Origin of the sequence: Waltera intestinalis, assembly GCF_009695995.1 — a bacterium.
Lineage (GTDB): Bacteria > Bacillota > Clostridia > Lachnospirales > Lachnospiraceae > Acetatifactor > Acetatifactor intestinalis.
Map to the genome: position 1 here is coordinate 1 of NZ_VUMU01000011.1, position 57,671 is coordinate 57,671.

General features: G+C 48.6%; 51 protein-coding genes and 1 riboswitch (1 of these 52 running past the window's edge). Of the genes, 42 read left to right on the forward strand and 9 right to left on the reverse strand.

Annotated elements, in window-relative coordinates; genetic code table 11:
- Positions 1 to 128 precede the first annotated feature (128 nt).
- Positions 129 to 716 carry a polysaccharide pyruvyl transferase family protein gene (locus FYJ59_RS09350; RefSeq protein WP_154496600.1) on the forward strand — a complete coding sequence of 196 codons (588 nt, stop codon included), beginning with the start codon at positions 129 to 131 and terminating at the stop codon, positions 714 to 716.
- The gene (locus tag FYJ59_RS09355; protein WP_154496601.1) at positions 716 to 1,174 is read left to right on the forward strand and encodes a hypothetical protein; all 459 of its coding nucleotides are present in this window, start codon (positions 716 to 718) and stop codon (positions 1,172 to 1,174) included. Before FYJ59_RS09350 ends, FYJ59_RS09355 begins: the two co-directional genes overlap by 1 nt.
- 34 nt (positions 1,175 to 1,208) lie before the next feature.
- Here FYJ59_RS09355 and FYJ59_RS09360 read toward each other — a convergent pair whose 3' ends face one another.
- Positions 1,209 to 2,354, reverse strand: coding sequence for a CgeB family protein (locus FYJ59_RS09360; RefSeq protein ID WP_154496602.1), 1,146 nt, complete (start codon positions 2,352 to 2,354; stop codon positions 1,209 to 1,211).
- A 271-nt stretch (positions 2,355 to 2,625) separates the two neighbouring features.
- Here FYJ59_RS09360 and FYJ59_RS09365 point away from each other — a divergent pair, with 271 nt between their 5' ends.
- Positions 2,626 to 3,207 (forward strand): helix-turn-helix domain-containing protein, encoded by a 582-nt coding sequence (locus FYJ59_RS09365; RefSeq protein ID WP_154496603.1) that lies wholly within the window; start codon positions 2,626 to 2,628, stop codon positions 3,205 to 3,207.
- A gap of 173 nt (positions 3,208 to 3,380) precedes the next feature.
- Here FYJ59_RS09365 and FYJ59_RS09370 read toward each other — a convergent pair whose 3' ends face one another.
- The gene (locus tag FYJ59_RS09370; RefSeq protein WP_205839514.1) at positions 3,381 to 4,004 is read right to left on the reverse strand and encodes a hypothetical protein; all 624 of its coding nucleotides are present in this window, start codon (positions 4,002 to 4,004) and stop codon (positions 3,381 to 3,383) included.
- A gap of 196 nt (positions 4,005 to 4,200) precedes the next feature.
- Between FYJ59_RS09370 and glnA the strand changes: the two genes are divergently transcribed.
- From glnA to gatB, 13 genes are all read left to right on the forward strand, one after another.
- Positions 4,201 to 5,535, forward strand: coding sequence for a type I glutamate--ammonia ligase (gene glnA, locus FYJ59_RS09375; RefSeq protein ID WP_154496604.1), 1,335 nt, complete (start codon positions 4,201 to 4,203; stop codon positions 5,533 to 5,535).
- A gap of 57 nt (positions 5,536 to 5,592) precedes the next feature.
- On the forward strand, positions 5,593 to 6,141 hold the full coding sequence (locus tag FYJ59_RS09380) for an ANTAR domain-containing response regulator (RefSeq protein WP_154496605.1): 549 nt from the start codon (positions 5,593 to 5,595) through the stop codon (positions 6,139 to 6,141).
- 21 nt (positions 6,142 to 6,162) lie between these two features.
- Entirely contained in the window at positions 6,163 to 7,050 is an 888-nt protein-coding gene (gene dapF, locus FYJ59_RS09385) for a diaminopimelate epimerase (protein WP_154496606.1), read from the forward strand.
- A 69-nt stretch (positions 7,051 to 7,119) separates the two neighbouring features.
- Positions 7,120 to 8,340 (forward strand): LL-diaminopimelate aminotransferase, encoded by a 1,221-nt coding sequence (locus FYJ59_RS09390; RefSeq protein WP_022153573.1) that lies wholly within the window; start codon positions 7,120 to 7,122, stop codon positions 8,338 to 8,340.
- Between the two features lie 97 nt (positions 8,341 to 8,437).
- The gene (locus tag FYJ59_RS09395; RefSeq protein ID WP_154496607.1) at positions 8,438 to 9,553 is read left to right on the forward strand and encodes a DUF6056 family protein; all 1,116 of its coding nucleotides are present in this window, start codon (positions 8,438 to 8,440) and stop codon (positions 9,551 to 9,553) included.
- Positions 9,554 to 9,620: 67 nt separating this feature from the next.
- A complete protein-coding gene (locus FYJ59_RS09400; protein ID WP_154496608.1) occupies positions 9,621 to 10,613 on the forward strand; it encodes an ABC transporter ATP-binding protein in 993 nt (330 codons plus the stop codon).
- Positions 10,594 to 11,466 (forward strand): ABC transporter permease, encoded by an 873-nt coding sequence (locus tag FYJ59_RS09405; protein ID WP_205839515.1) that lies wholly within the window; start codon positions 10,594 to 10,596, stop codon positions 11,464 to 11,466. The genes FYJ59_RS09400 and FYJ59_RS09405 overlap by 20 nt, the downstream gene beginning before the upstream one ends.
- 2 nt (positions 11,467 to 11,468) lie before the next feature.
- A complete protein-coding gene (locus FYJ59_RS09410; RefSeq protein ID WP_154496609.1) occupies positions 11,469 to 12,281 on the forward strand; it encodes an ABC transporter permease in 813 nt (270 codons plus the stop codon).
- The gene (locus FYJ59_RS09415; RefSeq protein ID WP_154496610.1) at positions 12,278 to 13,327 is read left to right on the forward strand and encodes a polyamine ABC transporter substrate-binding protein; all 1,050 of its coding nucleotides are present in this window, start codon (positions 12,278 to 12,280) and stop codon (positions 13,325 to 13,327) included. The genes FYJ59_RS09410 and FYJ59_RS09415 overlap by 4 nt, the downstream gene beginning before the upstream one ends.
- 424 nt (positions 13,328 to 13,751) lie before the next feature.
- A complete protein-coding gene (gene aspS, locus FYJ59_RS09420) occupies positions 13,752 to 15,488 on the forward strand; it encodes an aspartate--tRNA ligase (protein ID WP_022153586.1) in 1,737 nt (578 codons plus the stop codon).
- A gap of 33 nt (positions 15,489 to 15,521) precedes the next feature.
- Positions 15,522 to 15,815 (forward strand): Asp-tRNA(Asn)/Glu-tRNA(Gln) amidotransferase subunit GatC, encoded by a 294-nt coding sequence (gene gatC, locus FYJ59_RS09425; protein ID WP_154496657.1) that lies wholly within the window; start codon positions 15,522 to 15,524, stop codon positions 15,813 to 15,815.
- A gap of 23 nt (positions 15,816 to 15,838) precedes the next feature.
- Positions 15,839 to 17,275, forward strand: a complete 1,437-nt coding sequence (gene gatA / locus FYJ59_RS09430; RefSeq protein WP_154496611.1) for an Asp-tRNA(Asn)/Glu-tRNA(Gln) amidotransferase subunit GatA — start codon at positions 15,839 to 15,841, stop codon at positions 17,273 to 17,275.
- Positions 17,276 to 17,334: 59 nt separating this feature from the next.
- Positions 17,335 to 18,780 carry an Asp-tRNA(Asn)/Glu-tRNA(Gln) amidotransferase subunit GatB gene (gene gatB, locus FYJ59_RS09435; protein ID WP_154496612.1) on the forward strand — a complete coding sequence of 482 codons (1,446 nt, stop codon included), beginning with the start codon at positions 17,335 to 17,337 and terminating at the stop codon, positions 18,778 to 18,780.
- Between the two features lie 344 nt (positions 18,781 to 19,124).
- On the opposite strand, the gene trxA is transcribed toward gatB, so the two are convergent.
- Both trxA and trmB read right to left on the reverse strand, forming a co-directional pair.
- Positions 19,125 to 19,445: a thioredoxin gene (trxA, locus tag FYJ59_RS09440; RefSeq protein ID WP_154496613.1), complete on the reverse strand. Its 321-nt coding sequence runs from the start codon at positions 19,443 to 19,445 to the stop codon at positions 19,125 to 19,127.
- A gap of 184 nt (positions 19,446 to 19,629) precedes the next feature.
- Entirely contained in the window at positions 19,630 to 20,274 is a 645-nt protein-coding gene (gene trmB, locus FYJ59_RS09445; RefSeq protein WP_154496614.1) for a tRNA (guanosine(46)-N7)-methyltransferase TrmB, read from the reverse strand.
- 218 nt (positions 20,275 to 20,492) lie between these two features.
- On the opposite strand from trmB, the gene yfcE reads away from it, so the two are divergent.
- Positions 20,493 to 21,044, forward strand: a complete 552-nt coding sequence (gene yfcE / locus FYJ59_RS09450) for a phosphodiesterase (protein WP_022153998.1) — start codon at positions 20,493 to 20,495, stop codon at positions 21,042 to 21,044.
- Positions 21,045 to 21,144: 100 nt separating this feature from the next.
- Complete coding sequence (locus tag FYJ59_RS09455) at positions 21,145 to 22,845, forward strand: D-alanyl-D-alanine carboxypeptidase (protein WP_154496615.1); 1,701 nt, start codon at positions 21,145 to 21,147, stop codon at positions 22,843 to 22,845.
- A 61-nt stretch (positions 22,846 to 22,906) separates the two neighbouring features.
- Here the strand turns inward: FYJ59_RS09455 and FYJ59_RS09460 are convergent, their stop codons facing one another.
- Positions 22,907 to 23,668: a hypothetical protein gene (locus FYJ59_RS09460; protein ID WP_154496616.1), complete on the reverse strand. Its 762-nt coding sequence runs from the start codon at positions 23,666 to 23,668 to the stop codon at positions 22,907 to 22,909.
- A gap of 279 nt (positions 23,669 to 23,947) precedes the next feature.
- Here FYJ59_RS09460 and FYJ59_RS09465 point away from each other — a divergent pair, with 279 nt between their 5' ends.
- The 9 genes from FYJ59_RS09465 (at position 23,948) to pdxR (ending at position 36,980) form a co-directional block, all read left to right on the forward strand.
- On the forward strand, positions 23,948 to 24,442 hold the full coding sequence (locus tag FYJ59_RS09465; protein ID WP_154496617.1) for a DUF6106 family protein: 495 nt from the start codon (positions 23,948 to 23,950) through the stop codon (positions 24,440 to 24,442).
- Between the two features lie 221 nt (positions 24,443 to 24,663).
- On the forward strand, positions 24,664 to 26,121 hold the full coding sequence (gene guaB / locus FYJ59_RS09470) for an IMP dehydrogenase (protein ID WP_022153023.1): 1,458 nt from the start codon (positions 24,664 to 24,666) through the stop codon (positions 26,119 to 26,121).
- 234 nt (positions 26,122 to 26,355) lie between these two features.
- A complete protein-coding gene (locus FYJ59_RS14285; protein ID WP_154496618.1) occupies positions 26,356 to 28,947 on the forward strand; it encodes a sensor domain-containing protein in 2,592 nt (863 codons plus the stop codon).
- Positions 28,948 to 29,087: 140 nt separating this feature from the next.
- A riboswitch (ZMP/ZTP riboswitch) is annotated at positions 29,088 to 29,182 on the forward strand.
- 46 nt (positions 29,183 to 29,228) lie between these two features.
- Positions 29,229 to 29,936, forward strand: a complete 708-nt coding sequence (locus FYJ59_RS09480; RefSeq protein WP_022153025.1) for an IMP cyclohydrolase — start codon at positions 29,229 to 29,231, stop codon at positions 29,934 to 29,936.
- 84 nt (positions 29,937 to 30,020) lie between these two features.
- Positions 30,021 to 31,199 carry a phosphoribosylaminoimidazolecarboxamide formyltransferase gene (locus tag FYJ59_RS09485; protein ID WP_154496619.1) on the forward strand — a complete coding sequence of 393 codons (1,179 nt, stop codon included), beginning with the start codon at positions 30,021 to 30,023 and terminating at the stop codon, positions 31,197 to 31,199.
- Between the two features lie 153 nt (positions 31,200 to 31,352).
- Entirely contained in the window at positions 31,353 to 32,900 is a 1,548-nt protein-coding gene (locus tag FYJ59_RS09490) for a DHH family phosphoesterase (RefSeq protein WP_154496620.1), read from the forward strand.
- Between the two features lie 93 nt (positions 32,901 to 32,993).
- Complete coding sequence (locus tag FYJ59_RS09495; RefSeq protein ID WP_154496621.1) at positions 32,994 to 34,688, forward strand: glutamine--tRNA ligase/YqeY domain fusion protein; 1,695 nt, start codon at positions 32,994 to 32,996, stop codon at positions 34,686 to 34,688.
- A gap of 24 nt (positions 34,689 to 34,712) precedes the next feature.
- Positions 34,713 to 35,558 carry a DUF2225 domain-containing protein gene (locus FYJ59_RS09500; RefSeq protein ID WP_154496622.1) on the forward strand — a complete coding sequence of 282 codons (846 nt, stop codon included), beginning with the start codon at positions 34,713 to 34,715 and terminating at the stop codon, positions 35,556 to 35,558.
- Between the two features lie 9 nt (positions 35,559 to 35,567).
- A complete protein-coding gene (gene pdxR / locus FYJ59_RS09505) occupies positions 35,568 to 36,980 on the forward strand; it encodes a MocR-like pyridoxine biosynthesis transcription factor PdxR (RefSeq protein WP_154496623.1) in 1,413 nt (470 codons plus the stop codon).
- A gap of 21 nt (positions 36,981 to 37,001) precedes the next feature.
- Here the strand turns inward: pdxR and FYJ59_RS09510 are convergent, their stop codons facing one another.
- Positions 37,002 to 37,388 (reverse strand): hypothetical protein, encoded by a 387-nt coding sequence (locus FYJ59_RS09510; protein ID WP_022153031.1) that lies wholly within the window; start codon positions 37,386 to 37,388, stop codon positions 37,002 to 37,004.
- Positions 37,389 to 37,501: 113 nt separating this feature from the next.
- On the opposite strand from FYJ59_RS09510, the gene FYJ59_RS09515 reads away from it, so the two are divergent.
- On the forward strand, positions 37,502 to 38,140 hold the full coding sequence (locus FYJ59_RS09515; protein ID WP_118546783.1) for a TetR/AcrR family transcriptional regulator: 639 nt from the start codon (positions 37,502 to 37,504) through the stop codon (positions 38,138 to 38,140).
- Positions 38,141 to 38,177: 37 nt separating this feature from the next.
- Here FYJ59_RS09515 and FYJ59_RS09520 read toward each other — a convergent pair whose 3' ends face one another.
- Positions 38,178 to 38,939 carry a DUF6062 family protein gene (locus tag FYJ59_RS09520; protein WP_154496624.1) on the reverse strand — a complete coding sequence of 254 codons (762 nt, stop codon included), beginning with the start codon at positions 38,937 to 38,939 and terminating at the stop codon, positions 38,178 to 38,180.
- Positions 38,940 to 39,125: 186 nt separating this feature from the next.
- Here FYJ59_RS09520 and FYJ59_RS09525 point away from each other — a divergent pair, with 186 nt between their 5' ends.
- From FYJ59_RS09525 to FYJ59_RS09535, 3 genes are all read left to right on the forward strand, one after another.
- Complete coding sequence (locus FYJ59_RS09525) at positions 39,126 to 40,481, forward strand: MBOAT family O-acyltransferase (protein WP_328597226.1); 1,356 nt, start codon at positions 39,126 to 39,128, stop codon at positions 40,479 to 40,481.
- A gap of 23 nt (positions 40,482 to 40,504) precedes the next feature.
- A complete protein-coding gene (locus FYJ59_RS09530; RefSeq protein ID WP_154496626.1) occupies positions 40,505 to 41,458 on the forward strand; it encodes a GDSL-type esterase/lipase family protein in 954 nt (317 codons plus the stop codon).
- A gap of 141 nt (positions 41,459 to 41,599) precedes the next feature.
- Complete coding sequence (locus tag FYJ59_RS09535; RefSeq protein ID WP_154496627.1) at positions 41,600 to 42,967, forward strand: uracil-xanthine permease family protein; 1,368 nt, start codon at positions 41,600 to 41,602, stop codon at positions 42,965 to 42,967.
- Positions 42,968 to 43,099: 132 nt separating this feature from the next.
- On the opposite strand, the gene aroA is transcribed toward FYJ59_RS09535, so the two are convergent.
- The gene (gene aroA / locus FYJ59_RS09540) at positions 43,100 to 44,440 is read right to left on the reverse strand and encodes a 3-phosphoshikimate 1-carboxyvinyltransferase (RefSeq protein ID WP_154496628.1); all 1,341 of its coding nucleotides are present in this window, start codon (positions 44,438 to 44,440) and stop codon (positions 43,100 to 43,102) included.
- A gap of 386 nt (positions 44,441 to 44,826) precedes the next feature.
- Between aroA and cysK the strand changes: the two genes are divergently transcribed.
- From cysK to FYJ59_RS09570, 6 genes are all read left to right on the forward strand, one after another.
- The gene (gene cysK, locus FYJ59_RS09545) at positions 44,827 to 45,765 is read left to right on the forward strand and encodes a cysteine synthase A (protein WP_117464987.1); all 939 of its coding nucleotides are present in this window, start codon (positions 44,827 to 44,829) and stop codon (positions 45,763 to 45,765) included.
- Positions 45,766 to 45,888: 123 nt separating this feature from the next.
- Positions 45,889 to 46,899: a methionine ABC transporter ATP-binding protein gene (locus FYJ59_RS09550; protein ID WP_118551468.1), complete on the forward strand. Its 1,011-nt coding sequence runs from the start codon at positions 45,889 to 45,891 to the stop codon at positions 46,897 to 46,899.
- Positions 46,889 to 47,551 carry a methionine ABC transporter permease gene (locus FYJ59_RS09555; protein ID WP_154496629.1) on the forward strand — a complete coding sequence of 221 codons (663 nt, stop codon included), beginning with the start codon at positions 46,889 to 46,891 and terminating at the stop codon, positions 47,549 to 47,551. The genes FYJ59_RS09550 and FYJ59_RS09555 overlap by 11 nt, the downstream gene beginning before the upstream one ends.
- 91 nt (positions 47,552 to 47,642) lie before the next feature.
- Positions 47,643 to 48,455 (forward strand): MetQ/NlpA family ABC transporter substrate-binding protein, encoded by an 813-nt coding sequence (locus tag FYJ59_RS09560; protein ID WP_154496630.1) that lies wholly within the window; start codon positions 47,643 to 47,645, stop codon positions 48,453 to 48,455.
- 270 nt (positions 48,456 to 48,725) lie between these two features.
- Positions 48,726 to 49,166 carry an RrF2 family transcriptional regulator gene (locus FYJ59_RS09565; protein WP_022154510.1) on the forward strand — a complete coding sequence of 147 codons (441 nt, stop codon included), beginning with the start codon at positions 48,726 to 48,728 and terminating at the stop codon, positions 49,164 to 49,166.
- Positions 49,167 to 49,518: 352 nt separating this feature from the next.
- Positions 49,519 to 50,424, forward strand: coding sequence for a DegV family protein (locus tag FYJ59_RS09570; RefSeq protein WP_154496631.1), 906 nt, complete (start codon positions 49,519 to 49,521; stop codon positions 50,422 to 50,424).
- Positions 50,425 to 50,432: 8 nt separating this feature from the next.
- Here the strand turns inward: FYJ59_RS09570 and FYJ59_RS09575 are convergent, their stop codons facing one another.
- The gene (locus FYJ59_RS09575) at positions 50,433 to 51,296 is read right to left on the reverse strand and encodes an HAD-IIA family hydrolase (protein ID WP_154496632.1); all 864 of its coding nucleotides are present in this window, start codon (positions 51,294 to 51,296) and stop codon (positions 50,433 to 50,435) included.
- A gap of 215 nt (positions 51,297 to 51,511) precedes the next feature.
- On the opposite strand from FYJ59_RS09575, the gene FYJ59_RS09580 reads away from it, so the two are divergent.
- The 5 genes in view from FYJ59_RS09580 to addA are tightly spaced (at most 29 nt apart) and all read left to right on the forward strand, a layout consistent with a single transcriptional unit that may run on beyond the window.
- On the forward strand, positions 51,512 to 51,955 hold the full coding sequence (locus FYJ59_RS09580) for an SseB family protein (RefSeq protein WP_154496658.1): 444 nt from the start codon (positions 51,512 to 51,514) through the stop codon (positions 51,953 to 51,955).
- 22 nt (positions 51,956 to 51,977) lie between these two features.
- Positions 51,978 to 52,658: a hypothetical protein gene (locus tag FYJ59_RS09585; RefSeq protein WP_154496633.1), complete on the forward strand. Its 681-nt coding sequence runs from the start codon at positions 51,978 to 51,980 to the stop codon at positions 52,656 to 52,658.
- Between the two features lie 15 nt (positions 52,659 to 52,673).
- A complete protein-coding gene (locus FYJ59_RS09590) occupies positions 52,674 to 53,426 on the forward strand; it encodes an exodeoxyribonuclease III (protein WP_154496634.1) in 753 nt (250 codons plus the stop codon).
- A gap of 24 nt (positions 53,427 to 53,450) precedes the next feature.
- Positions 53,451 to 56,885 (forward strand): helicase-exonuclease AddAB subunit AddB, encoded by a 3,435-nt coding sequence (addB, locus tag FYJ59_RS09595; RefSeq protein ID WP_154496635.1) that lies wholly within the window; start codon positions 53,451 to 53,453, stop codon positions 56,883 to 56,885.
- Between the two features lie 29 nt (positions 56,886 to 56,914).
- Positions 56,915 to 57,671, forward strand: the beginning of a protein-coding gene (gene addA, locus FYJ59_RS09600) for a helicase-exonuclease AddAB subunit AddA (RefSeq protein ID WP_154496636.1). Its footprint extends 3,029 nt past the window's final position; 757 of the gene's 3,786 nt are visible here — the first part of the coding sequence; its start codon is at positions 56,915 to 56,917; its stop codon lies off the right edge, out of view.

The window sequence follows — 57,671 nt, forward strand, 5'->3', positions numbered from 1 at the left end:
TGTTCATGAGAGTCCTCCTTAAGTAATCGCTCGAATTGCGCGAATCGCGCAATCGACACGAAAATATTTGGAGCAATTATCTCATGAATGTGGTAGTATTATAAGGTACGAGTGGTTGAAGATTTACGATGACTGCAGAGCAGGTCGTGGATCCGGTATTTTTACTGACAGACAGGGAATACGATGATCTGATCAGGCAGTGGAATCCGGGGATACTGGATGAGGAAGAGGAACCGTATATTGTGGCTTATCTGTTGAGCCCGACGGTGGAAAAACGCAAATTCTGTGAGAGACTGCAGGCACAGTTAAACGGAATGAAGATCGTTTATATCATCGATAATGCCATGGAAGTCAGAGACTGGGGACGTCATGTACTGAATTTTGAAAATGTGAGAGTGGATCTGGATGTGGAAGAATGGCTCTGCTATTTGCGAAAAGCAGACTACGTCGTGACGGATTCTTTTCATGGGACCTGTTTTTCTATCATATTCCACAAGACATTTTTGTCTATTGTGAACCGACAGACGGACAGATTTCAGTTCTTCGAGAACCTGCCGGGGATTGCGGAGCGTATTTTGCAGAAAACAGATGTGGCTATGACGGATACGATGTTTGAAGAGATCCATTATGATGCTGTGGATGAAAAGTTAGAGCAGGAAAGAGACAGATCGCAGAAATGGTTGGATAATGCACTGGCAAAAGAGGGGCGGAAATAATGCTAAAAATACTATTGATTACATCAAAAGCCACACAGGTTGCAGAAAAGCTGCGGGATGCCCTTGGGCAGAATTACGTAGTGCAATTCGCAACCTGTGATTCCGAAAGGGACTATCCCTATGAACTGTTGTCAAAGGAAACCTTCGACCTGATCATCACGTTTGATCTTGTCGGGTTTGAACAGACGACTTTGATGGGCGGCATTTCCTACAATCTGGTCAACAGCAAGTTCGTGAACTTCTTGTTGCATGAGAACCTGCAGAATGAGAAATACTTATCCAGGCAACTGAGTCTTTCCATGTTTTTCTACTGCGCAGACAGGAAATACGAGACATACTTAAGAGAACACTATCCGGATATTCCGTATCTGAAGACGTTGCAGGGATCAGAGGAGACAGTAGAGAATGCTATGAGATCTGCGGTGGAGAAAGTATTGACAGAATGCCATTTGGTTTAGAAACATTACGTTACATAAAAATGCTGGGACTATTTTAAATAGTCTCCAGCATTTTTTGAATACGATCAGTATAGGTAAACTCTTCTTTTATTTTCTCATACCCGTTCTGTGCAATTTGTGCCCGGATATTGTCGTGTTCCAGGTAATAAGCAGCCTTCTCCACGGCTTCTTCCATGCTGCTGTAGAGGATGAGATCCTGACCGTCTTCGAAATATTCCACGAGCTCCGGCTGGAAGTTGGACAGTAGCACGCCTTTCGATCCCATGATATCCAGGGCACGCAGGGGAATACCGGACTGGATGCTTTTCAGGGTGGGATTCAGGTTCAGCTTGCTGGACCGAAAGACGCAGGGCATTTCCTCCATATATTTTACCGGGCCGAGAGAGATCACATGGTCGCTTAAGGAGTGAGGTTTTGTAGTATAGAAATGGGTGTTGAACAATTCCCCCATCTGCTCCAACAGGAAACAACGCTCCAAATTCGTAATCTCTGAGGCGATGGCAAAGGATAACCCTCTGCGGTTCAGAGTCAGGGTGGTCTGCCCTATTTTCCGGAAAGACTGATTCACAGAATCCAGCAGGTCGTCGGTGATCAACTCGTCAATGAAGTAATATCCGTATACCCGCAGCTGAGCCTGGAGGATTCCCTCGATGTAACCCTTGATATAATCATCTGCGGAATACAGCAATACCTGCAGGGGAGATTCATACAGATGTCCGATAAAGGAGACATCGCAGCGGTGCTTTTGAATCTGTGCAGGGGAAAACTGCAGTTTGTCCAGGCGTTCCGTATTGACGGCCAGGGGCAGGTGATATACCCGGGAATATCCGAGACTTTGATAATGCTCGGCTTCGATGCGGTCGAACAGGAAGATCCGGTTCGTATCGTAGGCAAAATATTCTTCCAGTTTTTCCTCCAGCGGGCTGTCGTAGCACCATGCCAGGTAGGGAATCTGATGTGTATGGCACAGCGTTGCGACCAGTGGGAAGAAGTTAATGCTCATGACGGCATCGTAGGAATCGGACTGCAATTGCTTCTCAAAGCGGTCACAGAAAAAATCGTCATGGAATTTATCGGGGAAGTGATAATATATCGTTTTACAGGTATGACCAAGCTGCTTCAGATAATACAGCGTATCCTGATACGTGTAACTTCCCATATCGTAAAATAAAATGTTCATGGAAATCTCCGTGTTGAGGCGGGAAAACCCTTTGTATGTTGATAAAAATATTATGGGACATATATGAGAAAAAGGCAAGAAAAAAGAAACGAGCAACCTTTTCCAGTCGTAAGACGAGATGTTAATGGGAAAATATCTGTGCAGGATTTCCTATTCAGAAAGATTTTATTAAAATCATTTTGAACCAGAAATTCTCGGATATATTAATTGTAAATAATATTGTTGACAATAGTTCGGCTGACCGATATATTAATAAATAGGAGGGAAGCAGATGATAATTAATGATTTACTTGAAAAAGAAAAAATGTCGAGGTATCGTTTGAGCAAGGAAAGCGGAGTTGCAATGACAACAATTACTGATATCTGTAATGGAAAAGCAGACCTTGATAAATGCACGGCAGGAACTCTGCATAAAATCGCCAAGGTGCTTAATGTAACGGTAGACTCGATATTGGAAAATAATAGTGCAGATAATATAGATTATAGATGTTCGTTTGAAACATTTAAAAGTAATACATGCCATCATGTAAAGGATATGGGTGATATAGATTTTATTATCGAAACACTTGAGACGGATGAAGTAAGAAAGCTTTATGAACGCAGATGGTGCAGAGAAGCTATGTATCTACTGGCTATGATTGATTACTTGTCCAGGATGAACGATTTACCTCTTTGTACAAATTATAATGATATTCGTTCCCAGAAGCTTGAAAAATTATATTTTTCTGCAGGTGTTGAAGTGGCATATGCAGCGACGGGAGATGAACGTATAAAAGAAAAGGCACTTGCAAATGCGATCCCGGAATTTATACGATTTAATATTGTAGAAAGTGAGGTGCGAAATGTCTGCTGATAACAGAGAAAAAAGAGAAGTAATTTTCCCTTGCATCTCCCCCACAAATAGTATAAAATAAACCCAGTGTTGCAAACAAAATATTACAATAAAACGCACAATGGGGTGCATGCCGGGAGGCATGCACCCTTTTTTACGTTAGTACTGAATTTTATGCACGGCACATGAGTCCCTTATGCCGCAGGATTGATATCCGCTTTCGGTACATTCGGAGAGGCTGTCGGTGCATTCGTTGCATCCGGCGCGCCCGTGGCTTCCGGCGTAGCCTTAGGCTTTGCCTTCTCCAGGGATGCCTTCACCGCTTCCAAAAGCACCAGTGAAGTATATCTGGTCTCTGCGGAATAGGTGACCTGCTCCGGATCCTGCATCTCACAGAGCTGGTCGTTCAGGGATTCCATGGTAGGCTCCAGCAGTGGATACATGGTGATGAGTGTCTCATCCGGATCTGCGAGGCTTACGGATGTGATTGCCTGGTCATTTACGATGACTTCCACGTTTACGGTTTCATTCCCCAGCACCAGCTCTGTAGTATAGATTCCGGGGATATATGTATTCGAGGTGTTCACAGAGGAAGTATCGGCGACCGCTCCGGCAGAAGTATCCGCTACATTGTCTGGCATAGCGGTCTCGGTGGTGCTGTCGGGAGTGTCCGGTGTCCCATAGGAGGCATCCGTATCCTTGCCTGGCAACAACAGCATTAACAGTAATATGATGAACAACACCCCCAGCGCGGCGAAGATTCCGGTATAGAGCAGTTCTTTTCTGCGAAGTACGACGATCTTTGTATTTGCACTCATTCTTGGGTCTCCTTGGAATGATGGGATGATCTTTATAAATAGTATGCGCAGGACCTCCCACGTAGTACCGTAAATGAGGAGAACTTCGCATTGACAAGACAAAACAGGCATTGCTATAGTTAGTGTAAGTATTTTTCACGGATGCGTCCGCCCCGTGGAAAAGGAGCAGACAGGCGGCGCAGAAACGAGGGTAACGATGAACAATTATACCAAGGAAGATATCATCCGTCTTGTGGAAGAAGAGGATGTGGAATTCATCCGTCTGCAGTTCACGGATCTGTTTGGCAATCTGAAAAATATTGCAGTGACAGCCAGTCAGCTGGATCGTGTACTGAACAATAAATGCATGTTCGACGGCTCCGCCATCGACGGCTTCGCCCGGATCGAGGAATCCGATATGTATCTGTATCCGGATTTGTCTACGCTGGAGATCTTCCCCTGGAGACCCCAGCAGGGCAAGGTGGCACGTATGATCTGTGATGTCTATCGCCCCAACGGCCAGCCTTTTGAAGGCGATCCCCGTTATGTGCTGAAGCGTGCGGTGCAGCAGGCTGAGGATATGGGATATACGTTCGAGGTAGGTCCCGAATGTGAATTTTTCCTGTTCAATACCGATGAAAATACCATGCCTACGACCAACACCCACGAACAGGCCGGATATTTCGACATCGGACCGTTAGATTTCGGTGAGAATGCCCGTCGTGACATCGTTATGAATCTGGAGGATATGGGATTCGTCATCGAGGCATCCCATCATGAGATGGCTCCGGCACAGCATGAGATCGATTTCAAATACGATGAAGCGTTACATACTGCGGACAATATCATGACGTTCAAGATGGCGGTGCGTACCATTGCAAGACGCCACGGTCTGCACGCAACATTTATGCCGAAGCCGAAGTTCGGCGTCAACGGTTCCGGTATGCACATCAATATGTCTCTGCAGAAAGACGGTAAAAATATTTTTCAGGATGCGTCCGATCCCAACGGACTGAGTAAGGAAGCCTATTATTTCATCGGTGGTATCATGAAGCATATCAAAGGAATGGCAGCGATCACGAATCCTTTGGTGAATTCCTATAAGCGCCTGGTACCCGGCTTCGAGGCGCCGGTCTACATCGCATGGAGTACAACGAACCGCAGCCCCCTGATCCGTATTCCGGCTACCGCAGACGGAGAGGGTACCCGTATCGAACTGCGCAGTCCCGATTCCGCAGCAAACCCTTATCTGACACTGGCAGTCTGCCTGAGCGCGGGCTTGCAGGGCATCCGGGAGAAGATCCTGCCCCCCGAGAGCATCAATGCGAACATTTTTGCACTGACCGCCAAAGAGCGGAAAGAGCTGAACATCGACCAGCTGCCGGGCACTTTGCTGGAGGCAGTGGAAGAACTGGAGAAGGATACCTTTATCCAGGATGTCTTAGGCGAGCATATTGCCGGAAAATACATCGATGCCAAGCGCAAGGAATGGCATGAGTACCGCTCCCAGGTATCTGAATGGGAGATTCAGGAGTATCTGTATAAGTATTGATGAAATCCTTTCTTTTGTAATGAAAGAGTAAAAACACAGAAGAAAGGAGGTGGGCGAATGACGAACATTATTGTCGTGCTGCCGAAGCTGGAGGAAGCCAAAGGCGTCAAAAGTATCCTGGTACGCAGCGGCTTCCAGGTCACGGGTATCTGTACTACGGGCACCCAGGCAATCAGCCAGATGGACGGACTGAATGACGGAATCGTGATCTGCAGTTATAAGCTGGCGGATATGATATATACAGAACTTCATGATGATCTGCCGGAGGGCTTCGAGATGCTTTTGATGGCATCTCGGAATCTGATCAGCGAATGCTACGGCAACGGCATCGTATGTCTCTCCATGCCGTTAAAGGTTCAGGACCTGATCAATACGGTAAATCTGATGGTAGAAGGCGTGGAGCGCCGCAGAAGAAAACGGCGCATGCAGCCGAAGACCCGCAATGCAGCGGATGAAAAAGCGATCAAAGATGCCAAGGAGCTTTTGATGGCAAGAAATCATATGACCGAAGAAGAAGCCCACCGGTATCTTCAGAAGACCAGTATGGACAGTGGGACGAATCTGGTGGAGACGGCACAGATGGTGCTGTCGATGATGACAGAGTAACAACAGGAGGAACAGCAATACATGAAATTTACAAAAATGCAGGGCTGTGGCAATGATTATGTATATGTCAACGGCTTTACGGAGAAGCTTTCACCGCAGGAGAAGCCTGAGATCGTAAGAAAGTTAAGTGATAGGCATTTCGGCATCGGCGGAGACGGTGTGATCTTCATTAATCCGGCAGAGGAAGCGGATTTCGAGATGGAGATGTACAATGCGGACGGCAGCCGCTCGGAGATGTGTGGCAATGGTATCCGCTGCGTGGCAAAATACGTCTATGATAAGGGACTGACAGACCGGGAAGACATTACCATCGTCAGTGCCGGTAAAATAAAATATTTAAAGCTCACGGTGGAAGGCAGGACCGCCACGGACAGAGGGCATGTAACTATGGTACAGGTGAACATGGGACAGCCGGTCCTGGCACCTATGGAGGTACCGGTGATAGCAGAAGCTACTCGGGAGACCCCGGTGGGACCTGCTGTAGTGGATGCGCCGGTTACGGTGGACGGCGAGAAATACCGTATGACCTGTGTCTCCATGGGCAATCCCCATGCCATTGTATTTATGAACGGGGTAAAGGATCTGGATATCGAGAAAATCGGTCCGAAGTTCGAGCACCATCCCTGTTTCCCCAACCGGACGAACACCGAATTCGTAGAGATTCTGGACCGGAAAAATGTATTCATGCGCGTCTGGGAGAGAGGCACCGGGGAGACCCTTGCCTGCGGTACCGGATGTTGCGCTACGGCGGTGGCATGCGTGTTAAATGGTTTGACGGACGAGGAAATAACTGTTAAACTATTAGGCGGTGAACTGCACATCAAATGGGACCGCACAGCGAATCTGGTCTACATGACCGGACCTGCGAAGATCGTATTTGAGGGCGAAGTTGACCCGTACTCCGTCTAAACCAGATTTTGAATCGACAGCAAGGTGACAGCAATACTGCACTAAGGATAATAGAGAGGAGAACGTACTATGTTTAAAGTAAACGACAACTATTTAAAACTTCCCGGAAGCTATTTATTTTCCACCATCGGTAAAAAGGTAAATGCGTATTCCGCAGCACACCCGGACAAAAAGATCATCCGTCTGGGAATCGGAGATGTGACGCAGCCTCTGGCACCTGCCATCATTGATGCACTGCACGGTGCGGTGGATGAGATGGGAAAAGCGGAGACTTTTCATGGTTACGCTCCCGACCTTGGCTATGAGTTCCTGCGCAATGCGATCGCCGAAAATGATTATAAGGCAAGAGGCTGCGACATTGCACCGGACGAGATCTTTGTATCCGACGGAGCAAAATGTGACTGTGGCAATATTCAGGAGATCTTCAGCCTGGACAATAAGATCGCGGTATGTGACCCTGTTTACCCTGTATACGTGGATTCTAACGTCATGGCAGGCAGAACCGGCACTTACGATCCGAAGTCCGAGACCTGGAGTGATGTGATCTATATGCCCTGTCTGGCAGAGAACGGTTTCGCACCGGAACTGCCGAAGGAGACCCCGGATCTGATTTATTTATGCTTCCCCAACAACCCTACCGGTGCCACGATCACCAAAGCACAGCTGCAGGAATGGGTGGACTATGCCAATAAAGTAGGTGCTGTCATTCTGTATGATGCAGCTTACGAAGCATATATTTCCGAGCCGGATGTGCCTCACAGTATCTATGAATGTGAAGGAGCCAGAACCTGTGCCATCGAATTCCGTTCCTTCTCCAAAAATGCCGGCTTTACCGGAGTGCGTCTGGGCTTTACCGTGATTCCCAAGGATTTAAAGAGCGGGGATGTCAGTCTCCATGCACTGTGGGCGAGAAGACACGGCACCAAATACAACGGAGCACCCTACATCGTACAGCGTGCCGGTGAAGCCGTATATTCTGCGGCAGGTAAGGCACAGCTGAAGGAGCAGGTTGCTTATTACATGAACAACGCACATTATATCCTGAACGGCTTAAAAGAAGCGGGATTTACCGTATCCGGCGGTGTGAACGCTCCCTATATCTGGCTGAAGGCGCCGAACGGCATGACCAGCTGGGAGTTCTTCGATTATCTGTTAGAGAATGTCAACGTGGTAGGTACCCCCGGATCCGGATTCGGACCAAGCGGTGAGCATTACTTCCGCCTGACGGCTTTCGGAAGCTACGAGAATACCGTAGAGGCAGTGGACCGACTGAAGAAGATCCGTCTGTAGGCTGTTGGGGATAGCAGACAATTTATCCATAGGTGAAGTATGTGCGGCTGCTTAGAGAGAAACAGCCGCTTTTTGCCATAAAAGGAGCAGGGAAAACATGTGGGAAAAACAGAAAAAGATCATACAATGGAGCAGTCTTGCATTGATCCTGCTGACAGGGATTATTGTATGGCGGGTCAATTATGAGATTGATTTTATGATGGACGATGAATGGTATTCCACGTTGTTGTATGCGGATACACCGATCCGCAATCTCGGGGATATTGTCCATGCGCAGATCTGGCATTATTTTAACTGGGGCGGCAGAAGCATGGCTCACGCGCTGCTGCAGATGATCCTGTTAACCGGTGAGAGCTGGGCGGATATTCTGAACACGGCAATGACGTTTATACTGGCGTGGCTGATCTGCCAGGCTGCCGGCAGAGTTCGTATGCCCTATTATTTTGCGGCACTGGGAATGCTGTTTGGACTGAATGCCAACTGGAAAATGAGCATGTTCTGGGAAGCGGGTGCAGCGAATTATCTGTACATGACAGGATTTATCCTGGCGTTTCTGCTCTGCTATCTGAAATATGAGGAGAAGAATCTGTGGGGGATCACAGTCTGGATCCTTCCACTGGGACTGATCGCTGGCTGGAGCAATGAAAATATGGGGCCGACGGTCTGGATCTTAAGCCTGGTGGTAATGCTACTCCGCCGCAGAGAACAAAAAAAGATTCCGGCATGGATGTATCTGGGAAATATCAGCTGCCTCGCGGGAAGCATTCTGATGATCGTGGCACCGGGGAATTTTGTCCGCAGCGGGGAGACGGCGGAGAGCACCCGGGGAATACTGTGGAACCTCTATCTGCGCTGCTACAGCGAGGCAAGAGGAGCATTGGAATATCTGTTTTCCACGTTGCTGCTTACGGCGGTTGCCCTTGTGATATGCAAGGGGATTTTAAAAGAAAAAATAGGAAGAGATAACGGACTGCTTTTGCTGGGAGCACTGCTGTCGTGGGGAGCAATGATATTGTCGCCCCATTATCCGGACAGAGCAAGCTTTGGAACAATGGCACTGTTGCTCTGCGTGATATTGTCTATGGCGGGAAAAGCGGTGGACAGGCAGAAGGAAAATGCCTGGATGTATTACAGCTGTGCGATGCTGGTATGGCTGAGGGGCATGTATTATCTTGCGGAATTCCTGGGATTATGCTGGGGATGGATCAGATAAGGACAGGCGGAACAGTCTGCACAGATTAGATAGATTAAGATAGATGGAATAAGGAAGGAGCCGGAGCATGGGCGAAAGTATATTGAAACTGCAGCAGATCCGGAAATCTTTTGATCATACGGAAGTATTAAAGGGAGTGGACCTGGAGGTGGCACAGGGCGAGTTTATTACGCTGTTAGGAGCCTCCGGATGCGGCAAGACCACCACACTCCGGATCATTGCGGGACTGGAGCTGCCGGATTCCGGAAGTGTGATCCTGGAGGGAAGAGACATTACGGACTGGGAACCCAATAAGCGGGACGTAAATACGGTTTTCCAAAATTACGCATTGTTTCCGCATATGAATGTGGCGGATAATGTAGGATACGGACTGAAGATCCGTAAAGTGCCGAAAGCAGAGATCGCAGAACGGGTGAAGCAGGCCCTGCGGCTGGTACAGCTGGAAGAATACGGGAAACGTATGCCGGATCAGCTGTCCGGTGGCCAGAGGCAGCGGATTGCCATCGCAAGAGCTGTGATCAACGAACCGAAAGTATTGCTGTTAGATGAGCCGCTGGGTGCACTGGATCTGAAACTGCGCAGGCAGATGCAGCTGGAACTGAAGCGGCTGCAGAAACAGCTGGGTATCACGTTTATTTATATTACCCATGATCAGGAAGAAGCCATTAATATGTCGGACCGCATCGGTGTCATGCACGAAGGAGTACTGGAGCAGTTGGGGACTCCGAATGAGGTATACTATCAGCCCAGGACCAGCTATGTGGCGGATTTTGTAGGCAATGCGAATATTCTGCATCTGGGATCCGAGACGCTGGCGATCCGTACGGAGAATATTCTGATGAATGGGGAAGAGGGCTGTGTCCATGAGGCGTCCGTGGTGGAAAAAAGCTTTGCCGGCGGACAACTGCGGATCCTGTTCCGCTTGCCTGACGGACAGCTTCTGACAGCCAGCCGCTATGGGATCGATCATAATCTGCAGCCGGGACAGACGGTAAAGATCGGCTGGGATGCGAAAAATGCTGTGAAGGTAATAGATAATGATGAAGACGAAAAAAAGTAGTGGCAGGCGGGATGCCGGGAATATAGGACTGCTCATACCTATGTATGTGTTCACTGTGCTGTTCGTGGCGTTGCCGATCCTGTATATGTTCCTGCTGAGCTTTTTACAGCGTGCGCAGGTCTGGGGTGTGGATTTTACATTTACACTGGATAATTACAAACGCATATTGGAACCGTTGTACCTGAATACTTTTCTGCAATCTCTGAAGCTGGCATTCACGTCCACACTGCTCGTGGCGCTGATCGGCTACCCGTATGGGTATTTTATGGCACAGATGAATGCAGTATGGAAGCGCAGAATGCTGCTGCTTATCATGATCCCGTTCTGGACCAGTGGGCTGATCCGCCTGTATGGCTGGATCATCGTGTTCCGCAGTAACGGCGTATTGGATAAGATTTTGATGGGACTGCATCTGACGGATCAGCCGTTAAAGCTGCTCTACACTTATCCGGCAGTCGTAGTGGGCATGGTATATGCTCTGCTGCCTTTTATGATCCTGGCAGTGTATTCCAGTGCGGAGAAACTGGATCATTCTCTGGTGGAAGCCTCCAGGGATCTGGGAGCATCCTCATGGAAAGCGTTTTGGACAGTCAGCTTCCGGCTGACCCTGCCTGGACTTTTGTCCGGAGTGGTTCTTTCTTTTATCCCATCCATGGGTCTGTTCTTCATCGCGGATATTCTGGGAGGCAATAAGATCGTTCTGGTGGGAAGTGTGATCCAGGAGCAGATCACCAAGGGACGTAACCAGCCTTTTGCGGCGGCACTGTCAGCTGTATTGATGGTACTGACTTCCGTGATGATCCGCCTGTATCGTAAGATTACCGGAACCTCGCAGTTAGAAGGGATGCTGTAAGTATGAAGAAGAAAAAATGGCCCTTTATTTATGTGGCTGTGATCACGATCCTGACCTATATTCCGATCCTGTTAACAGTGGTGTATTCTTTTAATGCCTCCAAACTGACCTCTGTGTGGGAAGGCTTTTCCCTGAAGTGGTACCGGGAATTATTCCGGGACAGAGATCTGGGAGAAGCCCTGGCGGGCAGCCTGATTCTGGCGGTGCTCAGTTGTACCTTCGCTGTGCTGATCGGTACTTCGGGGGCACTGGGGATGAGTCGCAGGAAGAGAAAACTGAATGAGGCTGTGGCTTATGTGTCTACCCTGCCGATCATGATCCCGGAGATCATTCTGGGTATGGTATTTTTGTCCGTATTTTCTCTGATGGGTCTGCCATTCGGTATGGTCACGTTGGTGATCGCCCATACTACATTTTGTGTGCCGTATATTTTTACGATGGTAAGGGCGAGGCTGGTGGGAATGGACCATTCCCTGGAAGAAGCGGCCTTGGACCTGGGAGCGTCGAAATGGCAGGTATTCCGGGACGTGATACTTCCGCAGATCCTGCCGGCGATCCTGTCGGGAGTACTGCTGGCATTTGCCATGTCTTTTGATGATGTGGTGATCAGCATATTTGTCACCGGACCGAAGGTCAATACTCTGCCGGTGAAGATCTATACGAAATTGAAGACCGGTGTGACACCGGAGATCAACGCACTTGCAACAGTCATGCTGCTTGTGATATTGTTGTTCCTGGCGGGAGTGTATTCCCATAATCATCATGGGAAAATAGAAGCGGATGTAGAAAATCTGCATCGAAGGAGGAGATTATGAAGAAAAAGCTGGCAATGCTGTTGGCAGCGACCATGCTGGTCACGCTGTTTACCGGCTGTGGAGCAGGCGGGAAAGAAGACAAGGGAGAACTGAATCTCTATACCTGGGATGGCATGTTCCCTCAGGAGATCCTGGACGGTTTTGAAAAAGAGACCGGTATCCGGATCAATTATTCCAACTTTGATTATGATGAAGATATGCTGGCAAAGCTGGAGGAGACCAAGGGCGGTGATTACGATCTGGTCATTGCGGATGATTATATCATTGAACTTGCGATACAGGAGGGACTGGTGCAGAAGCTGGATACATCCAGGATCAGCGGCTATGATAATCTGAATCCGGTGTTTATGTCACAGTTCTATGATCCGCAGAATGAATACACTGTGCCCTACGGAGCGGGCATTCCTTTGATCGTATACGATCCGGGACTGACGGATGTGAAGATTACGGGATATGAAGATCTGTGGAATCCGGAATTGGAAAACAATGTGGCACTGACTGCAAATTACCGTGTCATTGATGGAATTACCCTAAAGACCATGGGAGAATCCTTTAACACAGAGGACCTGGATGTGATCCGGGCAGCGGGAGATAAACTGCTGACACTGGCTCCCAACATCCGTGTGATCAATGACAATAATACGCAGGATTATCTGATCAGCGGGGAAGTCGCAGCGGCATTTCTGTACACTTCCCAGGTGTCCACGGCACTGCAGGCCAGACCGGACCTGGAGGTAGTATATCCGAAGGAAGGTCTCGGATTCGGTATCATGGCAGGGTTTGTTCCTGCGAAGGCACCCAATGCAGATGCGGCATATGCATTTTTAGATTATATCAACCAACCGGAAAATGCGGCAAAATGCTTTGAATATATCGGCTATTACTGCACAAATAAAGCCGCGGAAGAGTACATTTCTGACGATATGAAGAAAATGATCGTATTGCCGGAAGATGCTGCGGAGGGCGAGATCGTGCAGAATATCTCCCAGGAGGCAGAGGATCTGCATGCGGAGATCTGGAATCAGTTCAAGAATGCATGTAATTAACCTTCCGTTCAGCCCGCGCCATTCGCTGAATGGATGAAAAAAGTTCTTGACAGATTTCTTTCGTGCGCATATTATAAACCTAAGTTGAAAAACTAATTTGTAAATGCTATGAAAGAGACTCTTGCCAAGGGAAACGACAGGAATACAGCGTCACCGACTGAGAGCGCTGTTTGCGAAAGCTGGCGAAGGGAACACTCCGGAGCAGGTGATCTGAACTGCAGAATATCACATGCAGCTAGGATGACACGTTGCACGCGTTAAGTGACAAGAGTGGATAGGCAAAGGCGCCTGTCAATTCGGGTGGTACCACGGATTAGATGATTCGTCCCGGGATATGTTTTAACATGTCCCGGGGCTTTTTGTATTCAAAAATAAGCTGTACAGGGAGCGCACATTCGGGACACTATATAACAGGAGGTGCGATATGTACAGAGATTTAACAATGAAAGAGATCAGTGAACAGCAGATCGGACAGACTTTGCAGGTGGCAGGCTGGGTGGAGAACATCCGTGACCACGGCGGCGTATCCTTTATCGATCTGCGGGATATGTATGGTGTATTACAGGTGGTCATCCGTAAGCCGGAGCTTTTAAAGGGCATCACCAAGGAAATGTGCCTGTCCATAACCGGTCTCATGGAGCACAGAGACGAAGAAACCTACAACCCGAAGATTCCTTCCGGCACCATCGAACTGGAAGCACACAAGATCGATGTGTTGGGAAGAGTATATAAACAGCTTCCTTTCGAGATCCAGACGTCTAAAGAGATCCGGGAAGATGTGAGATTAAAATATCGTTATCTTGACCTTAGAAATGCAAAAGTAAAGGACAACATTGTATTTCGTTCCAAGGTGATCAGTTATCTGCGCCAGAAGATGACGGACATGGGATTTTTGGAGATTCAGACCCCGATCCTATGTGCTTCTTCTCCCGAGGGCGCCAGAGACTATATTGTTCCCAGCAGAAAATTTAAAGGAAAATTCTATGCGCTGCCCCAGGCACCGCAGCAATATAAGCAGCTGCTCATGGCTTCCGGCTTCGATAAGTATTTCCAGATCGCTCCCTGCTTCCGTGATGAGGATGCCAGAGCAGACAGATCTCCCGGAGAGTTCTATCAGCTGGATTTCGAGATGAGCTTCGTGACTCAGGAGGATGTCTTCAAGGTCGGTGAGGAAGTATTGCATGATACCTTTGTAAAGTTTGCTCCCGAAGGCAGCAGGATCACCGAGACACCGTTCCCCATCATCAGTTACAAACAGGCAATGCTGGAGTTCGGCTGTGACAAGCCGGATCTGCGCAATCCTTTGAGAATTATGGATGTGACGGAGTTTTTCCAGAGATGTACGTTTAAACCTTTTATCGGCAGAACCGTCCGTGCCATCAAAGTACATGCGGAGATGTCCAAAGGCTTCCATGAGAAGCTGTTAAGCTTTGCGACTTCTCTTGGTATGGGTGGACTTGGTTATCTCGAAGTGGCAGAGGATATGAGCTACAAGGGCCCCATCGATAAATTTATCCCCGAAGAGATGAAGGGAGAACTGGCAGAAATGGCAGGACTTTCTGCCGGAGATACCATCTTCTTCATTGCGGACAAAGAGGATAAGGCGAACTACTATGCAGGTCATATCCGTACCGAGCTGGGCGAGAAGCTGGATCTGATCGAGAAGGATGCTTACCGTTTCTGCTATGTGAACGATTTCCCGATGTTTGAGCTGGATCCCGAGACGAAGCAGATCGGATTCACCCACAATCCGTTCTCTATGCCCCAGGGCGGTCTGGAAGCATTGAATACTATGGATCCGCTGGAGATCCTGGCTTATCAGTACGACATCGTATGCAACGGCGTGGAACTGTCCTCCGGCGCAGTACGTAACCATGACATCGAGATCATGAAAAAAGCTTTCGCCATCGCAGGTTATGACGAAGAGACATTAAAGACCAAGTTTGGAGCACTGTATCAGGCGTTCCAGTTCGGAGCACCCCCTCATGCGGGAATGGCTCCCGGTGTGGATCGTATGATCATGCTGCTTCGGAACGAGGATAACATCCGTGAGGTGATTGCTTTCCCCATGAACGGCAATGCACAGGATCTGATGTGCGGGGCTCCCGGCGAAGTGACGGAGCAGCAGCTGCGTGAGGTACACATTAAAGTGAGAGATTAGTGCGGAAAGAACAGGAAAGGAATGGAAATTAGTATGGCGAACGTGATCAGTGACGAGACCATAGAATATGTAGGCATTCTGGCAAAACTCGAGCTTTCTGACGAAGAGAAGGAAGCAGCGAAAAAGGATATGGGAAGAATGCTGGACTATATCGACAAACTAGGCGAACTGGATACTACCGGTGTGGAACCTATGTCCCATGTATTCCCGGTTCAGAATGTCTTCCGTGAGGATGTGGTGACCAATGGGGATGAGAGTGAACAGACACTGGCCAATGCACCCGGCGAGAAGGACAACATGTTTGTGGTACCAAGGACTTTTGATTAGGGTGTTAAAAAAGGAGAATGGATATGGATATTTTATCCCTGACAGCAGTAGAGCTGGCGAAGGCGATCCGGGAAGGTAAGACTACGGCGGTGGAAGCGACGCAGGCCGTTCTGGATGAGATCGCAGCCGGTGAGGATACCTACCACTGCTATGTGACCGTGGAACGGGAAAAGGCTTTGAAACAGGCAGAGGAAGTACAAAAGAAAATCGAAGCGGGAGAACTGACAGGCCCCCTGGCCGGTGTCCCTTTCGCTATCAAAGATAATATGTGTACCGAGGGAACCCTGACCACCTGCTCTTCTAAAATTTTAGAGAATTTTATTCCGACCTTCAGTGCGGAAGCAGTGCTGAATCTGGAAAAAGCCGGTGCAGTCATCCTGGGCAAGACCAACATGGATGAGTTCGCAATGGGAAGTACCACAGAGACTTCCTATTACGGTGTGACGAGAAATCCGAGAAACCCGGAGCATGTTCCCGGAGGTTCTTCCGGCGGTTCCGCGGCGGCAGTAGCAGCGCAGGAATGTTTTGCGGCACTGGGCTCAGACACCGGCGGCTCCATCAGACAGCCCGCATCCTATTGCGGGGTGGTCGGTATGAAACCCACCTACGGAACGGTATCCCGTTACGGACTGATCGCCTATGGTTCCTCTCTGGATCAGATCGGACCGCTGACCAAGGATGTGACAGACTGTGCCACGGTGCTGGAGACGATCACTTCCCATGATCCCAAAGACTCCACTTCCATGAAGCGGGAGGATACGGATTTTACCTCTGCGCTGGTAGCGGATGTGAAAGGAATGAAGATCGGTATTCCCAGAGACTATTTTGGAGAAGGACTGGATCCCGAGGTCAGGGATGCAGTACTGGCAGCAGCGGAAGTGTTGAAAGCGCAGGGTGCAGAAGTGGAGGAGTTCGACTTAAGTCTGGTAGACTATGCGATCCCCACTTATTATACGATCGCGGCTGCAGAGGCCAGCTCTAACCTGGAACGTTTCGATGGTGTAAAATACGGTTACCGTGCGCAGGATGCGGAGGATCTGCACACCATGTACAAGAGAAGCCGTTCTCAGGGCTTTGGCCCCGAGGTAAAACGTCGTATCATGCTGGGATCCTTTGTATTAAGCTCCGGTTATTATGATGCTTATTACCTGAAGGCACTCCGTGTAAAAGCGTTGATTAAAAAAGCTTTTGATGAAGCTTTTGCAAAATATGATGTGATCTTAGGACCTGTGGCACCCACCACGGCACCGAAGCTGGGCAGCAGTCTGGCAGATCCCATCAAGATGTATTTAGGAGACATCTACACCATCTCCATTAATCTGGCGGGATTGCCCGGTATCAGCGTTCCCTGCGGTACGGATTCCCAGGGCCTGCCTATCGGCATGCAGCTCATCGGTGACTGCTTCAAAGAGAAGACGTTGATCCGTGCAGCCTATACCTATGAGCAGAGCGTGAAGTAGAACAACGGAAAATATACACATATATAAAGTAACAATGCAGATACGGAAAGGTATTTATTATGGCAAAACAATATGAAACAGTGATCGGTCTGGAAGTTCATGTAGAGCTTGCCACGAAGACGAAAATATTCTGCGGCTGTTCCACAGCGTTCGGTGGCAGACCCAATACCCACACCTGTCCGGTATGTACCGGTATGCCGGGATCTCTTCCGGTGCTGAATAAACAGGTGGTGGAATATGCGGTGGCAGTAGGCCTTGCGACGAATTGTACCATCACACAGTATTGCAAATTTGACAGAAAAAATTATTTCTATCCCGATAACCCTCAAAACTATCAGATCTCCCAGCTGTATCTGCCTATCTGCCGCAATGGTTCCGTAGAGATCGAGGTGGCAGGAGAGGACGGCAGCACCTATACAAAGCCGGTGCGTATCCACGAGATCCACATGGAGGAGGATGCCGGTAAACTGGTGCATGATGACTGGGAAGATTGTACATTGGTAGATTACAACCGTTCCGGCGTGCCCCTGATCGAGATCGTATCAGAGCCGGATATGCGCAGCGCAGAGGAGGTCATTGCTTATCTGGAAAAATTACGTCTGCTGATCCAGTATCTGGGAGCGTCCGACTGCAAGCTTCAGGAAGGCTCTATGCGTGCCGATGTCAATCTGTCCGTGAGAGAAGTGGGAGCGGAAAAGTTCGGAACCCGTACCGAGATGAAGAACCTGAATTCCTTCAAGGCCATCGCCAGAGCCATTCAGGGGGAGCGGGAGCGCCAGATCGATCTGCTGGAGGCCGGCAAAGAGGTCATTCAGGAGACCAGACGCTGGGATGATAATAAGGAATATTCCTATGCGATGCGTTCCAAGGAGGATGCGCAGGATTATCGTTACTTCCCGGATCCTGATCTGGTACCGGTCTATATCAGTGATGAGTGGCTGGAAAGCATCCGCAGCAAACAGCCGGAATTCCGCACCGAGAAGATGAAGCGTTACAAGGAAGAATACGATATTCCGGAATATGATATCGATATCATCACCGGCTCCAAGCATCTGGCAGATATCTTCGAAGCTTCCGTGGCACTGGGAAGCCAGCCCAAGAAGGTGTCCAACTGGCTGATGGTGGAGACTATGCGCCTGTTAAAAGAAAAAGAGATGGAGCCGGAGGATATCCGTTTCTCACCGGAGCATCTGAGCAGGCTGATCGGGCTGGTAGACGGCAAGGTTATCAACTCTTCTGTAGCAAAAGAAGTATTCCAGGTGATGTTTGAGGAAGATGTAGATCCCGAACAGTATGTGGAGGAGAAGGGGCTGAAGACCGTCAATGACGAAGGTGCATTGCGTAAAGTCGTGGAGGAAGTCATTGCCGCGAACCCGCAGTCTGTGGAGGACTACCACAACGGCAAAGAGAAAGCCATCGGCTTCTTGGTAGGTCAGACCATGAAAGCAATGAAAGGCAAGGCAGATCCCGCCAGCGTCAACCAGATGCTGAAGGAACTGCTGTGAATTGAGAGTTAGTTGAATACATTGGCAAAATCCACGAACTCCCGGAGCATGCGATACACATGTCTCGATGTAAGGTCTCCGGATGTGAATTTTCTACGAAAAGTGATGAGTAGTTCTCGTCATGACGGGGCCGCCTACAGTCGACATCCATGTCGACAATCGGCTGACGCGGACATCGTGTCCGCTTTCCCCCTGTCTTTCAGCACTTTTCTAGAAAATATCAACATCCTCCGATAAACATCTTCGACATGGCACCGCATACTCCGGGAGTTCTGCGTTTTGGAAAGCTTTCAAAAACCAGTAGCCCTGCCAAGGGCTACGGGATTATTTCACTAACTTTCAAGTTATGCCAGCACCTGATCCAGCTTCTGACGGAAGTCGGCTTCGGACATGGCACCGCCGAAGGTTACAGCGGGCTCTCCATTTTTGAACACGATGAAATGCGGAATGCTTACCACACGGTACTTCTGCGCGATCGCCATGTTGTCATCCACGTTGAGTTTGCCGATCTTCATCTTACCGGCATAAGCTTCGGCACATTTCTCCACCACAGGTCCCATCATCTTGCAGGGACCGCACCAGTCAGCGTAGAAGTCTACCAGGACGGGAAGCTCCGACTGCAGAACCTCCTCTTCAAAATTTGCAGCAGTAAAAGTGTATTCCATAATGATCCTTCCTTTCCCGGCTGAATGTAAGCAGCCGATATGTCTTAAGTTTTTGTAACGATTTAGAACCACATTCACCATATAAAACTTCTTATCTGCTTGAATGCAAGCATTCGCAGATCGTAGTTTTGCATGACTCTGAATAGTTACAAGTATTTCAAAAAAATGAGTGTATTATGAATTGTTATCTAAAAATAATATATTTGCAGATAGGGTTGCCAATGGAAGAGAATTTCTCCTCGTATTCCGTCATGACATTACCTTCCATCAGTGAAGCGTCACTATGCAGATCATAAGTGATCACTTTTGCCTGCCATCCGGCAGGTTCCAGTTCCTCGACTGCAAAATCGAACAGAGGACGGTTGTCTGTCTTGAACTCCAGTGTGCCCTCTTTTTTCAGGATCACATCATAGCGTGCCAGAAACTGTCTGGAGGGTAGGCGTCTCTTGGCATGGCGGTCCTTCGGCCAGGGATCGGAGAAGTTCAGATAGATCCGGTCGACCTCTCCCTTCCCGAATACCTTGTCGATATCTTCGGCATCCATGCGGATGAATTTAAGATTGGGAAGCTCATCTTCCTCCATTTTCTGGATCGCACGGAGCAGAACACTGGAATATTTTTCAATGCCCACATAGTTGATCTCCGGATTTGATTTGGCGAGGGTATGCAGGAAACGTCCCTTTCCCATACCGATCTCGATATGAATGGGGTGATCGTTACCAAAGATATCATGCCAGGTTCCGGGGCAGCTTTCCAAAGTATCTTCCGGTACCACGTAAGGACTTTCTGCGATCACTTCACGGGAGCCGGTAATATTGCGTAATCTCATATATTTGATAACCTTTCTTTATTTAATGACTTTTCTTGATGAATGCTGCAGATTCGTGTAGAATCTGTATTGTCAATGTACTTTATCTTGGAAAGCTTGTCAAGTGACCCTGTTGGAATGGATGACTATGCATGCCCCTGGCGGAACAGGTGGTTGTGCACGACCCTGTTGCATCGGGCGGTCGTGGCTGGTTTCATATAAAACCCGGAGGAAAGAGGATGAAATGGATGATCGCGTCGGACATTCACGGTTCGGCATACTATTGCAGAAAATTATTAGAGGCATATGAAAAAGAGGAAGCGGAGAGACTTCTGTTGTTGGGGGATATCTTATATCACGGTCCCCGCAATGACCTTCCGGAAGGATATGCACCGAAGGAAGTCATTGAACTTTTGAATGCCCGTAAAAATGACATCTATTGCGTCCGGGGCAATTGTGATACTGAGGTGGACCAGATGGTGTTGGAATTCCCTGTGTTGGCGGATTACTGTGTGATTGCGGAAGGGGAGACGGCAGTCTATGCCACACATGGACATATCTATAACGAACAGAAGCTTCCGCCGCTGCATCCCGGGGACATATTGCTGCACGGACACACTCATGTGCCGAAGTGCGCTGTACACGAAGAGGAATCTTACATTTATATGAATCCCGGATCGGTGTCACTGCCCAAGGAAGACAGCTGGCATGGATACATGATCTGGGAAGGCAGCGAGTTTGTCTGGAAAGATTTTGACGGACAGGAACATATGCGAAAAAAATTAAGTTAGCACTTTGGTTTTTAAGTAAAATGGTGTATGATAGAGAATGTGCATTATCATACACCATTTTTATAAAGGTTTATAAAGATATATCAGGAAGGATTTATACATGCGTTTTTTTAAGCATTTATCATATAGAACACTTTTTACGAAGGCAGTCATGGGAATCAGCGTTATCTGCCTTTTTGCGTCTGATGGACTTACAGTTTCGGCTACCACCATCAAAGAGGAGAACATTGCCTACAATCAGTCACTGGCAGTGCAGTCCAATGCAGTGGCGAACTGGCCTACCGGACCGGTGATCAGTGCGGAATCCGCAATTTTGATGGATGCGGATACCGGCGCTATCTTATATGCGAAAAATATTCATCAAAAGGAATATCCCGCCAGTACCACGAAAATATTAACGACCCTGATTGCTTCAGAACGCTGCAGCATGGATGAGATCGTGGATTTCTCCTATGATGCGGTACATGATATCGACCCCGGAAGCAACCATATCGCCATCGAGCCGGGAGAGCAGCTGACCATGGAGGAATGTCTGAATGCGATTCTGATCCGTTCAGCGAATGAGGTCTCTTTTGCGGTGGCGGAACATATCTCGGGGACGACCTGGCAGGACTTCGGTGATATCATGAACGAGCGTGCGAAGGAACTGGGATGTGTGGATTCTCATTTTGTCAATCCCAACGGTCTTCCCAATGAGGAGCATTACACCAGCGCCTATGATCTGGCGATGATCGGCAGAGCTTTTTTTGCCAATGAAGCATTATGCAAGATGACCATGACGCACATGCTGCACATTCTGCCGTCGGAGAGACAACCGGATGACATCATGGAAGTCAATAAGATGGAACTGATCCCGGGCGGAAAATACGCATATCCCTACCTGGTAGGATGTAAGACCGGTTATACCGATGTGGCGAGAAGCACCCTGGTCTCCTGTGCGGAGAAGGACGGCATGAAGCTGATCTGCGTGGTGATGAAGGATGAGAACCCTAATTATTATGAAGATACGATTGCTCTGTTCGACTATGGATTCAGTAATTTCCAAAGAATGAACATCTCTCAGACGGAGACGAAATATAATATCGACAATGCGGGAGCTTTTTACAGCGGCAATGATATCTTCGGAAATTCCAAACCGATTCTGCAATTGAACCAAAACGACAGTATTACCCTGCCCAACACGATTACGTTCCGGGATGCTGTGTCCGCAATCTCCTACGACAATACCGCGCCGGGGCAGGCTGCCGTGATCACCTATACCTACAATGATGTGGTACTGGGAACGGCATCCATAGATTTCACGGCTTCGGAAAAAGGAAGCAGTGTGTTTGGGGACGAGACCACAGGAACAACGGATGGGGCAGAAGCTACAGCAGCGACGCAGGAGCCGGACAGCACCGGGGCTACGCAGCCGACAGAAGGAGCGGCGGCTGATGAGCCGGCCGACGAGGGCGGAGGTATTCCCACTGCCACACAGCCGGCAGCTTCCGGGGAAAAAGATACGGCCTCCGGCGGTCCGGCAGTGATATTTATCAATGTAATCAAGGTATTTTTCTGGATACTGGGGGTCGCTGTAGTGATCTTCCTGATACTTTTGATCCGGGCGTTTATTAAGAACTATCAATTCGCACATCGCAGTACCAGGCTGACGTGGCGGTTTGGCCGCAGGAGAAAGCGCTCCAGATCCCGGTACCGCTCGGTGAACCAGGACCTGCAAAGCAGGCGGAGAGAAGCTATCAGACAGGCGAAAAAGCGGCGCAAGCCCAAGAAACCAAACCGCTTCCGCGATCTGGATTTTTAAAAAAATTAAGGCATGTCCCATCACAACGGGGCATGCCTTTTAAGTTCAGTGTTGCAAATTTCTATTTGCTCAATAAATATTCCGCCAGATCCACTGCGGTATCCGCATGTTCCGCATTGGCGTAGATGCCCATGACGATACCGTCTCCGCGGAAGTAATAGTTGTCGGTCAGATCCGTACAGCCGGTCAGGCAGATGCCTACCGGGATGGGATCCTGCATCTCTTCCGGGTGGAGAGGATTGGGATATTCCGGAGTATAATCGGTATTCAGATCATCGTTTGCTGCCTCGATCGCCAACACCACTTCTCTGTCCACGTAATAGAAATAAGGTTCCAGTGCCTGGAGCTGTTCTTCTGTGAGGATATCCCGCAGATCATAGAACAGGCTGCTGTTGGCATATTTTTGGAAAGAATTGAAATCCGTGATCATGCTGTCAAGCTCATTTGCTGCCACATATACCATCAGCTTCTGGGTAGAAGTGACGGAGGCCTCGTCCATGCTGTCTTCCACGATACGAATAGAAGTATCAAAGGTGATATCGCTGGTATTCAGATCGATGCCCTCTTTTTCGGCGAAATCCGTAATGAAATCCGGCTGCTCGGAGGATATCTGGTCTAAGAGACTTGCGTTTAATAAAACGGCGTTAAAAGCTGTATCCTTTCGGTTTACGAACTGGTAAATAAAGCTTACGAGCATACCGATGATGATCACGGAAATGATCACATGCCATTTATAATAATACCAGAAATACGCCAGCTTCTGTTTAGGAGTGCCGCTTTTCAGTGCTTCCCGTTCTTCTTTAAATTCATCCATTACCGCCATGGAAAAACCGCCTTTCTGCGCTCAATATAGATTTATGATAAAGGTTCCATGTCTGAAAGTCAATGAAGGAAGTGTAAGAGGATTCTAAAAAAAGAATTAAATCGCCCAAAAAATCCGGGCATATCTTGCAAGTTTTCCACGGATGATATATCATAATAGAAAACGATTGTCAGGAGAAACAGAATCCGGACAGACGTAAACAGAGATTTCCCGAAGGAATGGAAGAACGACACGGAAAATTTCTGCTACAGAATAAAGGAAGAGAAAAGGAAACGAAACATGAGTGATTCTTACGTAGAATGTCTGGTAAAAGCAAAGCAGCCCGCATGGGCAAAAATTTTAAAAGTATTACTGGTTACCCTGACGGTGTTAAGCTGTCTGGTAATGTTTGTATTTATCATTTTCCTGCCCATAGCTCTTGTCGCAGGTGTGGGAGCATATTTCCTGAATATGTTCACCGATCTGGAGTATGAGTATCTCTATCTGGATAAGGAGGTGTCTGTGGACAAGATCATGGCCAAGAGCAAGAGAAAGCGTGTAGGTACTTACAGCATTGACCGTATGGAAATATTTGCACCGGTCTATTCCTACCATCTGGACAATTTCAAGAACCGCCAGGTGAAGGAGAAGGACTATAGCATCGGCGAAGTTCTGCAGCCGGACGGCCGTTATGCAATGTATTATGAAGGTGGCGAGAAGATCATCTTCAGTCCCAACGAGGAACTGGTGAAGGTACTTAAGAGTGTAGCTCCCCGTAAGGTATTCAGTGAATAATGATCAGTGAGTGATTCATGAACAAAAGGATTCCGGTGAACAGGATGCATCGGAATCCTTTTTTGATACAAAAATATGCAATATCCGGTTGACAGTCATAGAAAACTTTGCTAAACTCATGGAAATGCTATAAGCACAGCAAATACTTATTATAAGCATAGCTTATATTATCAAAACAAATCATTCACAAATCTTATTAAATGAACACAGGAGGAGAGAAAATGGGACAGATTATTGGTGAAGGCATTACCTTTGACGACGTACTTCTGGTACCGTCTTATTCTCAGGTAGTCCCCAATCAGGTGGATTTGACCACATGGCTGACAAAAAAGATCAAGCTGAACATTCCTATGATGAGCGCAGGGATGGACACCGTTACCGAGCACCGCATGGCGATCGCCATGGCAAGACAGGGTGGTATCGGTATCATCCATAAGAACATGTCTATCGAGGCACAGGCAGAAGAGGTAGATAAGGTAAAGCGTTCCGAGAATGGTGTCATCACCGATCCTTTCTCTCTGTCTCCGGAGCATACTCTGGCAGACGCAGATGCATTGATGGCGAAATTCAGGATCTCCGGTGTGCCTATCACCGAGGGCAGAAAATTAGTCGGCATCATCACTAACCGTGATCTGAAGTTTGAGACTGATTTTACCAAGAAGATCAAGGAATCCATGACCAGCGAAGGCCTGATCACCGCTCCCGAAGGTATCACTCTGGAAGAAGCGAAGAAGATCCTGGCAAAAGCAAGAAAGGAAAAACTTCCTATTGTAGATAAGGACTTCAACCTAAAAGGTCTGATCACCATCAAAGATATTGAGAAGACCATCAAATATCCTCTGGCAGCCAAGGATTCCCAGGGCAGACTGCTCTGCGGTGCCGGCGTAGGTATCACCGCAAATGTACTGGATCGTGTGGCAGCTTTAGTAGCAGCCAAGGTTGATGTCATCGTACTGGATTCCGCACACGGTCATTCCCAGAACGTACTGAACTGTCTGAAGATGATCAAGGAAAAATATCCCGATCTGCAGGTGATCGCAGGTAACGTAGCTACCGGCGACGCAACCCGTGCACTGATCGAGGCTGGTGCAGATGCCGTTAAGGTAGGTATCGGACCCGGTTCCATCTGTACTACCCGTGTGGTTGCAGGTATCGGTGTTCCCCAGGTATCCGCTATCATGGACTGCTATAGCGTGGCAAAAGAATACGGTATTCCCATCATTGCTGATGGCGGTATCAAGTATTCCGGAGATATTACCAAGGCAATCGCAGCCGGCGGTAACGTATGTATGATGGGTTCCATGTTCGCAGGATGCGAGGAGAGCCCGGGAGAATACGAACTGTTCCAGGGCAGAAAATACAAGGTATACCGTGGCATGGGTTCCATCGCGGCTATGGAGAACGGCAGTAAGGATCGTTACTTCCAGGAGAATGCAAAGAAACTGGTACCCGAAGGTGTCGAGGGCCGTGTGGCTTACAAGGGCAGCGTAGAAGATACCGTATTCCAGTTACTCGGCGGTCTTCGTTCCGGTATGGGTTACTGCGGTGCACAGGATATCGAAACCCTGAAAGAGACCGGCAGATTCGTGAAGATCTCCGCAGCATCTCTGAAAGAGAGCCATCCTCATGACATCCACATTACCAAGGAAGCTCCGAACTACAGCGTGGATGATAAATAAGTTTTACAAAAAAGAGATGAGAAAGGTGATCGTAGGTCAGACTTACGATCGCCTTTTTCTGCATACAAAATATTTGCAATAATTGACAAAATGATACGAATTTTTCAAGCAATTTAATAAATATAGCAAAAAATGTAAAATAATAGCTTGTATCAATTTCGGGATACATGGTAGAATATAAATATTCGGGAAGAAATTTCTGAATATTTTACAGAGAAACAGGGGAGCAAAAAAGTGGCTGAGTTTGCATTACGTGAATTGATAGACGAAAATCGCCTGCAGCATCTGCAGAACGAGTTCTGCAAGGTGACGGGAGTCACAGCGGTCTGTGTGGACAAGGAAGGCAGAGCCATAACAGAGCCGTACATCGATAAGTCCCTGATAAGACCGGATGGGGAAGATCCGATCTTAGGAGAATATCGGAAGAAAGCAGCGCAGGCATTAGACAGAGTACAGGAAGGATCCCTGGAGGAACAGGTGGTGGAAGAGCTGCCGGATGGCGGACATGTGGCAGCAGTTGCCGTCAGTGTAGAGAATCAGATCATTCTGTACTGGCAGGTATATGATCTGAAGAAGCTCGATACCATATCTTTTTACCAGATTCTGGATCTGTTGCGGGATACCAGTGCAGATATCTACAGAGACCGTATGTCCTGTTTCAGCGCGGAAGCCGAGAGCAGAAGGAGCAGATATGCAGAGGAAGAGATGAGCCGCAATCTCCATACGATAGAGGCTACTACGGAGATCGTCCAGCTCCTGGACAGCGATGAACAGATTGAACTGACCATGAGCCGATGGCTGAAGATTTTGGCACAGCACATTCAGGTAGACAGCGCAGAGATTTTTCAGCTGCAGGCAGACACGGATACGATGAATGTCGTCTGTGAATGGCTGACACCGGGACTGATCTCTTATTTTGACAAGACTAGCGGGATCCCCGAGAATTCTTTTCTCCATACAGAGAAGCCACTGGTGGTATCTACGGACAGTGTGGGTAAGCCTGACTCTGAGGAAATTGAAAAGATAGGCATGAAAGCCGTGATGATATTTCCTATCCTGAAACAGGAGAGCGGCAATATGGTGCTGTCTCTGAACCACAGAAGACAGGGGCATGTCTGGAGCATGGCGGAGATTAAATTCACTTCTGACGCGGTGAAGATCTTACAGAGTATCCTGACCAGACGGATCCAGAAAAATTCCCTGGCAGGTTCCTACGCCGCACTGGAGGAGATCCTGGACAACGTGGGATGTGCCATCTACGTAACGGATCAGAATACGGGCAGGATGCTGTTCGCCAACCAGATATTGAAGAATACCTTTGCCAAGGAACTGATGGATCATAATTTTGATGCCCTGCTGCAGTCCAGTATCCACAAGGACAAAACCAGAACTGTCAGCGTGGTATATCATGCGGAGAAGGAGACCTGGTACGATCTGTTGTGCAAGGAGATTGCCTGGGTGGATGGCAAAAAAGCCAATCTGTACTCCCTATATGATATTACGGATAAAAAGCTGTACCAGCGCCGGATCGAGCAGCAGGCATACACAGATTTTCTGACGGGACTGTATAACCGCATGTGCTGTGAGAGGGATCTGGCGAGACAGATCGATCAGGCGAAGAAGACCGGAGGAAAAGGAGCGTTATTGTATCTGGATCTGGATGATTTCAAGCATATCAATGACGGACTGGGACACCAGTACGGTGATGTGCTGTTAAAATCCATCTCCCATGCACTGAAACGGATCAATGGCATCGAGAATACCTGTTACCGTATGGGTGGAGACGAATTCGTCATTATCATTCCGCCGGACAGCTATCCCCGGTTTGGAAATATTGTGGAAGATATTAAGAAGATCTTCAGCAAGCCCTGGTTTTTGAAGGATGCAGATTATTACTGTACCATGAGTATGGGTATCGTCACTTTCCCGGATGAAGGAGATTCCGTGACAGATCTGATCAAAAAAGCGGATATTGCCATGTATGAGGCGAAAAAGACCGGTAAAAACCGTGTGGAAACGTATCGGGAAGGCAATGATTCCGTATCGGGACGCCGTCTGGACATGGAGAAGAACATGCGTGATGCCATGGTGGAGGGGTATCGGGAGTTCGAGGTCTATTACCAGCCTATCATCGATATTCAGGGCGGCAAGGATGTCTGTGCCGGAGCCGAGGCACTGATCCGCTGGAACAGTGCAAAGCTGGGATTTATCTCACCGGCGGAATTCATTCCCCTGGCGGAGTATCTGGGACTGATCAATCCCATCGGCAATTATGTACTGACGGAGGCCTGTACCCGCTGTAAGCACTGGAACGATACCGGATATCCGGATTATAAGGTAAATGTCAACCTTTCCGTGGTTCAGCTCCTTCAGACGGACATCGTGGAGACGGTGGAAAAGGCGCTTGCGGACACTGGCTTATCGCCGAAGAATCTGACACTGGAGGTAACAGAGAGTCTTGCGATCAACGATATGGATCGTATGAAAGAGATCCTGAACCGGATCAAGGCACTGGGTGTCTCACTGGCACTGGATGATTTCGGAACCGGTTATTCTTCCTTAAACCATATTCGTGAGATCCCCATTGATGTCATCAAGGTGGATCAGAGCTTCGTCAAAGATCTGGCGGGGGATGCCTATTCCCAGTCCTTTATCAAGATGGTGGCAGAGCTGGCACAGACCATTGGCGTCAGTGTCTGCGTGGAAGGTATTGAGACTCCGGAACAGTTCAAAGTGCTGCAGGGCATGAAGGTCAAATATATTCAGGGATACTATTTTGACCGTCCTATGGAGAGACATGCGTTCGAGGCAAAATATGTGAAGTAACAGTTCAGCCATAGAATAGCAAATGCGACGATCGGGTGCTTGCAGACGCTTTTATGAAGGCTTTGGGGCAGAACTGTTACGGAAGTAACAAAATTATCAAAATCCCTCTTGTCAAGTATCGGGGAACCATGCTACTATTGATATAGCTACACGACTGGCGGAACGCAGCCTGCTGCAGTGGAGATTACCCACAGGGAGTGTAGAATAGTGAAAGCCGACCGCCTGGGCACCGTCTATTTTTGGTGCTTAGGCGGATTCTTTTATTAAACGGAGGAAAAACTATGTTACAACTGGAACAGGAACTGAAAAGCAATGCTTATCCCGGCAGAGGTATCGTGATCGGACGCTCTGCAAACGGTAAATATGCCGTAACCGCTTATTTTATCATGGGAAGAAGCGCCAACAGCCGCAATCGTGTGTTTGTGACAGAGGGAGAGGGCATCCGCACCCAGGCTTTCGACCCTTCCAAACTGGAAGATCCCAGTCTGATCATCTATGCGCCGGTACGTGTCCTGGGCAACAAGACCATCGTGACCAACGGTGACCAGACAGACACTATTTACGAGGGAATGGACAAACAGCTGACCTTTGAACAGTCCCTGCGCACCAGAGAATTCGAGCCGGACGGACCGAATTATACACCGAGAATCTCCGGTATCATGCATATCGAGAACGGCAAGTATAATTACGCCATGTCCATTTTGAAGAGTGACAACGGCAACCCTGATTCCTGCCTGCGTTTTACCTATGCTTACGAGAATCCCCTTCCCGGAGAGGGACGTTTCATTCATACTTACATGCACGATGGCAATCCCCTGCCCAGCTTCCAGGGTGAGCCGAAGTTAGTGGAGATCCCCGATGATATGGATGCATTTACTGATATGCTGTGGAATAGCTTAAATGAGGACAACAAGGTATCCCTGTTCGTTCGCTTCATTGATATCGAGACCGGCAAATACGAGACTAAGATCGTGAACAAGAATGTGTAATGAGCGCAAGAAGGAAACCTCAAAGAGGCGTTTTGCGAATGCAGATTCTGAATAGTGAATATCGTAGAATAGGAGAAAAATAAGATGAACGAGATTCAGTTAAAATACGGATGTAACCCGAACCAGAAGCCTTCCAGGATCTTCATGGAAGACGGCAGTGACCTGCCTGTTACCGTCCTGAACGGCAAGCCCGGATATATCAACTTCCTGGATGCTTTCAACGGCTGGCAGCTGGTCAAGGAGCTGAAGGAAGCTACGGGACTTCCCGCAGCCACTTCTTTTAAGCATGTATCTCCCGCCGGTGCTGCGGTAGGACTGCCCTTAAATGACACCCTGGCGAAGATCTACTGGGTGGATGATCTGGGAGAGCTGTCTCCTCTGGCATGTGCTTATGCAAGAGCACGTGGCGCAGATAGAATGTCCTCCTTCGGTGATTTCATCGCATTATCCGATGTCTGCGACGCAGATACCGCACGCCTGATCAAGAGAGAGGTATCCGACGGTGTCATCGCACCCGGATATACCGACGAGGCACTGGAGCTGTTAAAGCAGAAGAAAAAGGGTGCTTACAATATCATCCAGATCGATCCTGCCTACCGGCCCGCTCCCATCGAGCACAAGCAGGTATATGGTATCACTTTTGAGCAGGGTCGTAACGAACTGGACATCAATGGTGACCTGCTGTCCAATATCGTGACTGTGAACAAGGAGATCCCGGAGAGTGCCCTGATCGATATGAAGATCGCACTGATCACTCTGAAGTATACCCAGTCCAATTCCGTATGCTATGTCAAGGACGGTCAGGCCATCGGCATCGGTGCCGGACAGCAGTCCCGTATCCACTGCACCAGACTGGCCGGCAGCAAGGCGGACAACTGGTTCTTACGTCAGTCTCCCCAGGTGCTGGGTCTGCAGTTCGTAGACAGCTTAGGCAGAGCCAACCGTGACAATGCCATTGATGTCTACATGGGCGATGAGTACATGGATGTGCTGGCTGACGGTACCTGGGAAGGTATCTTCAAGGTAAAACCCCCTGTATTTACCAGAGAGGAAAAGAGAGCATGGCTTGACAAAATGCAGGATGTGACTCTGGGAAGCGATGCATTCTTCCCCTTCTCCGATAATATCGAGAGAGCTCATAAGAGTGGTGTAAAATACATCGCACAGCCCGGTGGATCCGTGCGTGATGCAGATGTTATTGCATGCTGCGATAAATATAACATGGTGATGGCGTTTACAGGCATCCGTCTGTTCCACCATTAAGACAGATATTTGCGGGCAGGACTGTAACAGGACCTGCCTGTATTTCATTTTTATGTGGGTAGCGATCCGGAGTTTCGCTGAATAGAATAAGAGAGACGGCCTGGGTAAGGTTACCGGGAGCATTACAACGAGGAAGATGAGGAAAGCGTAGTTATGGACAGACGAGGGGCAGAGAAAAGCAGAGAAATGATGCTGGAGGAATTGCTGGGATATGACCGGATCACGATCCAGTGTCACGATAATCCGGATGCGGATGCGATAGCGTCCGGGTTTGGATTGTATTGTTTTTTCCGTGATCAGGGAAAAGATGTGAGACTGCTGTATGCCGGGAAAAACAAAGTGAGAAAGGCAAACCTGACGCTGATGGTGGAAAAGCTTGGAATTCCGCTGAAATATCTGGCGCATCCCGGAGAGGAGCCGGTGGACGGACTTCTGATCACAGTGGACTGTCAATACGGTGCCGGCAATGTGACCGTAATCCCGGCAGAGGAGATCGCAGTGATCGATCATCATCCTCTGGAAGTGATCTGTACGGAGAAAATGCGATTACAACCTAATCTTGGCAGCTGTGCGACTCTGGTATGGACCATGCTTCAGGAGATGCATTATCCGGTGGAGAAAAATAAAGATCTGGGGACCGCTTTGTATTATGGGCTGTTCATGGATACCAATCAGTTCTCGGAGCTGTCCAATCCGGTGGATATGGATATGCGCGAGAGCCTGAACTTTGACAAGAATCTGGTATCCCTGTTCCGCAATTCCAATATTTCCCTGAAGGAGCTGGAGATCGCCGGGGTGGCACTGTTACGTTGTAATTACAATGACGATTACCAGTTCGCTGTGATCCATTCCCAACCCTGTGACCCCAATGTGCTGGGACTGATCAGTGATTTCCTGCTCCAGGTAGCCGGAGTGAATACCTGCGTAGTCTACAATGAGGACAGCGGCGGATATAAATTCTCCGTCAGAAGTTGTATCCGGGAGGTTAATGCCAGTGAATTGTCGAATTACCTCTCGGAGGGGACCGGTTCCGGCGGTGGTCATGTGGAAAAGGCCGGAGGCTACATCAGCATGAAGCTGTATGAGGAAAAATATCCCACACTTCATTCCGAGGCTTATTTCAATAACCGGATGACGAAGTATTTTGACAATTTTGAGATCGTATATGCGAAAGAACGCAAATTCCCTGTAAAAGAGGGTAAAAAATACCGCAGGCGGAAAGAGCCGATCGCCTGCCTGAAGGCAGCGGATCTGGCAGAACTCGGAAACGTGGTATCTATACGTACCGAGGACGGTACGATGGATATCGACACCAGACAGGATATGTATTTCACCCTGGAGCGTACCGGGGAGCTGCATCCGGTTCCGACCGGGAGATTTCACCGGATCCTGGAACTGTGTGATCTGCCCCTGCCGGAGGAATATTGCAGCTCTATGGGATATATCCCGAGAGTCAAGGACGGCAGGGATGGCAGTAATCATCTGCTGACGGAATATGTCCGTATGGGTATGCCTGCGGATGCTTTCTGTATCTATGCCCTCGAGCTGAAGCGGGGAGTAAAGATATTCCCCATCTGGGATGAGGATACTTATATGACGGGCAGAGCCGGAGATTATCTGGTGGCCAGTGAGGATGATCTGCACAATATGTTCATAGAGCCTGCGCAGAATCTTCTGAATAATTTTGAAGAGATGACATAAGAATCGCAAAAAAAGGTTTATAAAATTTTCCTTGTGTGGTAAGATTAAGGTTACGAAAACAGTATTAAGTAAACGAAAGGCAAGGATATTACCATGAGCGAACTGGAAAAAGAAATCGTAGATTCCGCAGAAGTGAAGGAATCTAAGAATTTTATAGAGCAGATCATCGACAAGGATCTGGCGGAGGGTGTATACGATACCGTACATACCCGTTTCCCTCCCGAACCCAACGGATATCTTCACATCGGACATGCCAAAAGTATTCTGCTGAACTATGGTCTGGCTCAGAAATACAACGGCAAATTCAACCTGCGTTTTGATGATACTAACCCCACCAAGGAAAAGTCTGAATTCGTGGAGTCCATCAAGGCAGATGTAAAGTGGCTGGGCGCGGACTGGGAGGATCGCCTCTTCTTCGCATCCAACTATTTTGACCAGATGTATGAAGCAGCCGTAAAGCTGATCAAAAAGGGCAAGGCGTATGTCTCTGACTTAAGCGCAGAGCAGATCCGTGAGTACAGAGGAAGCCTGACCGAACCCGGCAAGGAGGATCCCGGCAGCGTAAGAAGCGTTGAAGAGAATCTGGCACTGTTCGAGGATATGAAGGCCGGAAAGTACGAGGACGGCTCCAAGGTACTGCGTGCCCGCATCGATATGGCATCACCGAATATCAATATGCGTGATCCCGTTATCTACCGTGTGGCACATATGTCTCACCAGAATACCGGTGACAAATGGTGCATTTACCCGATGTACGATTTTGCACATCCCATCGAGGATGCCATTGAAGGCGTGACCCACTCTATCTGTACTTTGGAGTTCGAGGATCACAGACCCTTATATGACTGGGTGGTAAGAGAGCTGGAATACCCGCATCCTCCCAAGCAGATCGAGTTCGCCAAGCTGTACCTGACCAACGTGGTGACCGGTAAGCGTTATATCAAGAAGCTGGTAGAGCAGGGTATCGTGGACGGCTGGGATGATCCCAGACTGGTATCCATCGCAGCACTGCGCAGAAGAGGCTTCACACCGGAATCTATCAAGAAGTTCGTAGAGCTGTGTGGTATCTCCAAGGCACAGTCTTCCGCAGATTATGCGATGTTAGAGTACTGTATCCGTGAGGATCTGAAGACAAAGGCGCCCCGTATGATGGCGATCCTGGATCCCGTAAAACTGGTCATTGACAATTATCCCGAAGGACAGACCGAGATGCTGCCTGTAGTCAACAATCCGGAGAATGAAGCACTGGGAAGCCGTGAGGTTCCTTTCGGTAAGGAGTTATATATCGAGAGAGACGATTTCATGGAAGAGCCTCCCAAGAAGTATTTCCGTATGTTCCCGGGCAACGAAGTGCGCCTGATGAACGCTTATTTCGTAAAGTGCACCGGTTGTGTCAAGGATGAAAACGGTAAGGTTGTGGAAGTACATGGTACCTACGATCCGGAGAGCCGCGGCGGCAACAGCCCGGACGGTCGTAAGGTTAAGGGAACGATCCACTGGGTAAGTGCAGCCGAATCTGTGAAAGCACAGGTGCGTCTGTATGAGAATATTATTGATGAGGAGAAGGGGGTATACAACGAGGACGGAAGTCTGAATCTGAACCCGAATTCTCTGACCACTCTGACAGAGTGCCGCTTAGAGCCTGCATTTGCAAAGGCACAGGCATACGACCGCTTCCAGTTCGTGAGACAGGGCTTCTTTTGCGTGGACTGCAAAGACACCAAGCCCGGAAAACCGGTATTTAACCGTATCGTATCTCTGAAGAGTTCTTACGTACTGCCTAAGTAAGTTTGGAAAGGAAGAGACAAAAGAATGTCAGACAAATTGTTCGGGCTGGCCGGACTGGGCCTGGATAACCTGGAGGATATGGATATCTTCGGACAGGAGAAAAAGGAAGAACAGGCAGCGGCCGAGGCACCTAAGATAGAAGAAAAGGACCTGATCTACAACAAGAATTTCACCTGCCCGGTATGTGGAGAAGACTTTTCCACCAAGATCATGAAGACCGGCAAGGCGAGACTTTTAGGCACCGATCAGGATCTTCGTGCAAAATACGAAGGAATCGATGCGGTAAAATATGATGTGATCCTGTGTCCCCATTGCGGATATGCAGCATTGAACAGATATTTCAACAACATTACCAAGGTACATGCCAAACTGATCAAAGAGAATATCAGCAGCAAAGTACAGCTGCACACCTATGATGACGATATCTATACCTATGAAGAGGCGATCGAACGCTATAAGCTGTGCCTCGCAAATGCGGTGGTAAAACGTGCCCATGCCAGCGAGAAGGCTTATATCTGCTTAAAAAGCGGATGGCTCATGAGAGGATATCAGGAATATCTGGAAGAATCCGGAGATACGGACATGGCCCGTCTCCGTGAAGTGAAAAACATGGAAGAGACCTATCTGAAGAATGCTTATACCGGCTTCACGGAAGCACTTCAGACCGAAGGATTTCCCATGTGCGGTATGGATGAAATTACGGTGGAGTTCCTGATCGGAGTATTGGCCACCAGATTTCAGAAATACGATGTGGCAAGCCGTATGGTGGCTTCAATCCTCACATCTCCATCGGCCAATGCCCGTACCAAGGACAAGGCAAGAGAGTTGAAAGACCAGATCCTGGAGGAACTGAAGAGTCAGAAAAAGTAGGACAACATTATGTATGATATGACGATCCGGCTGCGTACAGACAGTGACAAATGTCTGTACCAGCAGATATATGAGCATATACGACAGGAAATCAGGGAAGGGAAGCTTCTGGCAGGAGAGAGGCTTCCCTCCACGCGTTCTCTGGCAGAATATCTGCAGGTGGCCAGGAGTACGGTGGATTATGCTTATGACCAGCTGTTAAGTGAAGGATATATCGAGGCGAGACCCTATAAGGGATACTTTGTATGCAAATTGGAGGGAATCTTCACTCTGGAGCAGGAAACTGGCAGGGTGCCGGAACCGGAGGCATGGGATCCACAGGCAGAAGACCTGGACGAGGAAAAAAGGATTGACTTTTCCCCCTATGGAATCGATATGAACGGTTTCCCTTTCGGTGTCTGGAAACGGATTACAAAAAATATCCTGAATGACAGCAACAGTGAACTGTTTGCCCAGGGAGAGGCGCAGGGGGATTATGATCTGAGACTGACGATCAGCCGTTACCTGCATTCTTCCCGAGGGGTGAACTGCCGTCCGGAGCAGATCATTGTGGGCGCGGGAAATGATTATCTGCTGTTACTGTTGGAGAAAATATTGGGGAGACATGTGGGAATTGCCATGGAGAATCCTACGTATAAACGTGCGTACCGTATCTTCCGGTCATTCGCCTATCATATTGTGACGGTGGATATGGATGATAAAGGAATGCGTGCGGACAGACTGGAACAGGAACCGGTCAGGGTGGCCTATGTCATGCCCTCCCATCAGTACCCTACCGGAGCGGTGATGACGATCGGCCGGCGGGCGGAGCTGTTGCGCTGGGCGGAGAAAAAGCCGGACCGCTATCTGATCGAAGATGATTACGACAGTGAATTCCGGTATCGCGGGAAACCGATTCCGTCCCTGCAGTCCTCGGACGATAGGGGAAAGGTGATCTACATCGGTACTTTTTCCAAGGCGATCGCACCGGCGATCCGTGTCAGCTATATGGTGTTGCCGGAGACACTGTTGGAGGTGTACCGCAGGGATTGTTCTTTCTATTCCTGTACGGTATCCAGAATCGACCAGCGAATCCTGAATGAGTTTATCCGGGACGGTTATTTCGAAAGGCATCTGAACAAGATGCGGATGCGTTATCGTGCCAAACACGACCAGCTGTTAGAGGGACTGGAGCCTTTTCAAAAAAAATTCCGGATCTCCGGGGAAGATGCGGGGCTGCATCTGCTGTTGACGGCGAAAGGAAATGTGACGGAAAAAGAGCTTCTGGATGCCGCTGCAGCGGAAAATGTGAAGGTCTATGGGATGTCAGAGAATATGGTGGCATCCGCTGCGGACAAAGCGACAGTGCTGCTGGGATTCGGAAGTATGGATGAGGCAGACATGAAAGAAGGCCTCCGCCGGTTGCAAAATGCATGGCTGTGAGACCTTCTCAGGATACTGCTATTATTCTTCGGTTACGGGAGGCTCTTCGTCCTCGGCGTCCTCTTCATCGAAAAATTCTTCCACATCTTCGACGGTTTCGCCTTCTTCGCCGGACAGATCGGCTGCCTGACCGGAGAGCGGTGTGAAATCAGAGGAGGAAGAGGAAGCTTCGGTTTCAGCGGTTTCTTCCGTGGGTGCGGAAGCCGGAACGGAAGCATTCAGAGGAACGTAATTGCGGGAGAACTCCGTGCTCTCGTCCAGATCCTCGTGGAAATCATCGTAATCGTCATCTGCGTCGGTGGATTCCATCAGCAGAGAGTTTTTTTGTTGCATATAGTAGTAAGCAGCTGCGGCTGCGGTACCTACTGCTGCAGTGAACAGCAGAAATTTGCCAAATTTTTTAGCCATAGGGTTGCTCCTTCCATGTTGTAGTGTATGTAACGGTTCGGAATTTTATACATTTGTCCATACAGTTATATGATAAACCTTATTGCGTAAAATGAAAAGGGATATGTTGCGATATGAATGAGAAATTTTTTGATTTAAAAAAAGAAAAGCAGGATCGTATGATCAATGCCGCACTGAAAGTATTTGCACTGCACGGTTACCGCCATGCCTGTACGGATGATATTGTAAAGGAGGCGGCTATCAGCAAGGGTTTGTTATTCCATTATTTCGGAAGCAAACTGGGTGTATATGCATTTGTCTATGATTATAGTGTCCGTTACCTGTTGCTGGAGTTGTCTACGGCGGTGGATGCGAAGGAGACGGATCTGTTTGCTCTGCTGCAGCAGGTGGAATGTGGCAAAATGCATGCCATGTGCGGTTATCCTTATCTGCAGCCTTTTCTGAACCGGGCGCAGACGGAAAATGTCAGTGAAGCATTGCTGGCGGTAGAAGAGAGAAAACAGCAGCTGGAAGATTATCTGGAGTCTGTTTTCGCAAGAGCGGATCTGGGTAAATATGCTTCCGCAGAGGATGCCGTGAAACTTCGTAAAATGCTGGAACTGACCATTAAGGGACTGATGAACGAGAGGATTTTAGAGGATGCTTTTCAGCCAGAGATGTTGTATGAAGAGATCACAGAGTATCTGAACTTAAGCAGAAGACTGGCGGAACGTTCCACACAGCCCTCTGACGAAGCGTTTTCAGAAAAATAGCATCCTATTTGCATCATAATTTTGAAGAAAATGATAACTATTTAGACATCTTATAGGCGGGATCTGCGGGATATCCGCCTTTTAATTTCTGCATGCCGCGCTGGATGGCATCTTTGGAGTTCTTCCAGTCGGCGTCCTTATTTCGGTAATCGAATTTTTCCACCAGCCAGGATACATCCTCAGAGATCCGCTGCATATTCGCTTCCATGACGGGCAGGAGGCAGTCGTAGAATTCCTGCTTTTCCTTATCGGAGAGCTTGCGGTCGGCGGCTTCACAGAGGTCTCCGAAGTGAGGCAGGCAGAAGCCTTTTCCGTTTATGATCTTATTCCGGAAACTTTCGTCATTTTTCCACAGATAGAAAAAGGTGTCCAGGTATCTTTCATAAGTATCCTTGTACTGGGAACAGATATAGCAGGAGTCCTCTTTTGCGCGGATCCACATACCGATGGTATTTTCACTGCCCTCGGCTTTTTTGAATTTTCCCAGAAGAGAACTTTTTCCGGGACGGAAGGAAGCAAATTCCTGCTGCATTTCCCGGATCATACGCTGGTAGTGCGTTTTCAGGATCCAGGCGTTGCCGAGAGTATTGCCGTAGTCGAACATCTTCTGAAAATGATAGCGGCAGAATCCGGCCTTGTCGGTCTGTTCTCTAATATCCGCTTCCATGTAGGAGGAACCGGAGCCTAAGACGAAGTCTAACAGATCCTGTTCGATATTGCGGTGAATGTAACAAAAAGGACACTCATCCTGGGCGTTTACGGCATCATTTAAGGGAATTGTGTATAACTGTTCTTTCATAGAAAACGATCCTTTCCTGACGATATTCTGTCTGTATGAAAACTATTGTAAACGATGTTTGAAATAATTGCAAAAAGATTACTGATTTGTAAAATAATGTCATTTAAAATTAAGAATTGTTTTGTTGTAATACATTTCATTTCAAGCTACTATGATAGTACAAGTGTAAAGCGAAAATAGAAAGATGTGATTTATTTGATATTCAGCAGTATTGAATTTCTGCTGTGGTTCCTGCCGATTTTCCTGATTGTCTATGGAATCACACCGCATAAATACAGAAACCTGACACTGCTTATAGGTAGCATTGTCTTTTATGCAATGGGAGATGCAGGAAATCTTGCACCTTTGATGCTCTCCGTTTTATGTAATTATTTTATCGGACTGCATCTGGCAAAGCGCAGCCCCAGGACGTTATGGCGCAAGAGGCTGTTGTTCGTGACAGCATTGAGTATTAACATTGGCATTCTGATCTGGTTTAAGTGCCGGGGAGGTTCTGCGGGACTTCCTCTGGGGATCAGTTTTTATACCTTTCAGATATTGTCTTATCTGATCGATGTATATCGCGGAGATGCAGATAGGGAGTATTCTTTTTTAAAATTTGCAACTTATGTGGTCATGTTCCCGAAGCTGATCTCCGGCCCCATTACCCGTTATGGTGAGGTGAAAGACAGCCTGTACAACAGGACTTTTACTATGCAGGGACTGGAGGACGGCATGAAGCTGTTCGTCTTAGGACTGGCAGCCAAAGTGCTGTTGGCCGACCGCGTAGGGATCCTGTGGCATGAAGTACAGGTAACCGGATTCGAGAGTATCTCCACTCCGCTGGCATGGCTGGCAGCCATTGCTTATTCCATGGAGATCTATTTTGATTTCTGGGGATATTCGTTGATGGCAATGGGGCTTGGCAGGATGCTGGGAATCGAACTGCCCAGAAATTTCCGCAGACCATATATGGCCCGGGGGGTCAGGGATTTTTACCGCAGATGGCATATGACACTGGGGCAATGGTTTTGTCGGTATGTCTATATTCCGCTGGGAGGCAGCAGACGAGGGGAACTTTGCACGATTTTTAATCTGTTGGTGGTATGGATGCTGACAGCTTTCTGGCATGGCGCCGGCTGGAACTTTTTCTGCTGGGGCGGATTGCTCTGGATCTGCATTGTACTGGAACGGCAGCTGGGAAGATTAAAATTCGTACATAAAATGAAAGTACTGCCGCACATTTATCTGTGGCTGATCATTCCCGTAAGCTGGATGTGCTTTGCTATTACGGATCTGTCACAGCTGCAGGTCTATCTGGATAAAATGATGTGGCTGGTACCGGGGATCAGCGGCGGATATGAGGATGCGTGGAAAGCATTGTCTACCTATGGTGGGCTGTTAGTCGTATCCGGGCTGGCATGTACGCCGGCAATCGAGAAGTTGTACGATTACGGCAAGGATAAGATCCTAATGAAAATATTGCTGGCAGCGGTATTCTGGTATTGCGTCTGGAGACTTATATTAGAGGGAAATAACCCGTTTATGTACTTTAGTTTTTAGAAAATCTGGATAGGATAGGAAATATGTTACAGAAACTACGACAATGGATAAGAAAATTATCCTTTCCCATCAGTCTGCTGCTTATGGGAGCCCTGTTTTTTACATGGACGGACAACTGGCAGGTGTATACGGATCCCCTTCGAGAATTGTATAACAGGGGTGTGCAGCTGGCAGGCGGTGCCCGGATGGATCATACATCGGAACCCGGACAACAGGACGGAACCGTATCGGGGGATACGGTCCCGGAAGGCACAGAAGATCCCACAGGGGAAAGTCGGACACCGGCAGTCGGAGAGACATCGGCAGATACGCAGACAGAGACAATGACAACGGAGGAACCACAACCGACAGAGCCTTCGGAAGAACTGCCAAAAGAAGTGGTCTACCATACGGTGGATGACAGCTATTTTGATGATGCTGTATTTATCGGGGATTCCCGGACAGTGGGAATGTATGAATATGGTGGACTGGAAGAGACCTCCACATTTTATGCCTCTACCGGACTTACGATTTATAAGATGTTCGATTCGAAAATAGTAGCGGTGCCGGGGCAGAAGAAAAAGATCACGGTGGAAGAGGCACTATCCGAGAAACAGTTTGCCAAGATCTATCTGATGATCGGTATTAACGAGATGGGAACCGGTACGGTGGAATCTTTCATGAAGGCTTACGGGGAGGCAGTACAGCATTTGCAACAGCTGCAGCCCGATGCGGTGATCTACCTGCAGGCGATTATGAAGGTGACCACGGAGCGCTCCGGGCAGGGAGACTATATTACCAATGAGGGCATCGAAGCCAGGAATGAAGAAATCGCGAAGCTGGCGGATGATGAGAAGATATATTACCTGGATGTGAATCCGCTGATCTGTGATGAGACCGGAGGAATGGTGGCATCCTATACTTATGACGGAGTGCACCTGAAGGCCCAGTATATTCCCATCTGGCTGGACTTTTTGAAAGAACATGCAGTGGAATAAATTTTTTCTTGACTGTGGAACGATGAAAAGCTATCATGTAACTAATAAGGTCACATGGGTGTGGGCAGGTAGATGACTATCTGCCTATCTCTATGCGGCAAATATTACAAGTTCACATGTCTATGACATAGGAGGAGAAAAATGAGCGAGAAGACTACACTCGGCGAAAATGGCATTTACGATGCCAGATCCTTGGGCGTGCCCAAGATGCTTCTGCTGGGACTTCAGCACATGTTCGCAATGTTTGGTGCCACGATTCTGGTACCCATGCTGACAGGTCTGGATGTTTCCACAACACTGTTATTTGCAGGTCTGGGAACTTTATTGTTCCATCTGCTGACCAAGAGAAAGGTACCTGCATTCCTGGGTTCTTCCTTTGCTTTCTTAGGCGGTTATGCCGCAATTGCACCTATGGCAGACGGTGCGGACAATTCCGCATTGCTTCCTTATGCCTGCTTCGGTGTAGCCTGTGCAGGTCTGCTGTACCTGGTATTATCCCTGTTGATCAAGATCTTCGGTACCGGCAAAGTAATGCGTTTCTTCCCGCCCATCGTAACCGGACCTATCATCATTGCCATCGGTCTGACCCTGTCCCAGTCCGCTATCAACAACTGTTCCGCAGACTGGCTGATCGCAGTGGTCGCTATTGCACTGGTAGTAATCTGCAATATCTGGGGTAAGGGAATGGTGAAGATCGTTCCGATCATCATCGGCGTTGTTGGTTCTTATGTGTTGGCAGCTATCTTAGGCCGCGTGGATTTCACACCCGTTGCGGAAGCTGCATGGATCGGACTTCCTATCCACTGGAATGAGACCGCTTTCTGGGCACTGTCCGACGGCAACACTTCTTTGTTAATTACTTCCATGATCACTATTATGCCGATCGCACTGGCTACCATGGTAGAGCATATCGGAGATATCTCCGCTATTTCTTCCACCGTTGGTATCAACTATATCAAGGAACCCGGATTGCATCGTACGTTGTTAGGTGATGGTCTGGCTACCATTATTGCATCCCTGTTCGGTGCTCCTGCGAATACCACTTACGGTGAGAACACCGGTGTACTGTCTCTGACCAAGGTATTCGACCCCAGAGTTATCCGTATTGCAGCAGGCTTCGCTGTACTGTTCTCCTTCTCTCCGAAGGTAGCAGCATTGATCGGCTGTATGCCTACCGCTACCTGCGGTGGTGTATCCCTGGTACTGTACGGTATGATCTCTGCAGTCGGTGTCCGTAACATCGTAGAGACTCAGGTAGACTTTACCAAGAGCCGTAACGTTATCATCGCCGCTCTGATCCTGGTACTGTCCATCGGTATCAACTACAGTGCAGCAGGCGCTATCGCATTCCATATCGGCGAGATCACCATCAGCCTGTCCGGACTGGCAGTAGGTGCGCTGACCGGTATTATCCTGAATGCAGTGCTGCCCGGCAAGGACTACAAGTTCGATGAGGACAAGCCCGATGACACCGGCGTATGCTTCGCGGTAAAGGGTCAGGAGAACTAAGACATTTTTGCTGAAAACAGCATAAACTGAACAAAGAAAGTAAGAGAGAGCATCCATGACAGAAATATAGAGCCATGGATGCTCTCTTTTTCAGTTGTGCGCTTCGCAAGCAACACAGCGCAACCACTATGCCTAAACCTCTGATATCTCCGTGATCACTTGGTCAAGTACTTCAAAATAATTCTCGAAGGTCTTGCGGCAGCATCCGGGATCGTCGATCACGATGCCCTCCGTGCGCAGACCGGTGAGGGCAAACCCCATAGCCATGCGGTGGTCGTCGTAGGTGGCTACGGTACAAGGCTTTGGCGTCCCCGGATAGATGATGATGCTGTCCTGCGTCTCTTCGCAGCGGATGCCCATACGGGTCAGTTCTGTACAGATGGCATGGATGCGGTCACTCTCCTGGAAACGGATGTGCCCGATGCCTGTGATACAGGTGGGGCTGTCGGCAAACGGTGCGATGGCTGCCAGTGTGATCGTCTGATCGGAACAGGAGGACATGTCCACCGTGATACCATGGAAAGCGGGAGTCTGCGTTCCGGCGTCCGATAAAGCTGAAGGAGGCAGCAGGAGGACTCCCTTTTCCGTATCCTGTGCGGTACATCCCATTTTCTCTAAGATACGCAGGAATTCCACATCTCCCTGCAGACTTTCAAAATGCACATGCTCTACACAGACCGGGATTCCCAGTAACGGTACCATCGCATAGAAATAACAGGCGGCAGAGACATCCGGCTCAATCTGATAATCTAATGCTTTATAATGCTGACCGGCGGGAATACGGAACTGATCCGGCGTGGGACGCTCCACGCAGACTCCGAACTGCTCCATCATCTTCTGCGTCATTTCGATATACGCCATCCCATGGGTACCCTCTACCTGAATCGTAAAATCTTCCGAAGACAAAGTCGAAGCAATCAGCAGCGCACTCAGAAACTGACTGCTGTGCCCGATATCGATGGAGATATGATCCTGTCCGAACCCATGAGCGGTCAGCGTAAAAGGAAAATGCCCATCTTCTCCTTCGCAGCGGACCTCACACCCCAATTCTGCCAGAGAGGACAGAAGCGGATCCATGGGGCGCCTCTTCATCTGCTCTGAAGAATCCATGTGAAAAACACCTTCCGAGACACCTAACGTAGCTGTCAGAAAACGCGCTGCCGTTCCTGCACTTCCCACATTTAACGCAGCCTCTTCACAGGGAAGCTTTCCTCCCAGTCCTTCTACCGTGACGATACAGCTCTCCTCATCCACCGTCGTCTCAAATCCCAGATCCTGCACACACTGCAGAAAATGCCTCGAATCATCCGAGAACAACACCCCACGCAGCGTGGATTTTCCCTCCGCCAGCATCGCCAGGAGGAGACTGCGGTTCGTGATACTCTTAGAACCCGGTACCCGGACTGAGAGAGGTTCAGTCGTTTTTTTGATATCACTATATATAGTAGGAACGCGGTAAATTTTATCTGCCATGTAGTTGATTGGCTCCTTTTGATTTAATATATTTTATATTACAATATTTCCCTAAAATATGACAATAACCCAGTAGTCACGACAGCAAGTAAGAATAAGCAGGCCGTAAGCAGACGTCGGTACTTAGCGGTCGTACTGTGACCGCTTATGTACCGTTACGCTCTGCGACAGAGCGAGAGCGTGCCGCGTTTCTTACTTGCTGTTGGGGCTACGGACTCACTATCTAAATCATACCATTTTCCATTCCCCTGTACAACTCTCAAAAATTTTTAAAAATAATTGTTGACATTCCTAGCGGAATAGTATAGTATAAATCCATAACATCCATATCAGATAAGTAGGAAATAAAAACAAACACAATTTTCAAGTTTAAGGAGGATTCTATTATGAGTAAGATTTACACATCCGCAACCCAGCTGATCGGACATACACCCCTTTTAAAGGTGACAAACTACTTGAAGGATCAGAATATCGAAGGCGTAGAACTGTTGGCAAAGCTGGAGTACTTCAATCCCGCAGGAAGCGTTAAGGACAGAATTGCACTGGCAATGATCGAAGATGCCGAGAAGAAGGGTATTTTAAAAGAAGGTTCCACCATCATCGAACCCACCTCCGGCAACACCGGTATCGGCCTGGCAAGTGTGGCTGCAGCCAAGGGTTACAGAACCATTCTTACCCTTCCCGAGACCATGAGTGTGGAGCGTCGGAACCTCCTGAAGGCATACGGTGCAGAGCTGGTACTGACCGAAGGCGCCAAGGGCATGAAGGGTGCTATCGCCAAGGCAGAGGAGTTAGAGAAGTCCATCCCGGGAGCTGTGATCCTCGGACAGTTCGATAACCCCGCGAACCCCGCCGCACATGCAGCTACCACCGGTCCCGAGATCTGGGAAGACACCGATGGCAAGGTTGATATCTTCGTAGCAGGTGTAGGTACCGGCGGAACCGTGACCGGCATTGGTACTTATTTAAAATCCAAGAATCCCAATGTGAAGATCGTAGCAGTAGAGCCTGCAGATTCTCCCGTACTTTCCGGCGGACAGCCCGGACCGCATAAGCTGCAGGGTATCGGCGCAGGATTCGTTCCTTCCGTTCTGAATACCGGCATTTATGATGAGATCTTTACCGTTACTACCGATCAGGCATTTACCACCGGCCGCCTCATCGCTCATAAGGAAGGTATCCTGGTAGGAATCACCTCCGGCGCAGCTCTGTACGCAGCAGCACAGATCGCAAAACGCCCTGAAAATGCAGGCAAAACAGTCGTAGCATTGCTTCCCGATTCCGGTGACAGATACCTGTCCACCCCGATGTTTGCAGAAGCTTAAGACGAAATTTGCAGAACTGGACAGACTTGCATTCTTGTGTTAGAATGTATGGCATGGTACTAGGAATTCAAGGAATTTGCGCTTTTCTCCCCTTAAAAGCGCGAACCTGGAATGGAGGAACTTATGGAACCGATCATTCAGATCAAGAATGTAACAAAAACTTTTATTGGTAAAGATAATCAGGTAGAAGCCTTAAAGGGTATCAGCCTGGATATCAACAAGGGAGACATCTACGGCATCATCGGTATGAGTGGTGCCGGAAAATCTACCCTGGTACGCTGCCTGAACTATCTGGAGAAGCCCACCACGGGAACCGTAGTCGTAGAAGATCAGGATCTTTCGACACTGACTGAGGCAGAACTTCGTAAGGTTCGTACAGGCATTGCGATGATCTTTCAGCATTTTAATCTGCTCATGCAGAGAAGTGTTCTGGACAATGTATGCTTCCCCATGGAGATCGTGGGTGTGAAGAAGCAGGCAGCCAGAAAGCGCGCTATGGAACTGCTCGAGATCGTAGGACTGAAGGAAAAGGCAGACGCTTATCCTTCCCAGCTCTCCGGCGGACAGAAGCAGCGTGTGGCAATCGCAAGAGCTCTTGCCAATACGCCGAAGATCCTGCTGTGTGACGAGGCGACCAGTGCGCTGGATCCCACGACGACCAAGGAGATCCTGAAATTATTACAGGACATCAACAAACAGTACGGCATCACCATCGTGATCATCACTCATGAGATGGCTGTGGTACAGGAGATCTGTTCCCATGTAGCCATTATCGATGCCGGAGAACTGGCAGAGCATGGTACTGTGGAGGAGGTATTCTCCAGACCCCAGTCCGCAGCTGCAAGAAAGCTGGTGTTCATGGTGGATCCCAAGGCAAAGGAAATGTCCGGCAAACGCTGTATCCGCATTGTTTTCACGGAGAATTCTTCTTTCGAGCCTGTGATCGCCAATATGGTGCTGGAGTGCAAGGCTCCCGTTAATATCCTGTTAGCGGATACCAAGGACATCGGCGGTATCGCCCATGGACAGATGATCTTACAGCTGCCGGAGGATGAAATGGCGGCGAACAAGATGATCCATTATTTACAGGAGAGAAAACTGGAAGTGGAGGAGCTGAAAGACTATGTGGGATAATGCAACGATTATGATGCTGGTGGAAGGCACCTTTGTTACTTTGTATATGACCCTTGTTTCCACATTTATGGGGTATGTACTGGGACTTCCCATGGGAATTGCGCTGGTAATTACCGCCCCCAAGGGATTACGCCCCAACAAGATCATTTACAAGATCTTGGATGTGATCGTTAATATTGTACGAAGCATCCCGTTCCTGATCCTGCTGATCCTGGTCATTCCTCTGACCAGAATTATCGTGGGACAGAGCTATGGACCGACCGCAACGATCGTACCTCTGACACTGGCGGCAGCACCTTTCATTGCCAGAATGGTAGAATCTTCTCTGTTAGAGGTAGATCCCGGTGTCATTGAGGCAGCGCAGAGCATGGGAGCCAATATCTGGACCATCATCTGGAAGGTAATGCTGGCAGAGTCCAGAACTTCGCTGTTAGTCAACGCAACCATTGCACTGGGAACAATCTTAGGCTATTCCGCTATGGCAGGTGCCGTAGGTGGTGGCGGACTTGGTGATATCGCCATCCGTTATGGCTACTATCGTTATCAGACAGACATTATGCTGGTGACCGTAGTGCTGCTGATATTGCTGGTACAGTTGTTGCAGTATATCGGAATGACGATTTCCAAGAAGTTAGACAAGAGAATCAGATAAGGCAGTTTAATAAAAGGTTGAGACAGGTGCAGATCACCTGATTCACAATAAAGTTAATTTTATTAACGAAAGATTTAGGAGGAGAAATATTATGAAAAAGAAAGTAATCGCTTTGATCGCTGTTGCAGCATTGTCCGTGAGCGCACTGACCGGCTGCGGCAGCAAGGGAACCGATGACAAGACCATTAAGGTAGCAGCAACCGCTGTACCTCACGCTGAGATCCTGGAGGCAGCAAAGCCTCTGTTAGAGGAGCAGGGTTATACTCTGGAGGTTCAGGTATTTGATGACTACGTACAGCCCAACGAAGTAGTAGAGTCCGGTGAATTCGATGCTAACTACTTCCAGCACATTCCTTATCTGGAGAGCTTCAACGAGGAGAAGGGTACTCATCTGGTAAATGCCGGCGGTATCCACTATGAGCCTTTCGGACTGTATCCCGGAACCGAGACCAGCCTGGACAACATTGACAATGCAACTATCGCAGTACCCAACGATACTACCAACGAGGCACGTGCTCTGTTACTGTTACAGGATAACGGTTACATCACTCTGAAGGATGGTGTGGGTCTGACCGCTACTACCAAGGATATCGTTGAGAACCCTCACAACATTAACTTTGTAGAGCTGGAAGCAGCACAGGTTCCCAGAACCCTTCCGGAGGTATCCTTTGGTATTCTGAACGGTAACTATGCAATGGAAGCAGGCCTGACTGTTGCAGACGATGCTCTGCTGTATGAGAGCGCTGATTCCGAAGCAGCAGCTACTTACGTTAACGTGATCGCTGTTAAGGAAGGCAACGAGAATCTGCCTAAGATTAAGGCACTGGTAGATACTCTGAAGTCCGATGAGATCAAGCAGTTCATTAACGACAAGTATAATGGTGGCGTTATCCCTTACAAGTAAGGAGAAGCGACAGTAAAGTAATGCGAAAATCCGGAGAGCATTCCGAAAAATGGGAGGAGATTTTTCCGAACAGCATTCGAGTGGGTGCTCTCCAGATTTTTCTGCTGTTTCCACAAATCCTATATGAACTATGGGAAAAGAAAATAAAGAAAAATAAGGTAGAATCTGTGGAAAGCGTAGAAAATCGGAGCAGTTTTGAACCGCTTTGGCATAAGCCGGCTGATATGAAAAGCAAAACAGAGCAGGAGGATGCTCGGAAATGAGGATAGGATGAAAATTTCAACCAAAGGAAGATATGCAGTACGCGTCATGCTGGATCTGGCATTGAACAACAACGGAGAGTGTATCAAGGTAAAAGAGATAGCTGCCAGACAGGGGATTTCCGAAAAGTATCTGGAGCAGATCATTGCTGTGCTGAATAAGGCAGGGTATGTGAAGAGCGTCCGTGGTGCACAGGGTGGTTACCGCATTGCCAAAGACCCGGCAGATTATACGGTGGGAATGATCCTGCGGCTGACGGAAGGATCGTTGGCACCGGTGGCCTGTCTGGAAGACGGTGCGGACATCTGTGAACGCTGCGATACCTGTGAGACCCTGGAGGTATGGCAGGAACTGTATAATGCTGTGAATAAAGTAGTAGATGGCGTAACTATAGCAGATCTCGTAGAACGTAGAAAAAAGAGACTGGAGAATCTGGATTACTCGATATAGCACGAAACAAAGCAGCCCGGCAGAAAATCTGCCGGGCTGTTGTCAGTTCCCAGAGAATGAAGGGGGTCATTCTCACTGACTTAATGTTAACTGATAATAGAATCGGTTAACATTAGTAGTATATCTATAGAAAAAGAGAAAGTCAACTTCATATGAATAAAGGCAGCCATATTCCATCGACAAATATTGCGTAGAAGCAAGTATACATAACCAATCACAAATGTGGTTATAAAAACTACATAAAAAGACTTAAAATACCATGAAATGCAATGCGATGTCAAAAACTCGTTGCTTTTTACCCTGCAACGTGGTAAGCTAAACTCTGAAAAGAAGCAGAAAGGTGTATGCGATTATGAATGAAGCATTTCATATTATATCAGACGGTTCCTGCGATCTTCCGTTGGAACTTACCAAAGAGAAGAATATCACAGTGGTTCCCTTCTATGTATCTTTTGAAGAGGGAGAATATCAAAAAGAAATGGTAGAGATCGGTGTACGTGAATTCTATCAGGAAATGGTGGATCATCCGGATGTATATCCCAAGTCCTCTATGCCGTCCGTACAGGATTACCTGGATGCATTTCTGCCTTCTGTCAAAGCGGGTACACCCATTATCTGTATCTGCATTACGACCAAATTCAGTGGCTCCATGCAGTCCGCGCTGAATGCGAAGGCGATTCTGGAAGAGGAATATCCCGAATCACAGATCTATGTCTGTGATTCTTGTGTGAACACAGTTCTTCAGGGAATCTATGTACTGGAAGCAGTAAGGCTCAGAGATGCGGGTGCAGGATATCAGGAGAGCATTGATCGCCTGAATGAGATCAAGAGCTCCGGAAGAATCTTTTTCACGGTCGGAAATATGGAATACTTAAAGCATGGTGGACGCATCGGCAAAGTAGCAAGTGTAGCGGGAAGCCTGCTTGGCATCAAGCCTATCATCACCTTAAAAGAAGGCGAGATCTTCCCGTCCGGTATCGGCAGAAGCCGCCGCAAGACCGTGGACAAGACTATCGACCTGCTGCTGGCATATCTGGCAGAGGAGAAGACAGATATTGCAGATTACAGTATCTGCATAGGATACGGCTACGATAAGGAAGAAGCCGTGGAGTTTAGGGACAGACTGGTAAGCAGACTGAAGGAGAAGGGATACGACATCGACACCATTCCCATTTTCCAGATCGGTGCTACCATCGGCGTACACACCGGACCTTATCCGCTGGGAATCGGTGTCGTGAAGAAATCCATTAGAGAGTAACTCTTAATTTATTCTTTGCAGGCATCTAACAGTTCCTGCACATTTTCAAAAGCATAGTCCGGCAGATACTGGGTATTCGGCTCCCCCTCGGGAGTCAGAATATCCTTTTTTTGTGCCTCGCCGGTGAATAGGACGCAGGTGTCCACGCCGCCGTTAATGCCGCAGGCAATATCGGTATACAGACGGTCACCGACTACCAGTGTCTCCTCGGGGGTAAAACCGGATATATCCAGGCATAAGTTTACGACTTCTTTGCTGGGTTTGCCCAAGTAAATGGGCTGTTTATCGGTGGTAGCGGTGATCATATCACAGATCGCACCGCAATCGGGGATAAAGCCGAAGTCGATGGGACAGCGCAGATCCGGATTGGTGCCGTAGAAGGGAACGTCCTGGGTGAATAAAACTTTGCAGACTTCCGTAAGCTTGCCGTAATTTAATTCACTGTCGTAGGCAACCACCACGCAGTCGATATTCTCTTCGCAGACCTCGGTGACATGAAGTCCATTTTTACGTAGTTCAGCTATGAAGGAAGCAGTTCCCAGTACAAAGATTTTTTTCTCTGCATAATTTTCCTTCAGAAAACGCAGCGTCATATAGCCGGAGGTGATGAACTGATCCTCCGTGCTGTCCAAGTGAAATGCATCGTGGAATTTCTTCACATAGTCCAGCCCGCTTTTTGTGGAATTGTTGGTAATGTAATAAGCCCTGCCACCGATGTCGTTGATATAGCGGATCAGATCCGCACTGCCTTCGTACAGGGTATCGCCCACGGCGATCGTTCCGTCGATGTCGAACAGGAAAAGCTTTTTATTTTTCAGACGAGCCAGTTTAGCGGCATCGCTGTACCTATGCTTCGGGTCAAAAGTATTCATAATTGTCCTCATTTCTAAGCGAAAACGCTCAGACTCATGTTAGCAATGAATGTAGTCACTGTCAAGGAAAAGACAGCGCGCGGAGGGAAAATGCGCGGAGGGAAACGTAAGTGGAATTGCGTAAGCATTTATGGTATGATAGGCATAGATGCGCGTGGTGGGGTACGCAGTAAAGCTGCCTGATAATGAAAATAAAAAAGGATACGATCAGTGATATGGATGAGAAGAAGGATAAAGGTTTACAGGGAAACGAAAAAATAGAGGAGGCAATTCTGGCATTACAGCAGGAGCCCACGGAAGAGCTTCTGGCACACGCGCTGACAGTGGTGCGCAGACGGATGCGGGAGCAGGGGCAGTTCATCGTGGCAGTGGAGCCGCCTTCCGCAGATGTGCAAGAAGCGGTGATGCAGGCAGCCGGAACCGCTATGCGTTTACAGGCGGTGCAGACCTCCGATGGGAAAAAATGGTGGTCGGCGTTCACCGGCTTCGAAGAACAATTAAAAGGAAGCGGCAGTGTGATGTCTACGTTCCTCACGGATATCGAGCAGCTGTTTCGCATGACGCTGACCGCAGAGGGCATTGAAGGTGTGATCTTAAACCCCTGGAACCGGACACTGATGTTAGACAAAAATCTCCTCCGTATCATTCTCGGAGAATAATAAAAAAAGGGAGAATCAGAGCATGACAGAAAACTATGAACTGCCGGTGTTGTTCACGGAAGAAGAGCGGAAGGCTTATGCTTCCTGGGGCATCAAAAAAGAGAAATTACTGATGCCGTTTGCCATAGCGACAATCTTGATCTATGCGGTGACGGCGGCATTTGTCGTAATGAAAGTCTGGGGCGTGCGGGACAGTGATCATGTGCTGTTCCAGATGCTGGTACTGGGCGACTGGATCCCGGAGCTGACGGGGACGCTGGCGGTCCTTATGACGATCCTGCTGCTGGGACCCTTAAATTTTATACTGGATAAATTGTGGAAGAAACCGGCAGAACCTATAACGCTGATCGTAGAACCGGAAGGAACGAACGTGAAGATTCACAAGGCTCAGACCGGCAGAGAAGAGAATCTGAAGAATCGGAAGATTGCGACGGAGACGGAGAGTTATCCGCTGGCACAGTTGTTCGCTTTCTTAAACCCGAAGGATAACACAATCTGTTATCAGAAAAAATGGCACATAATTGGAGAAAATACCATAGAAAACATATATCCTGCAAAATACAGACATCCCTGGATGGATCACCCGGAAAATAAAGCAAGCGCAATCACAGATGTGCAGAGACTTACAGATATTCTAAAAGGGTACGAAGCGTCCCTGGAGGCTGCCCGCAAAGAACAGGAATGGTTAAACAATCAAAAATAAGAAAGAGGAAAAAGCATGAAATTTATCTCATGGAATGTAAACGGACTGAGAGCCTGCATGCAGAAGGGCTTTTTAGATTTTTTTCAGGAAATAGATGCAGATATTTTCTGCCTGCAGGAGACCAAATTGCAGGAGGGACAGATCGATCTGGATCTGCCCGGATATCACCAGTACTGGAACTATGCAGAGAAAAAGGGCTATTCCGGTACGGCGATTTTCACAAAAGCAGAACCGCTTCAGGTGACCTACGGCATCGGCGTGGAAGAGCATGACCATGAGGGCAGAGTGATCACGGCAGAGTACCCGGAGTTCTATTTTGTGACAGTCTATGTACCGAATGCCCAGCAGGAATTAAAGCGCCTCGATTACCGGATGCAATGGGAAGCGGATTTCCTGGCATATCTGAAGAAGCTAGAAGAAAAGAAGCCGGTGATCTATGCGGGTGACCTGAATGTGGCGCATCAGGAGATCGACCTGAAGAATCCGAAGACGAACCGCGGCAATGCGGGATTCACCGACGAGGAGCGCGCCTGCTTCTCCAAAGTACTGGAAAACGGATTTATCGATACCTTTCGCTATTTTTATCCGGACCAGACCGGAATCTACTCCTGGTGGTCTTACAGATTCCAGGCGAGGGCGAAAAATGCCGGATGGAGAATTGACTATTTCGTGGTATCGCAGTGCCTGCAGGACAGACTGGCAGATGCGAAGATCCACACGGAAGTTCCGGGATCGGATCATTGTCCGATCGAGCTTGATATACAATAGGCAGAAGACTGCAAAAGGAGACCTATGAGCTTACGTTTCTATTTCGGACCTTCCGGGTCCGGCAAGAGTCACAGAATCTATGAAGAGATCATGCAGCGGGCGGCGCAGGAGCCGGGGAGGAATTTCCTGATCATCGTGCCGGATCAGTTCACCATGCAGACCCAGAAGGATCTGGTCATGCGCAGTGACAGAGGCGGCATTCTGAATATCGATGTCTTAAGCTTCGGCAGACTCAGTCATCGTATCCTGGAGGAAGTAGGAACGAAGGAAATGCCTGTACTGGATGACACCGGCAAAAGCCTGGTGCTGCAGAAGATCGCGGCAGATCTGAAGGAGCAGCTGCCTGCCATGGGAAGTCTGTTGCATAAGCAGGGCTATATCCATGAGGTGAAAAGTGCTATCTCCGAATTCATGCAGTACGGCATCAGCACACAGGATATGGATAAACTGATCGCCAGCGCTGAAAAAAGGGGCGCACTGGCAATGAAGCTCAGAGACTTAAAGACTCTGTACCGGGGATTTCAGGATTATATCAGAGACCATTTTATCACTACAGAGGAGACACTGGATGTGCTGCGCAGATCCCTGGTAAAGTCGAAGATCCTTCCGGACAGTGTGGTGGTATTCGACGGGTTTACGGGATTCACCCCCATACAGAATCGTCTGATCCAGGAATTGATGCGGGTGTGCGAGGAGACCATTGTCACTGTGACCATTGGTGAGGAAGAAGACCCTTATCAAATGGACGGCGAGCAGAAATTGTTCCATCTGAGTAAAAAGACAGTGGCGGATCTGGTGAAGCTGGCGGCGGAGGCAGAGGTGACACGAGGGGAAGATGTATTTGTAAAGGGCGGTCCCAACCGTTTCACCGAGGCACCGGCGTTATGTTATCTGGAGCAGAACCTGTTTCGCTATCAGTATGAGCCTTATATGGAGAAACAGCGTGAGATCCATATGTTCGAGGCACTTTCTCCCAGAGAGGAAGTCCATCAGACGGCATTGTATATCCGGAAGCTGATCCGGGAAGAAGGACTTACTTACCGGGATATTGCTGTGGTCATCGGAGATCTGGAGGGGTATGCTTCCTATGTGGAGACGGAATTCGGGCAGCTGGAGATTCCCTGTTTTCTGGACAGGACCAGAAGGATTGTCTTAAATCCCATGATCGAATACATCAAAAGCGTCTTGCAGTTATATATCAGGGATTTTTCGTATGATACCGTATTTCATTTTTTGCGCAGTGGCATGGCGGATATCTCCAGAGAGGAAATTGACGAACTGGAGAATTATGTGATCCGCACCGGGGCGAGAGGGTATCGCACCTACAGCCGCCTGTTCACACGAAAAACTGAGGAGATGCAGCAAGGCAGTGGGCAGGAAGACACAGAGCGGGCGGAAGAGGCCCTGGAGCGTCTGAACCGTATCAGACAGCAGTTTGCGGATACCGTGGAGATCCTGCATATGGCTACCCGGGCAAAAGCCGGCGAGTATGTGGATCATCTGTATGATTTTCTGGAGCAGAATCAGGTACAGCAAAAGCTTTTGAATTATCAACAGCAGTTCGAGCAGGAGGGCGACCTGGCGAAAGCCAGGGAATATGCACAGATATACCGTCTGGTCATGGATCTGCTGGATCAGATCTATGAACTTTTGGGTGAGGAAGAGATTTCCCTGCAGGAATTTGCGGATATTTTAGAGGCTGGTTTTGGCGAGATCACAGTAGGTACGATTCCGCAGAATGTGGATCGTATTGTGGTGGGTGATATGGAGCGAACCCGCTTAAAACAGGTTAAAGTATTGTTTTTCCTGGGGGTAAATGATGGAAACATCCCGAAAAATGCCTCCAAGGGCGGCATTATCTCCGATATGGACAGAGAATTTTTAATCGAATCCGGAACAGAAATGGCACCGAGTCCCAGACAACAGATGTACATTCAGAGACTGTATCTGTATCTGAATATGACGAAACCCTCAGAACGGCTGTATCTGTCTTATGCCAAGGTAAACAGTGATGGGAAGGGAATCCGTCCGTCTTACCTGATCGATACGGTACGGAAGCTTTTTCCGCAGCTTGCTGTGGAATATCCCCAAAACCGCAGCCGTATCGAACAGATCGAGGGCAGACAGGAAGGTGCCAGATATCTGGCGGAGGAACTGCGGGAATATGCGGACGGAACGCTGCGGGAAGAGGAACGGCAGGATTTTTATCTCATGTACCGTGCCTATGAAGCAGATCCGGAGGGCAGAGACCGTCTGACGGCGGCAGCATTTAGAAGATATAAGGAGAGCGGTCTGTCAAGGATCGTGGCGAGAGCATTGTACGGCAGGCAGCTGGAGAACAGTGTGAGCCGCTTAGAGACCTATGCTGCCTGCGCCTGCAGACATTTCCTGCAATATGGCCTGTCTCTGCAGGAGAGAGAAGAATTCGGCTTTGAAGTGTCGGATATGGGAAATGTGTATCATGCGGTACTGGAGAATTTCGCAGGAAAACTTGCAGAATCCGGTCGGACATGGTGGGATTTTGATGAAAATTTTGCGACTCAGGCCATCAAAGAAGCAGTGGAAGGGTATGCTGCGACTTATGGGGAGACCGTTCTGTACAGTTCTGCAAGGAATGAATATGCTATTACCCGGATGAGCAGGATCCTGACCCGGACGGTGCTGACCTTGCAGCAGCATCTGAAGCAGGGAAGCTTTCAGCCGGACGATTATGAGTTGTCCTTCCGGTTCGCGGAGGATCTGGACAGTATTCATGTGGATCTGTCTGAAGAAGAGAAGATGCACCTGCAGGGACGCATTGACCGTATCGATGTATCGGAGGACGCGGAGCATGTCTATGTCAAGGTCATCGATTACAAGTCCGGCAATAAGAAATTCGACCTGGCGGCACTGTACTACGGCCTGCAGTTGCAGCTGGTGGTATATATGAATGCGGCAATGGAGCTGGAGAGCAGAAAGCATCCGGATAAGGAGATCGTACCGGCGGCACTGCTGTATTATCATATTGATGATCCTACGATAGAGACTCCGGTGGAACTGACCCAGGAGCAGATCAACGAAGAGATTCTGACAAAGCTTCGCATGAACGGTGTGGTGAACAGCGATCCCTCCGTGGTGGAACGTCTGGATCGATTTTTACAGGACAAGTCCAAAGTCATTCCGGTGGAAAAGAAAAAGGACGGAAGCTTCAGCGCCAGATCCGGAATCTTAAGCCGTGAGGAGCTGCAGGTGGTATCTGCTTATGTGGATACGAAGATACGCCAGATTGGCAGGGAGATCCTGGACGGTAAAATAGCGGCAAATCCTTACGAAAAAGGAAATGAGGAAGCATGTACCTATTGCGCCTATAAAAAGGTCTGCGGCTTTGACGGCAGTATTCCCGGATATGAGAAGAGGCAGCTGGAGGATCTGGATAAGCAGACGCTGATGCAGCGGATGCAGGAGACGACGGAAGCGTAGGATAAAAGAAACAGGAACAGAGGTAGCGTATGGGAATGAAATTCACCCCGGAACAACAAAGAGTGATCGAACTGCATAACAGCAATATTCTGGTATCGGCGGCCGCGGGAAGCGGTAAGACGGCAGTGCTGGTGGAACGTATCATCCGCATGATCTGTGACGGAGAACATCCGGCGGATATTGACAGATTGCTGATCGTGACATTTACCAATGCCGCTGCAGCAGAAATGAGAGAACGGATTGCCGCGGGCATCACTGCCAGACTGGAGACAGATCCCGGTAATGAACATATTCAGAAGCAGTCTGCGCTGTTACATAATGCACAGATCACAACCATTGACAGCTTCAGCCTGTTCCTGATCCGGAACCATTTCAATGAGATCGGACTGGATCCGGATTTCCGCGTGGCGGATGAGGGAGAGATTAAGCTGCTTCAGCAGGAAGTACTGGCGCAGCTTTTAGAGGATGCCTATGCCGGGCAATTTGTCCCGGAAGCCCCGGAACAGTTCCATGCCTGTGTGGAGTATTTCTGCCCGGGAGGCAGGGAGAGCGTATTAGAGCAGCATATTCTGAATCTGTCCCGGTATGCGGGAAGTTTTCCCTGGCCTGCGGAATGGCTGGAGGAGCGCAAAAATGACTATGCCGCAGGAGATATGGAAGCACTGGTTCACAGCGATTACGGACAATATCTGACGGAACGGGTGAACCGTACCGTGGAGGGATGCCTGGAAAAACTGCGGGAAGTAAAGCGGCTGTGTGAACTGCCGGACGGCCCGTATATGTACG

Bases quoted from the DNA above. Each gene is read 5' to 3' on its own strand.
- trmB (WP_154496614.1), bottom strand. From the start codon at position 20,274: ATGAGATTACGCAATATTACCGGCTCCCGTGAAGTGATCGCAGAAAGT.
- FYJ59_RS09355 (WP_154496601.1), top strand. From the start codon at position 716: ATGCTAAAAATACTATTGATTACATCAAAAGCCACACAGGTTGCAGAA.
- FYJ59_RS09395 (WP_154496607.1), top strand. From the start codon at position 8,438: ATGTGGGAAAAACAGAAAAAGATCATACAATGGAGCAGTCTTGCATTG.
- FYJ59_RS09585 (WP_154496633.1), top strand. From the start codon at position 51,978: ATGACAGAAAACTATGAACTGCCGGTGTTGTTCACGGAAGAAGAGCGG.
- FYJ59_RS09460 (WP_154496616.1), bottom strand. From the start codon at position 23,668: ATGGCGGTAATGGATGAATTTAAAGAAGAACGGGAAGCACTGAAAAGC.
- aroA (WP_154496628.1), bottom strand. From the start codon at position 44,440: ATGGCAGATAAAATTTACCGCGTTCCTACTATATATAGTGATATCAAA.
- FYJ59_RS09590 (WP_154496634.1), top strand. From the start codon at position 52,674: ATGAAATTTATCTCATGGAATGTAAACGGACTGAGAGCCTGCATGCAG.
- FYJ59_RS09390 (WP_022153573.1), top strand. From the start codon at position 7,120: ATGTTTAAAGTAAACGACAACTATTTAAAACTTCCCGGAAGCTATTTA.
- cysK (WP_117464987.1), top strand. From the start codon at position 44,827: ATGAGTAAGATTTACACATCCGCAACCCAGCTGATCGGACATACACCC.
- gatA (WP_154496611.1), top strand. From the start codon at position 15,839: ATGGATATTTTATCCCTGACAGCAGTAGAGCTGGCGAAGGCGATCCGG.
- FYJ59_RS09495 (WP_154496621.1), top strand. From the start codon at position 32,994: ATGAGCGAACTGGAAAAAGAAATCGTAGATTCCGCAGAAGTGAAGGAA.
- addB (WP_154496635.1), top strand. From the start codon at position 53,451: ATGAGCTTACGTTTCTATTTCGGACCTTCCGGGTCCGGCAAGAGTCAC.
- FYJ59_RS09580 (WP_154496658.1), top strand. From the start codon at position 51,512: ATGGATGAGAAGAAGGATAAAGGTTTACAGGGAAACGAAAAAATAGAG.
- FYJ59_RS09360 (WP_154496602.1), bottom strand. From the start codon at position 2,354: ATGAACATTTTATTTTACGATATGGGAAGTTACACGTATCAGGATACG.
- FYJ59_RS09535 (WP_154496627.1), top strand. From the start codon at position 41,600: ATGAGCGAGAAGACTACACTCGGCGAAAATGGCATTTACGATGCCAGA.
- FYJ59_RS09480 (WP_022153025.1), top strand. From the start codon at position 29,229: ATGTTACAACTGGAACAGGAACTGAAAAGCAATGCTTATCCCGGCAGA.
- glnA (WP_154496604.1), top strand. From the start codon at position 4,201: ATGAACAATTATACCAAGGAAGATATCATCCGTCTTGTGGAAGAAGAG.
- FYJ59_RS09560 (WP_154496630.1), top strand. From the start codon at position 47,643: ATGAAAAAGAAAGTAATCGCTTTGATCGCTGTTGCAGCATTGTCCGTG.
- FYJ59_RS09510 (WP_022153031.1), bottom strand. From the start codon at position 37,388: ATGGCTAAAAAATTTGGCAAATTTCTGCTGTTCACTGCAGCAGTAGGT.
- FYJ59_RS09570 (WP_154496631.1), top strand. From the start codon at position 49,519: ATGAATGAAGCATTTCATATTATATCAGACGGTTCCTGCGATCTTCCG.
- trxA (WP_154496613.1), bottom strand. From the start codon at position 19,445: ATGGAATACACTTTTACTGCTGCAAATTTTGAAGAGGAGGTTCTGCAG.
- FYJ59_RS09370 (WP_205839514.1), bottom strand. From the start codon at position 4,004: ATGAGTGCAAATACAAAGATCGTCGTACTTCGCAGAAAAGAACTGCTC.
- FYJ59_RS09410 (WP_154496609.1), top strand. From the start codon at position 11,469: ATGAAGAAGAAAAAATGGCCCTTTATTTATGTGGCTGTGATCACGATC.
- guaB (WP_022153023.1), top strand. From the start codon at position 24,664: ATGGGACAGATTATTGGTGAAGGCATTACCTTTGACGACGTACTTCTG.
- gatB (WP_154496612.1), top strand. From the start codon at position 17,335: ATGGCAAAACAATATGAAACAGTGATCGGTCTGGAAGTTCATGTAGAG.
- FYJ59_RS09565 (WP_022154510.1), top strand. From the start codon at position 48,726: ATGAAAATTTCAACCAAAGGAAGATATGCAGTACGCGTCATGCTGGAT.
- FYJ59_RS09485 (WP_154496619.1), top strand. From the start codon at position 30,021: ATGAACGAGATTCAGTTAAAATACGGATGTAACCCGAACCAGAAGCCT.
- FYJ59_RS09350 (WP_154496600.1), top strand. From the start codon at position 129: ATGACTGCAGAGCAGGTCGTGGATCCGGTATTTTTACTGACAGACAGG.
- FYJ59_RS09515 (WP_118546783.1), top strand. From the start codon at position 37,502: ATGAATGAGAAATTTTTTGATTTAAAAAAAGAAAAGCAGGATCGTATG.
- FYJ59_RS09405 (WP_205839515.1), top strand. From the start codon at position 10,594: ATGAAGACGAAAAAAAGTAGTGGCAGGCGGGATGCCGGGAATATAGGA.
- aspS (WP_022153586.1), top strand. From the start codon at position 13,752: ATGTACAGAGATTTAACAATGAAAGAGATCAGTGAACAGCAGATCGGA.
- FYJ59_RS09530 (WP_154496626.1), top strand. From the start codon at position 40,505: ATGTTACAGAAACTACGACAATGGATAAGAAAATTATCCTTTCCCATC.
- FYJ59_RS09400 (WP_154496608.1), top strand. From the start codon at position 9,621: ATGGGCGAAAGTATATTGAAACTGCAGCAGATCCGGAAATCTTTTGAT.
- FYJ59_RS09555 (WP_154496629.1), top strand. From the start codon at position 46,889: ATGTGGGATAATGCAACGATTATGATGCTGGTGGAAGGCACCTTTGTT.
- FYJ59_RS09550 (WP_118551468.1), top strand. From the start codon at position 45,889: ATGGAACCGATCATTCAGATCAAGAATGTAACAAAAACTTTTATTGGT.
- dapF (WP_154496606.1), top strand. From the start codon at position 6,163: ATGAAATTTACAAAAATGCAGGGCTGTGGCAATGATTATGTATATGTC.
- FYJ59_RS09415 (WP_154496610.1), top strand. From the start codon at position 12,278: ATGAAGAAAAAGCTGGCAATGCTGTTGGCAGCGACCATGCTGGTCACG.
- yfcE (WP_022153998.1), top strand. From the start codon at position 20,493: ATGAAATGGATGATCGCGTCGGACATTCACGGTTCGGCATACTATTGC.
- FYJ59_RS09500 (WP_154496622.1), top strand. From the start codon at position 34,713: ATGTCAGACAAATTGTTCGGGCTGGCCGGACTGGGCCTGGATAACCTG.
- FYJ59_RS09365 (WP_154496603.1), top strand. From the start codon at position 2,626: ATGATAATTAATGATTTACTTGAAAAAGAAAAAATGTCGAGGTATCGT.
- FYJ59_RS09455 (WP_154496615.1), top strand. From the start codon at position 21,145: ATGCGTTTTTTTAAGCATTTATCATATAGAACACTTTTTACGAAGGCA.
- FYJ59_RS09465 (WP_154496617.1), top strand. From the start codon at position 23,948: ATGAGTGATTCTTACGTAGAATGTCTGGTAAAAGCAAAGCAGCCCGCA.
- gatC (WP_154496657.1), top strand. From the start codon at position 15,522: ATGGCGAACGTGATCAGTGACGAGACCATAGAATATGTAGGCATTCTG.
- FYJ59_RS09490 (WP_154496620.1), top strand. From the start codon at position 31,353: ATGGACAGACGAGGGGCAGAGAAAAGCAGAGAAATGATGCTGGAGGAA.
- FYJ59_RS09380 (WP_154496605.1), top strand. From the start codon at position 5,593: ATGACGAACATTATTGTCGTGCTGCCGAAGCTGGAGGAAGCCAAAGGC.
- FYJ59_RS09575 (WP_154496632.1), bottom strand. From the start codon at position 51,296: ATGAATACTTTTGACCCGAAGCATAGGTACAGCGATGCCGCTAAACTG.
- FYJ59_RS09520 (WP_154496624.1), bottom strand. From the start codon at position 38,939: ATGAAAGAACAGTTATACACAATTCCCTTAAATGATGCCGTAAACGCC.
- pdxR (WP_154496623.1), top strand. From the start codon at position 35,568: ATGTATGATATGACGATCCGGCTGCGTACAGACAGTGACAAATGTCTG.